Source organism: Micromonospora sp. NBC_00617, assembly GCF_045161355.1.
GTDB lineage: Bacteria > Actinomycetota > Actinomycetes > Mycobacteriales > Micromonosporaceae > Micromonospora.
Genome location: NZ_CP107751.1, coordinates 6,918,471 through 6,974,174, shown reverse-complemented (window position 1 = coordinate 6,974,174; position 55,704 = coordinate 6,918,471). Strand labels below are relative to the sequence as shown.

The following is a 55,704-nucleotide window of genomic DNA, read 5'->3' as shown; positions in this document are numbered from 1 at the left end:
TCGCGCACATCCAGCAGATCTCCGACCGGCTGCGCGACGCGTTGGCCGGGCACTCCGACCGACCGGGCGCCCGGATCGCCGCGCTGGTGCTGCTGGCCGGCATCTCCGAGGCGTGCGCCGAGTTCGCCGACATCCCCGACGACGAACTGCGCGCCGCCCTGCTCGCCCTCGTGCGGCGGGCCGTCGAACCCGTCGACGCACCCTGACCCACCCACCCACGACCCGAGGACAAGGACTCCTGATGGCCACCCTGCTCTACCGGCTCGGCCGGGGCGCGTTGCGCCGGCGACGGCTCGTCGTCGCGCTCTGGCTCGTCGTACTCGTCGGCGCCGGCCTGGCCGCGGCGACCCTGCGCGGCCCGACGGCGAGCAACTTCACCATGCCCGGCACCGAGAGCCAGCGCGCGCTCGACCTGCTCGCCGAGCAGTTCCCCGCGGCCAGCGGCGCGACCGGCACCATCGCGGTCAAGGCGCCCGGAGACGGCCAACTCGGCACCCCACAGGGCCAGGCCGTGGTGCAGGAGCTGGTCCAGCAGGCCGGGACGCTGCCCGGCGTGGTCGGCGCGGTCAACCCGCTCCAGGTCGGCGCGGTCTCGCCCGACGGCCGGTACGCGCTGGTCCAGGTCCAGTTCGCCACCGGCGCGGACGAGGTGACCGACGAGCAGAAGGCCGCGTACGAGCAGGTCGGCTCGGCGGCCAAGGCACAGGGTTGGCAGGTCGCCCCGGGCGGCGAGGTGCTGGGCGGGGAGCCGGAGATCGGCTCGACCGAGGCGCTCGGCGTCCTGGTCGCCGCGATCGTTCTGATCATCACCTTCGGTTCGCTGGTGGCCGCCGGGATGACCATGCTCAACGCGCTGATCGGCGTGGGCGCCGGCATGGCCGGCCTGTTCGCGCTGAGCGGCGTCGTCCAGTTGACCAGCACGGCACCGATTCTCGCGCTGATGCTGGGCCTCGCCGTGGGCATCGACTACTCGCTGTTCATCACCTCCCGGCACCGGCAGAACCTGCTCGACGGCCTACCGCCGGACGAGGCGGTCGGCCGGGCCGTGGGCACCGCCGGCTCCGCCGTGGTCTTCGCGGGCGCCACAGTTGTCATCGCGCTCGCCGGGCTGGCCGTGGTGGACATCCCGTTCCTCACCGTGATGGGTCTCGCCGCCGCCGGCACCGTCACCGTGGCCGTGCTCGTCGCCATCACCCTCCAGCCGGCGCTGCTCGGCTTCGCCGGACGCCGGGTCCTCCCCCGCCGGCTGCGCGCCGTCGGCACCGACGAGACCGCTGCCACCGCCAACGGACCGGCCAACGAGACGAACGCGGCCACCGAGGACCAGTCCCGGTTCGGCTTCCGCTGGGCGCGGTTCGTCACCCGGTTCCGCGTACCCGTCATCCTGGTCGGCCTGCTCGGCCTGGGGCTGCTCGCGCTGCCCACGCCGGACATGCGGCTGGCGCTGCCGGACGCCTCGACGGCGGCCGTCGGCTCGCCGGCCCGGGTGTCGAACGACCTGATCACCGAGGGCTTCGGCGCGGGCTTCACCGGTCGACTGGCGGTGGTGGTCGCCGGTGACTCGCCGCAGGCCACCTCGGCCGCCGTGCCGCAGGTCACCGCGCTGCTCCAGCGCACCGAGAACGTCCTCGCGGTGGCGCCCGCCCAGCTCAGCCCGGACGGCCGGACGGCGCTGCTCGGCGTGGTGCCGAAGACCGGCCCGACCGACGAGGCCACCGAGACGCTGGTGCACGACATCCGCGGCTCGGTGAGCGGGATCCGCGACGCGGACGTGCTGCTCACCGGCGTCACCGCGATCGGCATCGACGTTTCCGAGAAGCTCTCCGACGCGCTGCCGATCTACCTGCTGCTGGTGGTCGGGCTGTCGGTCCTGCTGCTGATGCTGGTGTTCCGCTCGCTGCTGGTGCCGGTCAAGGCCGCGCTGGGCTTCCTGCTCACCGTCGCCGCCACGTTCGGCATCACGGTGGCGGTGTTCCAGCAGGGGCACCTCGCCGACCTGGTAGGCCTGGACACGCCCGGCCCGCTGATCAGCTTCCTGCCGATCCTGCTCATCGGCATCCTGTTCGGGCTCGCGATGGACTACGAGGTGTTCCTGGTGTCCCGGATGCGCGAGGACTTCGTGCACGGCGAGACCGCCCGGCAGGCCACGATCAGCGGCATGGGGCACGGCGCCCGCGTGGTCACCGCCGCCGCGCTGATCATGATCTCGGTGTTCGGGGGCTTCGTCTTCCTCGACGACCCGGTGATCAAGTCGATGGGCTTCGCGCTGGCCGTCGGTGTGGCCATCGACGCCTTCGTGGTCCGCATGACCATCGTCCCGGCCGTGATGTCCCTGCTCGGTGACCGCGCCTGGTGGCTGCCCCGCTGGCTCTCCCGCGCCCTGCCGAACGTCGACATCGAGGGCGAGGGGCTCCGCACCCACCTGACGACCCAGACCCCCACCCGGGTCTGACCCGTCCCGATGAACGAAAGGTGCGGCGCCCGCGCGGGCGCCGCACCTTTCGGCACTGCTCACATGCCGGCCGGGTACGTCTCCATCTCACCGGCAGCGGCGGGGACCGCCAGCGGATGCAGGGCCGTCGTCTCGTCGCACCAGATGAAGGCGTCGTAGCGTTCGCCCAGCCGGGTCGGCACGTAGTTGCCCCAGGACTCGAAGGACGGGTCGTAGACCACCCCGATCGCCCGATGGTCCGCGGGTTCGGTGACCCAGCCCGGCTGGTCGTCGCCGCCGAAGACGAGCACCGCCCGCTCCGGCATCAGCTCGTGCAACCGCCGCTCCACCGAACCCTCCCGCGCCGGCGGCACCACCATCGCCTCCGACGGCGAGCCCCACCGGGGAGCGGCGATCACCGTGCCCCGGTAGGTGCCGAACCCGACCAACGCCACCGCGTCGTCGCCGTGCCGCTCGCGGGCCAACTGACCAATGTTGACCATGCCGTCCGCGGCCATGTCGGTAGCCCGCGCATCCCCCACGTGCGTGTTGTGCGCCCAGACGATCCCGCGGGCGTCCGGGCCGTAGCGTTGCAGCAGCCGGTCCAGCGTGCCCTGCATGTGGGTGTCGCGGATGTTCCACGAGTCCGGGCCGCCGGCCACCATCGCCCGGTAGTACCGCTCCGCGCCGGCCACCACCTCCGCGTTCTGCCAGGCCGAGAAGCGGTCCGGGCCGTCCGACATGGCCTGTTCCCGGGTACGCGCCAGCAGCCGGACGACCTCCTCCTCGCAGCGGGCCGAGACGAAGCGGCTGGCCGCGCCGTACTCCTCGACCCGCTTGCCGTACGGCTCGAAGCACCGGTACGCGTCCTGCGCCGCCTCCAGCGAGGCCGGGTCCTCCTCGCCCAGATAGTCGAAGATCGCCTGCATCGACTCCCAGAGGCTGTACACGTCGAGCCCGTGAAAGCCCGCCCGCCCGTCCTCCGGCCGCTCCAGGTTCCACGCCCGCAGCCAGCGGCAGAACCGCGCCACCTCGGCGTTCGCCCACATCCAGGTCGGCCACCGTTCGAAGCGCTCCAGCGCCGTCTGTGGATCGAGGGCACCGCCCGGCGCGGCGGTGACCGAGCGGTGCACCCGGTCGCAGTCCGGCCAGTCGCCCTCCACGGCCACGAACGAGAAGCCGCACTCCGCGATCAGCCGACGGGTGAGCTGCTCGCGCAGCCGGTAGTAGTCGTAGCTGCCGTGGGTGGACTCGCCGATCATCACCACCCGGGCGTCCCGGACGCGCTCCAGCAACGGGTCGAAGTCGCTCGGCGCGCCGAGCCGCTGAACCAGCATGGCAGCGGCTACCCGGCGGTCGCGTCGACAAACCGTCGGCGCGTCGCCCACCGACACGCCGTGAGCGTGTACGGGAGCGGCGAGCGGGTAGCCGACCGGCATGACGGTCACCGGCGTGCAGTTGCAGGAGTACCTGGCCGGGCTCGACTACCCGGTCTCCCGCGAGGACCTCGTCCGTTGGGGGCAGGAGAACGGGGCCAGCACGGCCATGTTGCAGATGTTGCAGGCGTTGCCGGCCGAACAGTTCGAGTCGCCGGCCGAGCTGAGCGAGGCGCTCACCACCCTCGCCTGACCGGCGGGTCACCGCGCGTGCAGCAGCCGGAACAGCACCAGCCACTGCTCCGGCCAGACGTACCCCACGGGGGTGTCCGACGCGATCCGGGTCGCGCGCAGGGCGGCCGCGACCCGGGCCGGCGGGTGGTGCCGGCGCAGGGTCGCGGCGAGCGAGCCGCCGACGCCCTCGAAACCCCACCCCACGAGCCTTCGGTACGCCGGCAGAGCCGCCGCCAGCAGCAGCGGCTCCGGCCGCCGCTCGATGCGCAGGATCCCGGCGTCGACCGCCGGCACCGGCCGGAACGCGGTACGTGGCACCCGCCCCGCCAGCCGCCACCCGAACTCCGGCCAGGTCGAGACGGTGAGCCGGGTCCACCGGCCGTAGTCGCCGCTGCGCCGGCGGGCGTACTCCAGTTGGGTGAGCAGAGTCGCGGACCGCAACCGGGGCGCGGCGAGGCACCACCGCACCACGGCGGAGGTCAGCGACCACGGGATGTTGCCGACCACCGCGAACGGCTCCGGTGGCGGCTCGGCGGCCAGGAAGTCGGCCTGCCAATGCTCCACGTTGGACAGCTGGGCGCAGACGGCGGCCAACGCGCTGCGGGCGGCCGGGTCCACCTCGTACGCCGTCAGCCGCCCACACCGGGGCGCGAGCGGTCGGGTGAGCTGCCCCCGGCCAGCGCCGACCTCCAGCAGGAGCCCGGCCGGATCGGGGTCGGCGGCGCGGACCACCCGCTGGACGGCCGCGCGGTCGACGAGAAAGTTCTGGCTGAGTACGCGACGGGACCGGTCACGTTCGGTTGATCGGAACGGGCGAGGCGCCACGGGTCGTCGTCCTGTCTGTCGCCGCTCGGCGACGGGCTGGACAGGCAGCAGGAATTGCCGGACCTGTCCGAGTGGATCGGGACTCGGACGGCCCTGGACGATGCGCGGGTACGCGATGACGAGGCGACAGCCTCGTGCCGTGGCGAAGGATCAGCGGCGGCGGGACGACAGCCCCAGCACACCGCGAAGTGGACCGATCAGCGGCAGGTCACGCGTCCCAGCCCGTCAGGGCCGGACGCCGGACGCGCGGACGGGACACCAGCAGGGCACCCCAGGCGGCCGACGTACCGACCCCCTCGATCAGGGCATGCGTGATCATGCCCCCACCCTACCGACCCCCACCCCAGTCCCCCACCCATTTTCCCACCGGCTCGGCGCTGCCTCCCCACCGGGTTGGCGCGGTGATCAAGAGGTTTGCGTCACGACACGCCGAGCGCGGTGACGCAAAGCTCTTGATCACGAGGGTGGGGTGGGCGGTTGGGGGTGCGTGGGCGGGGGTGGGGGCGGGGCGGGGCGGGGCGGGTGCGCTGGGTGGGTGGGGTCGGGGGGTGGGGTTACGGGAGGGGGATTGTGCGGGATTCGGTGCGGGCGGTTTCGGCGGCGGCGAGGATCGCGACGACCTCGCGGCCGAAGCGGACGTCGCAGCGGTGGTCGCGGGTGCCGGCCCGTACCTGCTCGACGAGCTGGTCGATCGCGACACCGAACGCCGTGGCGGCGTCGTTCTCGCCGGCCGGGACGGTCTCGATCCCGTTCTCGCCGTAGAACACGAACTCCCGGGCCATCGCCTCAGGCGGGGCGTCCAGGGACAGCGAGGCGCTGCTGGTGGCACCGCCCTCGTGGGTGAGCAGCAGGTGCACCATCCCGCTCGGCCCGTCCATCGCCGCCACCTGGGTCACCCGCCCCAGCACCGGCAGCAGAATGGAGAGCGCGTGCGGGGCAATGTCCCAGAGCGCGCCGTGCTCGCGACGCCACAGGGAGCCGCCGTACGGGCTGCCCTCCTGGAAGATCGACGCGAAGGCGGTGGTACGGCCGTGCTGCCAGCCGCCGGCGGCGGCGGTCGCGGCGAGGAACGCGGTGACGTTCGGCTGGAACCGCTGGGTGAAGAACACGACCGAGGCGACCCCGGACGCCTCGGCTGCGGCGACCACCCGGTCGGCGTCCTCGAAGGAGAGCGCCAGCGGCTTGTCCAGCAGCAGGTGACGGCCGGCGGTGGCGGCACGGACCGCGATGTCGGCCTGAACGTCCGGCGGCAGGGCGACAGCGATCGCCTCACACTGCTCGATCAGCGCGTCGACCTCGGCGTAGGCGGGCACCCCGTACCGCTCGGCCAGCGCGGACGCCCGCTCCGGGTTGCGACCCCACACCCCCACCAGCTCCGCGTCGGGATGTGCGTGCAGCGCCTTCCCGTGCGTCTCGATCGCCCAGTGACCGGTGCCGAACAAGCCGAACCGCAGCACGTGTACCTCCGCTGTTTCCCCGCACCGTGGCGACGCCACGACGTGATCCACGCTAGTCGCCCCACCCGGCTCACCGGCGGCGGGTCGCCAACCACAGCAGCCCAATGCCCCGTACCAGTGACCAACGAACCACGCACACCAACGACGAGGCGACCGACCGGGTGCCGTCGCCCGGCAGGACGACCACCCCCTTGATCGCGCTCGATCCAGGATCCAGTGGCCTCGTTCGCGCCCGACGCCACTACTTCCTGGGTCGAGCACGATCTTGGGTTGGGCGAAGCCGGGCGGGCCGGCCGGGCGGGCCGGCCGGGCGGGCCGGCCGGGCGGGCAGGCCGGGCGGGCAGGCCGGGCGGGCAGGCCGGGCGGGCAGGCCGGGCGGGCAGGCCGGGCGGGCAGGCCGGGCGGGCCGGGCGGGTCGGGCGGCTGGCGTTGCCCCACTCATGGGGCAGCTCTACAGCGGCCGCACACCCCTCGGCGACCCGCCGCCAACGCGGCGGCCAGGCAGCGTGACCCGGGTACTACGACGGTTAGTAGGCTGTGCCGGTGACCGAGGCAACGACCAGGTGGGGCCGATGACGAGCGCGGCCGCCGACTCGCCGGTGGACGGGCTCCTCGCGACGGTGTCGATCGTGCTGTCGCTGCTCGTCGCCGTGTGGGCGCTGGTCGCGGCGGTACGCCACCGGCCACCGGACCGGGTGCAGTTCGCCGGGCTGGCCGTACTGGAGGTGGCGCTGCTCGCATTGGGGGTGCTGGCCCTGGTCGCGGTCGGTGGCGGGGACCGGCCGGGCGAGCCCGGCGCGTTCTACGGCTACCTGGCCACGCTGGTCTGCCTGCCGCCGCTGGCGTGGGTGCTGGCCCGGATGGAGCCGACCCGCTGGGGGTCGGCGATCGTCTGCGCGGTCTGCCTGGTCGCGCCGGTCGTGGTGGTCCGGTTGCAGCAGACCTGGGAGGTCCTCGGTGGTTGAGACACGACCGACCCGACGCGCCACGAACGCCGGTCCAGGCCGGCTGCTGATCGCGGTCTACCTGCTCTTCGCCATCGCGGCGACCAGCCGGGCAGGTCTGCAGATCGCCACCAAGTTCGACGAGGCGCCGGTGGCGTACCTGCTCTCCGCTCTGGCCGCGCTCATCTACATCGTGGCCGCGGTGGGTCTGGCCCGCGCCGGGCACACCGGCCGACGGGTGGCGTTGGCCTGCTGCTCGGTGGAGTTGGTCGGGGTCGTCGCCGTCGGCATCCTCAGCGTGGTCGACAAGGACCTGTTCCCCGACGAGACGGTGTGGTCGCAGTTCGGCAGCGGGTACGGCTACATCCCGCTGGTACTGCCGGTGCTCGGCCTGTTCTGGCTCTGGCGCACCCGCCGCGACCCGGCCTGACCGGCCGGGCCGCGTGACGAGGGCGCGCGTCAGGCCCGCGGGCCGCCAGCGACGTAGATGACCTGCCCGGAGACGAAGCCCGCCCCCTCACTGGTCAAGAACGAGATGGTGTGCGCGACGTCCTCCGGGCGACCCGGGCGACGCACCGGGATCTCGGCGGCGGCGTGCTTCTGGAGGTCCTCGAAGTCGACCTTCATGCGGGCGGCGGTGGCGGCGGTCATGTCGGTGACGATGAAGCCCGGCGCGACCGCGTTGACGGTCACCCCGAACGGCCCCAGCTCGATGGCGAGCGTCTTGGTGAAGCCCTGTAGGCCCGCCTTGGCCGCCGCGTAGTTCGCCTGGCCCCGGTTGCCCAGGGCGGACGTGCTGGACAGGTTGACGATCCGCCCCCACTTGCGGTCCACCATGTGCTTCTGGGCTGCCTGGCTGAACAGGAACGCGCCGCGCAGGTGCACGCCCATCACCGTGTCCCAGTCGGCGTTGGTCATCTTGAACAGCAGGTTGTCGCGGAGCACACCGGCGTTGTTGACCAGCACGGTGGGGGCGCCCAGCTCGGCGGCGACCCGCTCGACGGCGGCCTCCACCTGGTCCCGGTCGGACACGTCGGCGGCCACGCCGAGCGCACGGCCGCCCGCGCCGACGATGGCGTCCACCGTCTCCTTGGTGGCGGCCTCCTCGATGTCGACCACGGCGACGGCCATCCCGTCGGCGGCCAACCGCCGGGCGGTGGCCGCGCCGATACCGCGCGCGGCTCCGGTGACGATGGCGACGCGGGGCTCCTCCGACATGATTACCTCCCGGTAACGTGGGGTCGATCGGAGGAGCTTAACGTCAGAACCCCCGACCCCGGCATAGGCGAATCCACCGGTATCCGTGCCCGGAGACCTTCACCGCGCCGAGCTTGCCCAACTCGCCGTAGCCACGGTCGGCGAGCACGTCGGTCGGCAGGTCGGCCTCCGGTTCGAGGCTGCTCAGGTCCACCTCGACGTCATCGGTGCCCAGGTTGTGCACGAAGACCATCGTCCCGGTCGGCCCGTCCGCCCGGTGCGCCAGCACCCCGGCCGGCACCGCCACGTCGATGTGGGTGGTCGAGCCGGAGCCGATCTCGGGGGCCTCGCGCAGCGTCCGGATCATGCGTTCGAACCAGGCCAGCAGCGACTTCGGGTCGCCCCGCTGGGCGGTGACGTTCACCGTCTGGTAGCCGAACTCACCCTTGTCGAGCACCGGGCGGACCAGCTTCTCCGGGTCCGCGGTGGAGAAGCCGGCGTTCGGCTGGTACGACCATTGCATCGGGGTACGGATCGCCTCCCGACCGGGCAGCGACAGGTCCTCGCCCATCCCGATCTCCTCGCCGTAGCGCAGCACCGGCGTGCCGCGCATCGAGAACTGCAGGGCGTACGCCAGCTCGATGCGCCGCCGGTCGTTGCCGAGCATCGGGGCGAGCCGGCGACGGATGCCCCGGTCGTAGATGCGCATGTTCTCGTCCGGGCCGAACTGCTCGTACACCTGGTTGCGCTGTTCGGTCGTCAACCGGGACAGGTCGATCTCGTCGTGGTTGCGCAGGAAGGTGGCCCACTGCCCACCGACGGGCAGCTTCGGGGTGTCGCGCAACGCCTCGATCAGCGACTCCGGGTCCTGCCGGGCCAGAGCGAGCATGAGCCGGCCGTTGAGCATGAAGTCGAAGAGCATGTGGATGCGGTTGCCGGAGCCACTGGTGTCGCCGAAGAACGTGGGCAGTTGGTCGGGTTCGACGTTCGCCTCGGCCAGCAGGACGGCATCGCCGCGCCGCCACTGCACGTGCTGGCGCAGATCGGTGAGGAACTCGAAGTCCTTCGGCGAGTTCGGGTTGCCCGGCTCGGTCAGCTCGATGATGAACGGCACGGCGTCCATCCGGAAACCGGATACCCCGAGCTGGAGCCAGAACGACATGATCTTCTTGACCTCGGCCCGGACCTGCGGGTTGGCGAAGTTGAGGTCCGGCTGGAACTTGTAGAACCGGTGGTAGAACCACGCCTTGGCCGTCCGGTCGTAGCTCCAGGTCTCCTTCTGCTCGCCGGGGAAGACCATGCCCTGGTGCCGGTCGTCCGGCTCGGTGTCGGACCAGATGAACCAGTCGCGGTACGGCGAATCCGGTGACGAGCGGGCGGACTGGAACCACGGGTGCTCGTCGGAGGTGTGGTTGACCACCAGGTCGATGATCACGCGGATGCCCCGGTTCTGCGCCTGGTGCAGCAGCTCGGCGAAGTCACCGAGGGTGCCGAAGCGCGGGTCCACGTTGTAGAAGTCGGTGACGTCGTAACCGTCGTCGCGGTTGGGTGACGGGTGGATCGGGTGCAGCCACAGGCAGGTCACGCCCAGCCGGGCCAGATAGTCCAACCTTCCGATCAGCCCACGGATGTCACCGACCCCGTCACCGTCGGAGTCGGCGTACGTGTCGATGTCGAGGCAGTAGACGACGGCTTCGGAATACCAACGGTCACCCATGCCGGAGGAACATCTCCGGTCGATCACCGCGGCAAACCCGTGCGGCGGGGCCGGACGCGGTTGGTTACCGTGCCGGTCATGGAGATCGACCTCGTACCGCCGAGCGAACCGTTGGACTGGGCCCGGGGCGCCTGGCTGCACCCGCCGGTCCGCGCCGAGGAAGGCCCGGCCGGCGAGCTGGCCGTCGAGGCCGGGGCGGAGACGGACTTCTGGCGGCGGACCAGTTACGGCTTCGTCCACGACAACGGGCCCGCCCTGCTGGCGCCGCTGCCGGTCGGCGCCGCCATGGAGGTGAGCTTCATCCTCGACTTCTCGGCGCAGTTCGACCAGGCCGGTGTGCTGGTCCGGGTCGACGAGGGGACGTGGGTCAAGGCGGGCGTCGAGGTCAGCGACGGCGAGTCCCAGCTCGGCGCGGTGGCGACCCGGGAGTTCTCCGACTGGTCGGTGTCCCCGGTCCCGGGGTGGACCGGCCAGGAGGTGACCGTGCGGGTCAGCCGGGCCGGCGACGCGCTGACCGTACGGGCCCGGGTCGCGGGTGCAGCCTGGCGGCTGGTCCGCCTCGCTCCGCTGGACCCGGCGGCCGAAGCGATGGCCGGCCCGTTCTGCTGCGCGCCGACGCGCGCCGGCCTCACCGTGGTGTTCACCGGCTGGCGGCAGGGCCCGGCCGACACCGCGCTGCACCCGGAGGGCTGACCCGGGCGGCGTGGCAGGGCTCACGCGCAGGTGTGTGCCGCCGGTCGCGGGGTATGACCTTCCGGTCCCCGGTAGCCGGATCGGAAGGACGACCCAATGGCGTACGCCCAAACTGGTGACCCGTCCGAGTTCACCGGCCTGACCGGGTGGGTGGCCTCGGTGATCGACGCGACGGGCCCAGTCGGCGTGGCGCTGCTGGTCGCATTGGAGAGCATCGTCCCGCCGATCCCCAGCGAGATCGTGCTGGCTTTGGCCGGCTTCCTGGCCCACGAGGGCAAGTTCAACGTGGTCCTCGTGGTGCTGGCCGCGACGGTCGGCTCCCTCCTCGGCGCGCTGGTGCTCTACTGGCTCGGCGCGGCGCTCGGCGAGGAACGGCTCAAGCGCTGGCTGGACCGGATCCCGCTGGTGGACCGCGACGACCTGGAGAAGGCCGACCGCTGGTTCGAGCGGCACGGTCGGTGGGCGGTGCTGATCGGCCGGGTGGTGCCGGTGGTCCGCAGCCTGGTCTCCGTTCCGGCCGGGGCCGACCGGATGCCGCTCGGTGAGTTCGTCCTGCTCACCACGATCGGCAGCGGCGTGTGGAACGCCCTCATCGTGGGGGCCGGTTACGCGCTGGGCAGCCGCTGGCAGGACGTCGGGCGGTACAGCGACTGGTTCAACTACGCCATCGGAGCCGTCTTCGTCGTCATGACGATCAGTTGGGTGATCCGCAAGATCCGCCGTCGGCGCGAGCGCGACGACCGGCGGTCGGTGACCGCCGGTCGCTGATCCGCGTCGACCGTTGCGGGCTCGCGGGTCCCTCGCCGGCCGTCAGCCCTGGGCGGTGTCGGCGGGCGACGGGGCAGCCTGGGGACGGCGCAGCACCGCCTGCTCCAGCGCCGACCAGGCGGTCGTCGTCACCAGGTAGATCACTGCCGCGAGCGGCAGCACCAGCGCCACCAGCACGGTCGCGAACGGCAGCAGGGGCAGCAGCCGGCCGAGCGTGGCGGCGCCCGGCCCCTCGGTGGGCGTACCGGCCACCGTGCCGACCGCCGCCGACGCCCGGCGTGCCCGCCGCGACGACCACCAGGCCAGCACCAGCAGCAGGCCCAGCAGGACGACGAAGAGCGGCCCGGCCGCCCCGGCCAACCCGTCGCTCACGTGATGGCCCAGCGGCACCCCGGCCAGCCGCTCGTCGAGCAGCCCCGTACCGCCCTCGTCGGTGGCGAACAGCCGGTACAGCACCAGCAGGAACGGCGCCTGGAGCAGCAACGGCAGACAGCCGGCGATCGGGTTCGCGCCGGCCGAACGGTACAGCGCGAACACCTCGCGCTGGAGTGTCGCCGGGTCGTCGGCGTACCGCTGCTGGAGATCGCGCACCTGGGGGGCGAGCGCCGCGCGGCGCCGTTCCCCGCGGACCTGCGCGACGGTCAGCGGCGCGATGAGCAACCGGACGGCGATGGTGAGCAGCACGATGGCGGCGACGGTCGCCGTGCCGCCGGCCAACGGTTCGAGCAGATCGGTGAGCCAGGACAACGCGGTGCCGGCGGCGCCGACGACATCGTGCAGTGGTGCGAAGGCGAGCATGGGAAACCCCTCGGTCCGATTCCGGTGGGTCCTTGCCGGCGATGACCGCCGGCACGAAGGACCGTTGACGGTGGGATCGGCCGCGCGGCGGTGTGGCGCTACGCGGCCGAGGGGCGGCCGGGTGCGCGGGGGCGAGGTCGTCCGGCGGCGTCCGGGTCGATCTGGCGGGGAACCCGCCGACCTCGGGCGCGGGCGCGTAGCCCGGCCCAGCGTCGTGCGACGCCCGTTGCCCCCGGGTGGGCGGGCACGTGCGCGGCGAGCAGCACGGTGAACAGGACCAGGGCGGTCAGGGCGGCCCCCGCCAGCAGGTCGGTCGGGCGGTCCGCCAGCATGGTGAGCTGGGCGAACGCGGACATCCACGCGACCCAGAGGAAACCCAGCGGCACCGGCACGGGCTCAGCATAGGACCCGGTGTCACGCCGCCCGGCCGAACCGCGAGCGCCTCCGACCGGCCGATCCGCCCGGTGTCACGCGCCGGTTGTGGCCGACACGCGCGGGCAGCGCGCCGTCAAACGTTTCCGAGCGTTGCCACTGTGGGTAACCAAGCGGCCGACCGACGCGGACGGACCGCAGACGGCAGAAACGGACGGTGGTGTCGCGATGACGGGCCAGCTGGCGGAGGCACCCAGCGGGACGACCGCGGGGACCGAATTGCTCACCGTGGGTGTCGAGGAGGAGTTTCTGCTCGTCGACCCGCACACCGGCGCCGCGGTGCCCGCCGTCGACCTGGTGCTGGAGCAGGTGCCGGCGGAACTGCGCGGTCAGGTGGAGCGCGAGTTCCAGACCAGCCAGATCGAGATCGGCAGTCCACCCGGCCTTGAGCTGTCCTCGATCCGGCACTCCCTCGGCGTACTGCGGAAGGCCCTCGCCGACGCGGCCGAGCGGGCCGGCGTACGACTGCTGGCAATCGGCACCGGCCCGGTGGACGGCCCGGTGCCGCCGGTGGTCGACAAGCCCCGCTTCGACCGGATGATCGAACGTTTCCGGCTGCTCGTCCCCGGCCCCGGCAACAACGGCATGCACGTGCACGTGGGCGTCCCCGATCCGGAGACCGGCGTGCAGGTGCTCAACCACGTCCGGCCGTGGCTGCCGATGCTGCACGCCATCACCACCAACTCGCCGTTCGCCGGCGGTGCGGACACCGGCTACGCGAGCTGGCGCTCGGTGGAGTGGGAGCGCTGGCCGTCGGTGGCGCCGACGCCCTGGTTGGAGTCGCACGAGCACTACCAGCGGCTGATCCGTCAGTTGATCTCCAGCGGGGTGATGCTCGACGAGGGGATGCTCTACTGGTACGCCCGGCTGTCGGCGAAGTACCCGACCGTGGAGCTGCGGATCGGCGACGTCTGCCCGACGGTGGACGATGCGGTGCTGGTCGCCGCGCTGGTGCGGGCACTCGTGGCCACCGCCATGGCCGACGTCGAGGCCGGCCGACCGGCCCTGCGCACGGACCACCACCTGCTGGTCGGCGCGCACTGGAGGGCCGCCCACGACGGCCTGGAGGGCGACGGCGTCGACGTCACCACCGGCGAGCTGCGCCCGGCCTGGGAGCTGCTGGACCGGTTCGTGGAGCGGATGCGGCCGGCGTTGGAGCAGCACGGCGACTGGGCGGAGGTGTCCGACCTGTTGGGCGGGCTGCGCCGCCACGGCACCGGCGCGGCCCGGCAGCGTGCCGTGTACGCCCGTACCGGACGGCTCGTCGACGTGGTGCAGGACGTGGCGCGACAGACCCGCGGCTGACCTGCCCGTGACAGGATGATCCGGTGGCGCAACGACTGATCGTCATCGGCGGGAACGCCGCCGGTATGTCGGCGGCGTCGCAGGCCCGACGCCGCCGCGGCCGTGACGACCTGGAGATCGTGGTCTTCGAACGCGGTCACTTCACCTCCTACTCGTCGTGCGGCATCCCGTACTGGATCAGTGGGATGGTGTCCGGCCCCCAGGAGCTGATCGCGCGGACACCGGAGACGTTCCGCACGAAGTTCGCCGTGGACGTCCGGATGCGGCACGAGGTGACGACCATCGACCTCGAACGGCGCGAGGTGGTCGCCCGGGACCTGGAGGGCGGCGGCGAGGTCCGCGAGCGCTTCGACGACCTGGTGTACGCCGCGGGCGCGGTGCCGGTGCAGCCACCGTGGGCGGACACCGACGCGGGCGGTGTGTTCGGGATGCAGACCCTCGACGACGGTGCGGCCCTGCGCGCCTGGCTGGACGCCGAGCCGCAGCCCCGCCGGGCCGTGGTGGTCGGTGGCGGGTACATCGGCGTCGAGATGGCCGAGGCGCTGATCGAACGCGGCCTCGCGGTGACCCTGGTCGAGGCGGGCCAACAGCCCATGGCGACGGTGGACTGCGACATGGCCGAACTGGTCGCCGAGGCCATGCGCGGCCTCGGCGTCACGATCCGCACCAGCCTGCCGGTGACCGGCCTGGAGCAGCGGGACGGCCGGGTGTCCGCGGTGGTCACGGCCGAGGGGTCGATGCCGACCGACGTCGTGATCCTGGGACTGGGCGTACGCCCGAACACCGCGCTCGCCAAGGCTGCCGGCTTTCCGATCGGGCCCACGGGCGGCATCCGGGTGGACCGCCGGATGCGGGTGCCGGGGCTGCCCGGGGTCTGGTCCGCGGGCGACTGCGTGGAGACGCTGCACCGGGTCAGCGGACTGCCGGTGCACGTGCCGCTGGGCACGCACGCCAACAAGCAGGGCCGGGCGGCCGGCATCAACATCGGCGGCGGGTACGCGACCTTCCCGGGCGTGGTCGGCACGGCGGTGACCAAGGTCTGCGACCTGGAGGTGGGTCGGACGGGCCTGCGTGAGCGGGAGGCCAAGGCGGCCGGCTTCGAGTTCGTCTCGGTGGTCGCCGAGTCGACCAACCGGGCTGGCTACTATCCCGGTGCGCGGACGATGACCGTCAAGCTGATCGCCGAGCGACCCAGCGGCCGGCTGCTCGGCGCGCAGATCGTCGGCTGGTCCGAGGCGGCCAAACGGATCGACACGTTGGCCGTGGCACTGTGGAACGGCATGACGGTGGATGACATGACCGCGCTCGACCTCGGCTACGCTCCGCCGTACGCGCCGGTCTGGGATCCGGTGCTGATCGCCGCCCGAAAGGCGGTCGACGCGCTCGTCGCTCTCGACCGCTGACCCGCGCCCGCCGTGGAGGACCACCCCGTGACCCAGACTCCGACCAGGTCGGCCGCACGCCGACGCCCAACCATGGTCGATGTCGCCCGGCACGCCGGGGTCAGCCTGAAGACGGTCTCCCGAGTGGTCAACGACGAGCCGGTGGGGCAGGAACTGCTCGGCCGCGTGCTGGCCGCCATCGCCGAGCTGGGTTTCCGGCGCAACGACATCGCGCGCAACCTGCGCTCGCGGCAGCTCAACGCCACCGTCGGGCTGCTGATCGAGGAGATCGCCAACCCGTTCTACGCCACCATCGCGAGCGTCGCCGCCGAGATCGCCGCCGCGCACGGCACCATGTTGATCACCGCTTCGTCGGAGGAGGACCCGGAGCGGGAACGCGCGGTCCTCCAGGACTTCACCCAGCGCCGGGTCGACGGGCTGCTGGTGGTGCCGGCCGGTCCCGACCACTCGTTCCTGCGCCGCGAAGTCGAGCTGGGTATGCCGGTGGTCTTCCTGGACCGGCCACCGCAGGGACTGCTCGCGGACGCCGTGCTGCTGGACAACCGAGGTGGCGGCCGGGCCGGGGTCGGCGCACTGCTCGACGAGGGGCACCGGCGGGTGGGTCTCCTGCTCGGCGCTCCGAGCGTCCCCACCATGCGTGATCGGCTGGTCGGCGCACGGGCCGCCCTGACGGCGGCCGGAGTCGAGCCGGACGATTCGCTGGTCCGCGACCGCCTGATCGCTCCCGAGGACGCCGGCCGGGCGGTCGCCACGCTGCTCGACCTCCCAAACCCGCCCACCGCGTTCTTCTGCGGCAACAACCGGCTCACCGTCGGCGCCCTCGCCGAGCTGCACCGCCGGGGCAGCGACGCGGCGTTGGTCGGCTTCGACGACTTCGAGCTGGCCCACCTGATGCCCCGGCCATTGACGGTCGTCGGGTACGACACGCGGGAGCTGGCCCGCGTCGCCACCGAGCGCCTCTTCGAGCGGATCGCCGGCGACGACTCCCCCCCGTCGACGACAGTCCTCCCCACCCGCCTCCTCCGCCGCGGCCTCCCCTAACCCGCCCGCCCGCACCCCGCCCCGCCCCGCGATCTTGCACTTTCTGTCGTTGATTTGCGCAGGATCACGCGCTTTGTCGAGGCAGAAAGTGCAAGATCGCGGGGGTGGGGGCCGGGGTTAGGTTGCCGTGGTCAGGAGAGCTTCGACTTCGGCTCGGCGGGGTGGGTCGGCGCCCCGGTGGGCACAGGTCAGCGCGGCCACCGTCGCGGCCTGGCGCAACACCGTGCTCCACTGCTGCTCGGTCACCGCGGCGAACCGGTCGGCCGGCCGGTCACCGAGCGCGTCGATGTCGGCCAGCGCGGCCAGCAGGCCACCGGTGAACGAGTCGCCGGCGCCGACGGTGTCGACCACGGTGGTGCGTACCGCCGGTTGTTCGTGCAGTGCGCCGTTGGGGGCGAGCAACCACGCGCCCTCGCCGCCCCGGGTGACCACCGCACAGGACACCCCGGCCGCACGCCATTCGGCCAGCACGTCGCCCACCGAGCGGTCCGGGTAGAGCCAGGCCAGATCCTCGTCGCTGGCCTTGACCAGGTGCGCGAGGCGGATCTGGCGGCGTGTCCTCTCCTGCTCTGCGGCCCGGTCCGTGACGATGCTCGGGCGTAGGTTGAGGTCGATCGAGATGGTCAGCCTGTCGCGGTCGCGCTCGCGGGAGAGCAGGCCCTCCAGCACCTGCGCGCCCGGCGCGAGCGCGAGCGCGAGCGACCCGGTGTGCAGGGCCGTCGCCGACGATCCGGCCAGGTCGGGCAGCTCCTGCGGGGTCCACTGCCAGTCGGCCGCGCCGTCGAGCCGGAACTCGTAGCTGGCCTGCCCGGTGGCGTTCAGGGTGGCCACCGCCACCGAGGTGGGCTCGGCGGCGCGGACCGCCCACCGCAGGTCCACCTGGTTGGCCGTCAGGTGCTGGGCGATCTGCCGGCCGTACTCGTCGGGGCCGAGCCGGGCCAGCAGCCGCACCGGCTCGTCGAGCCGCGCCAGGGTGACCGCCACGTTCGCCGGGGATCCACCCGGCACCGCCCGCTGCCCCTCGGCGGTGACCACCAGGTCGATGAGGGCCTCGCCCGCCACCACGATCATGCGGTCACCGTGCCGGGGGCGAGCGGGCCGGGACCACCGAGCCCGCTGGCCGAGCGGGACAGCAGCACCGCCTGGTACGCGTGGTAGACGTCCGGCCGGCCGTGCCAGACCGTGCCGGCGGGCAGGTTCCGCTCGTCCAGCTCGTGTCGCCAGCCGGTGCCGTCGATCAGGTAGCGGCGCGCGTACGCCCAGAAGACCCGGTACCAGTCGGCGTAGACGGCGTCCCCGGTGCGGCGGTGCAGGGTGACCGCCGCGCCGATGGCCTCGGCCAGCACCCAGTGCATCCGGGAGCGGACCACCGGCCGGTCGTCCCAGTCGATCGTGTAGACGAAGCCGTCGGCGTCGTCGACCGCCCAGCCGCGCCGCACGGCGGCGGCGAACAGGGTACGGGCGTCGGCGAGCAGCCAGCCCGGTGGCTGCGGCAGGACCGCCTCCAACTCCAGCAGCAGCCGGGCCCACTCCAGCCAGTGGCCCATCGTCGAGCCGTACGGCCGGAACGGGTCGGCGGGCCGGTCCCGGTTGTAGTCGAGCAGCGGCGTCCAGTCGGCCGTGAAGTGCTCGGGCAGCCGCCAGTCGTGCCGGGCGGCCTCGGTGTGCACCAGGTGGGTGGCGATCCGCAGGGCCCGGTCGGTCCAGCTCGCGTCGCCGGTCGCGGCGGCAGCGGCGAGGAACGCCTCGACCATGTGCATGCTGCTGTTCGCGCCTCGGTAGTCCTCGGTGACCGTCCAGTCCCGGTTCCACGATTCGCGGACCGCGCCCGCGTCGTCGTCCCAGAACCGGTCCCGCACCACGGTCAGCACGTCGGCGAGCAGGCGATCCGCGCCGGGTCGCCCGGCCCGGGCGGCGCTGGACGCGGCGAGCAGCACGAACGCGTGGTCGTACCCGGCCTTGCGCTCGTCGGTCGGCGTGCCCTGCTGGTTTACGGCACCGAACCAGCCGCCGTACCGGTCGTCGCGCAGCAGCGTGCTGAGTGCGGCGACGCCGTGGTCGACGAGGGCGGCGGCATCCGGGTCACCGTTGCGGTGAGCCAGCGCGGCCACGTGGGTCATCCGGCAGGTGATCCAGGTGTAGAGAGGTTCGCCACGGTCCGGGGTGCGGTCGTCGGTGAGCCACCAGAACCCGCCCTCGGGGCGGACCGCGCGGCGGGCCGTGTCGAGCAGCGTGTGGGTCTGGTCGGCGAGGAACCCGGCCAGGTCGGGCAGGTCGGGTGAGCCTGCCGGGGCAGGGGTCGGGTCGGCGTCGGGTCGGGGCACGTCGCTCATTTCAGCTGGTCACCGTCGAATAGGAAAGGGACATAAGGGCCAGGATCGGCGAGCGAACTGGGTGCGCGCCGGGAAACCGCCAACGGGACACCGTAGACCGGCCGGTCTTTCACCGGGTACGGCGTGAAGGAAATCATGTGTACGATTCCTCCCTTTTGTCCGTTGACATCGTTGTCACTCCTCAAACCCTGCTCCGACGGCCGGCCGACTGTCAATTCCAGTTGCCCGGTCAGTAGTAGTCGTCGATCGGCCGACGCGCCTCCTCGAACAGCGCCGGCCCCTCGTAGCGCACCGGAGGCAGCGGTGGGGTGGCCGGCTTGACCTCCTCGAACTGCTCGCCGGACAGGGCGTACACCACCCGCCCGAGGCCGGAGCGGTCGATGGCGGTCGCGCACATCGGGCAGGGCTGGCAGCTCGTGAACATCGTGGTGCCGGCGGCCGCTTGCGGGGAGAGTTCCCGGGCAGCCCAGCGGGCCAGCTTCAGCTCCGGGTGGGCGGTGATGTCCGAATCCGAGACCACGGTGTTGTGGTCCTCGATCAGGACGACGCCGTCCGCGCCGACCAGCAACGAACCGAACGGCCGTTCGCCGGCAGCCCCGGCCCGGCTGGCGAGTTCCACGGCACGGCGGAGAAACGTCTCGTCCTCAGCTGTCATCCGTCCCACGCTAGCCACAGTGGATCAGACACGCGAACACAATCGATTCAGTACGATGGATGCCCCAGGATGGGCTGATGGATCTGCCTGAGGGACTCGGTTGGATACGAGGGTCAGCGGTCGGCCGGGCCTGGCTGGCCGCACTTCCGACGTTGCTGGCGGAGTGCGCCGAGCGGTGGTCGCTGCGCCTGGGCCCACCCTTCCGGTACGCGTACGCCTCGCTGGCGCTCCCCGCCGACCTGCCCGACGGCACGGCGGCGGTGCTCAAGCTCCAGTTCCCGACCGAGGACAGCCAGCACGAGGCGCGCGCGCTGGCCCACTGGGACGGCGACGGCGCGGTCCGGCTGCTCGCGCACGACCCGTACCGGCACGCCCTGCTGGTGGAGCGCTGCCAACCCGGCACGCCGCTGTACGAGCTGCCGCTGGACCGCGCATTGGACGCGGCGATCCACGTGCTGCCCCGGCTCTGGCGACCGGCCGGCACGCCGTTCACCCCGCTCGCCGAGGAGGCCGCCGGCTGGCTCGACCGGATTCCGCGAAGCTGGGAACGGACCGGCCGGCCGTACGAGCGGCGGCTGCTCGACGCCGCGTGTGCCCTGCTCGTCGACCTGGCGTCGAGCCAGGGCGAGCAGCTGCTCGTCAACCAGGACCTGCACGCCGGCAACGTGCTCGCCGCCGACCGCGAGCCCTGGCTGGTGATCGACCCGAAGCCACTGAGCGGCGAGCGGGAGTTCTCGGTCGTGCCGCTCGTGCGCGGTCGGGAGCTGGGCCACTCGCCGGCCGCCGTCCGGCACCGGCTGCACCGGCTCAGCACCGAAATCGGGCTGGACGCCGAGCGGGTAAGAGGTTGGACGATCGGCCACACGATGGCCTGGAGCATCGACGAAGACGTCGTCTTCCCGCACCAGATCGAGACCGTCCGCTGGCTGCTCGACGGCGAGTAACCGGCGAGGTCAGCCGGGCTGGCAGGTGCGGCACCAGTAGAGGTTGCGGCCGGCCAGCTCGCTCCGGCTGACCTCGGTGCCGCAGACGTGGCAGAGCCCGCCGGCGCGGCGGTAGACGTACACCTCGCCGCCGTGGCGGTCGACGCGTGGCGGTCGCCCCATCGCCTCCGGCAGGTGGACGTCCCGGACCGTGTCGATCCGCCCCTGCCGCAGGGCGAGGCGCATCAGCTCGACCAGGTCGACCCAGAGCGCATCCCAGCCCGTTCGGGTCAGGTTGCGGCCCGGCATCGTCGGCGACAACCCGGCCCGGAACAGCGCCTCGGTCACGAAGATCAGCCCGGTGCCGGCCACCACCGACTGGTCCAGCAGGAGCGCCGCGAGGGGCGTCGGGCTGCGAAAGATCCGGGTGTACGACCGCTCGGGGTCGGCGTCGGCGCGCAGCGGGTCCGGCCCGAGGCGCTCGCGCAGGGCGGTGACCTCGGGTGGGGTGAACAGTTCGCAGGCGGTGGGCCCGCGCAGATCCAGCCAGTGCCGGTCACTGGCCAACCGCAGTCGCACCTGGCCGACGGGCTCGGGCGGCTCCCCCGGCCCGTCGGTGAACTTCCCGTACAGGCCGAGGTGCACGTGCAGGGTCAGCTCGCCGGCGTAGTGGTGCAGGAGGTGCTTGCCGTACGCCTCGGTGCTCTCCAGGACCGTGCCGGACAGCCGGGCCGCGCCGTCGGCGAAGCGGCCCTGCGGGCTGGCGGCGTGCAGCTTGTCGTCGGCGAACAGCTCGGCGTGCCGGGCCGCCAGGCGATGAATCGTGTGTCCCTCTGGCACGGGACCCAAGGATAGTCAGCGGCAGCCGGCCGGGCCGAATGAGCAGCGCGGACACGTCAGCCCAGGCGCTGCTCCTTGATGTCGGCCACGAACGACGCCCAGGCGCGCGGCGGGAAGACCAGGGCGGCCCCGGACGGGGCCTTGCTGTCGCGTACGGCGACGACGCCGGGGAGGTTGTCGGCCACCTCGACGCAGTTGCCGCCGCTCCCGCCGCTGCGGGTGCTCTTGCGCCAGGTGGCACCGGCCAGGTCAGTCATGATGCTCCTCGATGATCGAAGTGATCATTTTCTCTGATTCTGCCTCAGTCGACGCCAGCGTCTCCAGATCAGACCAGACATGTTCGAAGGCGGCCACCTCGGTTGGCTTGTCGAGGTAGAGCGCGCCGGTGATGTTCTCCAGGTAGACGGTGGTCGGTTCGGTCGACGCCCTCCCGAACGCCTGCGGGAAGCCCAGCAGGACGAAGGTGCCGGTCTCGCTGGCCAGCGGCGGACCGGCGGCGAGCGGCAGCACCCGCAGGTTGACGTTCGGCAGTTGTGCCGCGTCGAGCAGGTGGCGTAACTGCCCCACCATCGCCCGCCGGTCGGGGATCGTGCGCCGCAGCACCGCCTCGCTCAGGACGACCCGTAACGCGGGCGCGGTCGGCAGCCGGCGGACGAGGATGCCCTGTCGTTGCAACCGGACCTCGACCAGCTTCTCCCGATCCTCCGCGCTCATGGTCGGGTTCTTGCGGCGGAAAAGCTCGCTGGCGTATTCGCGGGTCTGCAGGAGGCCGGGGATCAACTCCGCGTCATATTGACGCAGGGTCGAAGCCGACGATTCCAGGCCGACGTACAGCGAGAACCACGACGGGACGACATCGCCGTACGAATGCCACCACCCTCTGGCGCGAGTTTCCTTCGCGAGCGCGGCGACGATCTCTCGCATATCTTCGGGCACCCGGTAGAGGGCGCACATGGCGCGGGCGTCCACCACGCGCACCGGGACCAGCCCCTTCTCGATGCGCCACACCTTCTGCCGCGAGCAGTCCAGCGCCGCGGCCGCGGCGTCCAGCGTCACCGCGGCGTCCTCGCGGAGCTGGGTGAGCAGCCGGCCGAGCTGTCGCCGAGGGACCGTCGACCCGCCTGTTTCATCCGTCATGCAACATCACCGCGCCCTTCCTGCAACACCGATTGTTTCGCCCCGCACACATTTCTTTTCCATTCCTCGTGCGCCAATACTGATCGAGAGTAGGACGGGTCGGAGTTGTTGCACAAGGGGGCCAGCGTGGAACAGGCTGTCACATATCGGGGGCCAGGAAAGAACGCCGCTAATGGCGTTGGCAGCAATTCGGCGGGAAGGATGCCGCGGTGCGCGTGTCGTATGACGAATACCTCTTGGTCACCGCGCTGACCCTCGCCCGCCGGCATCGGCCGGTATGGAGTTGGACGCGGTGGCGCAGGGTGTGCCGCTGCGGCGCGGAGCTGCCCTGCCGGGCCCGCCACCGCATTCCGATCAACCGTGGGCACTGGCCGACGTGACCGAGCTGAAGCCCGGCGACCTCCTGCTGATCGGGGCGGCCTGCTCGGTGCAGTTCTCCGGCGACCGCGAGCTGCGGCTGCGACTGGTGAGCGTGGACGCGCGCCCCACGTACCACGGGTGGGTCTGGCTGGCCGGCTACGTCCTGGACGCCAAGGGCCTGGCCGTCGACAAGCGGGAGTTGTACGTGCAGCGGGCCGGGCTGCGGGTGCTCCGCGCCGCACCGGTGCCGGGCAGGTCGGTCCGCGCGTGATGGGCGTACCCGGAATTGGTGTCAGGAAACGCCCAACGGGGTAGTTGAGGGCGGTACCGCGTGGGTGCCACCCTCTCCGTCGGCCACCACGCATTCATCAGGAGGTGTGTAGTGGTCAGGATTCCTTCGCTGTCCCGCCGGTCCGAGCCGGCGCCGACGCGGGACGAGAACCTCGACGGCCGCGTCGACGGCCGCGACGCCCCGGTCGCCGACCGGGACAGCAGCACGGCGGTCACCGACACCGGCCGGTCCGACGACGTCACCGGCCGACCGGTGGTCGCCGACCGGGACGCCGACCAGACGACGTACCGCAGCACGACGGCGACCGGCGACCAGGTCGGCGAGGCCGAGCGGCGTGCCGCGGAGCGCGCGGCCGTGGCCCGAGCCGCCACCGCCCGCCCAGTGGAGGGCGATTCCCGGCCCGGCGCCGTCCGGTCGACGGACGGGCCGACCCGGGCGAGCAGCGCCGCGGCGACCGCCCCGACCATCGACCGGACCGCCGAGCGTGACACCGACGTCGACCGCGACCGCGCGATTCGACGCCCCGAGCGCGACACGGACCTCGACCGGACGACCCCGCGGCCCGACCCGACCGACCGCGTCGTGACCGACCGCCCGGTCGACGCGACCCCCGGCCACACCGAGCCGGAGCCGCCGGTGACGCGCGGCCCGAAGCCGCGGGCCAGCCTGCTCGCCACCCTCGGCCTCATCGTCTCCGTCGCCGGTGCGCTGTTCGTGCTGACCGGCACCCTGGCCGGCTACGGCATCGGGCTCGGCGCGTTCGGCGCGGTGCTCGCGGTGCTCGGGCTGATGGCCACCCGCCGCCGGCACGTCGCCGGCAAGACCGATGCGCTGTTCGGCGTGCTCATCGGGCTCGCGGCGGTGGTGATCGGCGTGCTGGCGATGACCGGTCAGTTCGACTGGCCGACCACCGACGGCGACTGGGTGCAGCGCTTCCGCGAGTGGCTTGACTCACAGTTTGTGAACCGTTTCTAGCGGGCACTGTTCCGCCCGCCGGTGATGCGCCGGCACAACGCCGGCGGTTCGCCGGCAGCCCGACCGCCCGGTGGTTCACCGGCCGGGCAACACCCTTTCAGGGGCGGCGGTTCGCCGCCCCTGAAGTGTTTCCGGGGCCTGGCAGTTCCCGGTGGCGGCGGCTCTCGCCGCCCCGACACGAGACACCTCCGGACCAGCGCCGGCCCGGCCGTCCCTGCCTCCCGCCGTCCCCTGCCTCCCGCCGTCCCCTGCCTCCCGCCCGGCAGTGCGTCCCGCCGTGCACCGCCTCCCGCCGTGCCTTGCAGCCCGCCGTGCCCTGCGCGCCGCCGTCCCCTGCGTCCCGCCGTGCCTTGCATCCCGCCGTGCACTGCACGCGCCCTTTGCTCTGCTTCAACCCACGCAACACCGCACGTCCGCTCTCCGGACGTTGACCGTTGCGTCAGTTGAAGCAGAGCAAAGGTGGCGCACCGGGCCCACGGTGGGGGTGGCGTGAAACACGAATCCCGGTCCACGCAACCCTCGACGTAACGATTCGCAGCCGCAGACCGCTCAGACGCAACGAATGTTCGGTCTGCGCAACTCTTGGTGGTGGATTCTGCCGCTGGGGCCGCATAGCGTTGAGCAACGGCGCCAGCCCGTGGGCCACGGTGGCCGGGCGCGCCCGACCCCTGGGAGCAGGACAATGACGATGGACGCCACCAGCCAGCGCCTGTTGATGTGCCGGCCGACGTACTTCGCCGTCGACTACGCGATCAACCCCTGGATGGACCCGAGCGCGCCGGTCGACGCCGCGCTGGCCGTCCGGCAGTGGGAACAGCTGCGCCAGACGTACCGGGACCTGGGCCACACCGTCGAGGAGATCACTCCGGTGCCCGGCCTGCCCGACATGGTCTTCGCCGCCAACGGCGGCACCGTGATCGACGGCAAGGCGATGGCCGTGCAGTTCCGCGACCCGCAACGCGCCGACGAGGCGCCGGCCTACCGCGCCTGGTTCGAGGCCGCCGGCTTCGAGATGTACGACCCTAAGCACGTCAACGAGGGCGAGGGCGACGTCCTGCTGGCCGGTGACCACCTGCTCGCCGGCACCGGCTTCCGCACGGCGCACGCCTCGCACGCCCAGTTGCAGGAGGTCTTCGGCTACCCGGTGATCACCATGCAGCTCGTCGACCCGCGCTTCTACCACCTGGACACCGCGCTGACCGTGCTCGACGAGCGGACCGTGGCGTACCTGCCGGAGGCGTTCTCCCCCGGCAGCCAGGCCGTGCTGCGCCGGCTCTTCCCCGACGCGGTGCACGCCACCATGGCCGACGCGGAGGTGCTGGGCCTGAACGCGGTCAGCGACGGACGGCACGTCGTGCTGCCCGCGCAGGCCACCGACCTGGCCGCCAAGCTGCGCGACCGGGGCTACGAGACCATCGGTGTCGACCTGTCCGAGCTGCGTAAGGCCGGCGGCGGACCGAAGTGCTGCACGCTGCGACTCCGTCAGGGAAAGGCAATCAAGTGATCGTGGATGACATCCTGCGTACGCCGGGAGCGGTCCGGGACGCCGAGCGCTGGACGGCGCACAACTACCACCCGCTGCCGGTGGTGATCTCGTCGGCCGAGGGCGCGTGGCTCACCGACGTGGACGGCAAGCGCTACCTGGACTGCCTGGCCGGCTACTCGGCGCTGAACTTCGGCCACCGGCACCCGCAGCTCATCGCCGCCGCGCACGCCCAACTGGATCGGCTGACGCTGACCAGCCGCGCGTTCATCCACGACCAGTTCGCCGACTTCTGCCGGGAACTGGCCGAGCTGTGCGGCAAGGACCTCGTGCTGCCGATGAACACCGGCGCGGAGGCGGTGGAGACCGGGATCAAGGTGGCCCGCAAGTGGGGCTACCAGGTCAAGGGCGTCACCCCGGGCCAGGCCAACATCGTGGTCGCCGAGGGCAACTTCCACGGCCGGACGACCACCATCGTCAGCTTCTCCACCGACGAGGACGCCCGCGCCGACTTCGGGCCGTACACCCCGGGGTTCACGGTCGTGCCGTACGGCGACCTGGACGCGCTGACCACCGCGATCGACGAGAACACGGTGGCCGTGCTGCTGGAGCCGATCCAGGGCGAGCAGGGCGTGGTGGTGCCGCCGGAGGGCTACCTGCCGGGCGTACGACAGGTCTGCACCGAGCGGAACGTGCTGTTCATCGCCGACGAGATCCAGTCGGGTCTGGGGCGTACCGGTCGGACGTTCGCTTGTGACCACGAGGGCGTCGTGCCGGACATGTACCTGCTGGGCAAGGCGCTCGGCGGCGGCATCGTGCCGGTGTCCGCGGTGGCCGCGAACGCCGACGTGCTCGGCGTGCTCAAGCCCGGTCAGCACGGCTCCACGTTCGGCGGCAACCCCCTCGCGTGCGCGGTGGCGATCGAGGTCGTCCGGCTGCTGGCCACCGGCGAGTTCCAGCGCCGCTCGGCCGAACTGGGCGAGCGGCTGCGGGCCGGCCTGGAAGCCCTGGTCGACAAGGGCCTCGTCGGGGTACGCGTACGCGGCCTGTGGGCCGGCCTGGACATCGATCCGGCGCTGATGAGCGGCCGAGAGGCGTGCGAGCGGCTCGCCCAGCGCGGCGTCCTCGCCAAGGACACCCACGGCTCCACCATCCGCCTCGCCCCGCCGCTGGTGATCACCGAGGAGGAGATCGACCTGGCGGTGGCGCAGCTGGCCGAGGTGCTGGCCGCCTGACGCGGCATCGGACAGCAGGCGGGCGTCGGGGTTCCGACGCCCGCCTTCCGCGTCAGGGGCGGGGTAGGCGCATCGCCATCGTGGGCGCCTCGGCCATCACCGACGTGGGAGTGAACGGTGCGCCCGTCGGCAACTCCTCGGCGCGGCCGATCTGCACGCCCGGGTACAGCTCGATCATGTCGTTCTCGCCCAGCACCCGGGACTGCTGCGGGGCCAGCGGGATCCGGTCCGCCTCGTTCATCGACCCGGCCGGCCGGATGCCGGAACCGTTGGTGCTGACGTCGGTCACGATGACCTCGCCGACCCGCAGCTCGAAGCGGACGTGACCCCGGCTGATCCAGCGCCGGGCCTCGTCGTTGAGCCACTGGCCGAGCATGATCCCGCCGTCCTGCTCGGGTGCCCGACCGGCCACCACCGGCTGCTCCTCGCTCAGCACGAACCGCCGCCGCACCAGGCCACCGACGCGCACGGCGAGCACCTCCGCACGCGGACGCGGGCCGCCGTCACCGAGGCGTGCGCCGTGTCGGGGACAGGTCGGCACACCGTTGCGCAGCGAGGGCGGCGGCTGCGCGGCCGGGCTGCGGTCCGCTCCTCCGGCCAGGTCGGCGAACGCGCCACCGCCACCACCGCCGCCGAACAACGCGCAGCCCGACTCGGGGCAGCGCCACTGCCGGGCCAGCAGCTTCGCACCGGTCGGCGAACGCTTGCCAGCCACCGGGGCGTGCCCGCCACCCACGTGCGCGATGAACACCGGCCCACCCGCGCCCGGCACCGGGGCGACCACCCGGCCCGGCTGCTCGACCAGCCACGGGAACCGCCCGCGCAGCCCGTCGAAACGCACCCGGCTGAGCACCGGCAGGCCGAGCAGGTCGGCGACCTCCAGCATCCGGTCACCCGGGTTGTCCAGCACCTCGACGAGCCCGTCGTCGGCCCAGCGGCGAACCACCATCCGCTCATTCGAGGTCAGGTCGGCGTCGGAGAGCAGCGCCCGGTGCACCACCGCGTACACCTGGACGCTGTCCTCCTCCAACTCGCGGGAGAGCGCGTCGATGACCATGCCGAGGCGCAGCAGGCTCGCCGGCCGGCCACCGTCGATGTCCTGGTAGCGGATGATCTCGGCCAGGTCGAGCACCGCCCGGGCCAGCGACGGGTCGGTGCAGACCCGCCCCTCGATGGCGTCCAGAACCTTGCTGATCTCGAATCTCATGCCGCACTCCGGACGATGTCGTCGATCCGCCGGGCCAGCTCGATGTCCCGGTGGGTGACCCCGCCGGCCGAGTGCGTGACACAGCGGAAGGTCAGGGTCCGCCATCCGCCCAGCTCTTCTCGCACCGCGTCCGCGGTGAGCAGGTCTGCCATGACCAGACCCTACCGGGGGCGCGTCCAGCGAGCCGTACGCGCCACCGCCCAGTTGACGCACGCGGACGCCGGCGGGGCGGCATCACCCGATGCCGCCCCGCCTGTCGGTCTCACGTCAGCCGTGTTCAGCCGCGCAGCGGCCGGCCCACCTCGTGCAGGTGGCCGAGTGCCTGCCGGTACGACTCGATCAGCCCGGTCTCCGCGTACGGGATGCCCTGCTCGACGCAGTAGGCGCGGACGATCGGCTGCGCCCGGCGCAGGTTCGCCCGGGGCATGTTCGGGAACAGGTGGTGCTCGATCTGGTAGTTGAGCCCGCCCAGCGCGGTGTCGACCAGCCGGCTGCCCCGCACGTTGCGTGAGGTCAGCACCTGCTTGCGCAGGAAGTCCAGCTCGTCCTCGGCGGTCGGCATCGGCATGCCCTTGTGGTTCGGCGCGAACGCGCAGCCCATGTAGAGGCCCCACAGCCCCTGGTGCACGGCGGCGAAGAGCAGCGCCTTGCCCGGCGACATGACCGCCAGCAGCAGCGCCACGTAGCCGACGGTGTGCGCGACGAGGAGCCCCGCCTCGATCGCGCGGTGCCGCATCGGCGTCGCGTACCGGCCGCTCTGCTCCCGGCCGATGATCGCCCGGATGCTCGCCACGTGCAGGCTCAGACCCTCGAGGAAGAGCAGCGGGAAGAAGAGGTACGCCTGCCGGCTGGCCATCCAGCGGTGTGCGCCCCGGGTCTCCAGCGCCTGTTCGGGAGTCCACACCAGGGCGCCCGCGCCGACGTCCGGGTCCTCGTCCTCGTGGTTCGGGTTGGCGTGGTGCCGGTTGTGCTTGTCGACCCACCAGCCGTAGCTGATCCCCACCGCCGCGTTGCCGGCCACCAACCCGACGACCTCGCTGGGGCCGCGTCGACGGAACATCTGGCGGTGCCCGGCGTCGTGACCGAGGAACGCGACCTGGGTGGTGGCCACCGCCATCACGGCCGCGAGCGCCACCTGCCACCAGGAGTCGCCGACCAGGAACACGGCGACCCAACCGGCCACGAAGGCGCCGAAGGTGAGCACGAGGCGGGCGACGTACGAGGCAGGGCGCCGCTCCAGCAGGCCGGCCTGACTGATCCGTCGGGACAACTGTGCGTAATCACTACCCCGCCGTCGTACCGGCGGTTCCGCCACCGCTCCGAGCGCCATTACTGCTCCCGTTCCGCTTGCGTCCGAACCGGGGTGGTTCGGGGTCAATGTCAGTCTCCCCGCATTGATTGCGCTGAGTAACCCAGACAACCCCCGGATGGGGGGTAGGGCGGGCCCTACCCCCGGCCTCGGTTCAGCCCAGCCGGGCCACCGCGGCGCGCAGTCGGGCCAGGTCACGACGCCGCCGCTCGTAGCTGGCCGCCAGCGCGATCAGCGCCAGCCCGCCGACGCCCAGGTAGATCCACCGGGGCAGCAGGTCCCAGCCACGGGCGATCTCGTGCAGCGCCAGGAACGCCAGCACCGCACCGCCGAGCAGCACCGGGGCCTGCCATCGGCGGCTGGCGCCGGCCAGCACCACGCCCAGCGCCGCCGCGCCGAGCAGCAACCGCCGCCACGGCTGCGGATCCGGCCCGGCCAGCACCGACACCAGGCTCGGCAGCAGCGCCGCGACCAGCCCCGGGCCGAGCGCCGGCCAACTGGTCAGCCCCGACCGGGTACGCAACGCCAGCAGGCCCGCGCCGAGGGCGAGCCCCGCCGCCGGCAGCGTGTACGCCTCCAGCACGGTCACCCCGCCGGCGGCGAGCAGCACCCACGCCCCGAGCAACTCGCTGCCCCCGGCGATCGCGGCGAACCGCCACCGACGACCGGCCGGCTCCCCCCGGCGCAGCAGCCGCAGCGCGACGGCCGCGCCCCACAGCACGCAGACGGTCGCGAACTGCTGCGCCACCTCGACGGTGAGCGCCGCGGCCACCCCCGCCACCGCCTGTGCGGCGGCATCCAGCACCCGCCCGACCGGCGCCCGCCGCCGGCTGGTCGTGGCCGCGGCGGCGAGGACCAGCACGGCCACCCCCAGCAGCGGGTACGCCGCCGCCCGCAACCCCAGCCCGCCCGCGAGCGGAGCGGTCACCGCCAGCGCGCACGCCGCTCCCACGGCCGCCAGGCTCCCGACGACGCGCGCCTCGACCGTCCGCGCCCCGACGGCGACGACCACCGCCGTCACCAGCAGCGCGCCCTCGGCCGCGAGCGTGCCGGACCGGGTGGCCAGGAGCACCGTCACGCCCGCCGCGGCCAGCACCGCCCCCACGGGCACGGCGATCCACGCGAGCGCCGGGCGGGGCGCCACCAGGGCGGCGAGCAGCAGCGCGGACACCCCGGCGAGCAGGGTGGCGGCCGGCAGCACCGGCCACGGCACACCGATCGCGACGAGCAGCACCGGCAGCGCGGCGGCGGCGAACGGCAGGCCGGCCAGCAGCGGTGGGCGCACCCGCCGACCGGCCAGCGCCGCGGCCACCGCCAACGCGACCAGCGCCAGCCCGGTGGGGAACAGCCCCCGATCGGCGGTCGCGGTCGGCGCCCCGGACCAGACCGGCCCCGGGACGCCGTACGGGACGACGAGGGCGATGAGGATCGTCGGCAGCGCGGCCAGCACCGCGACCCCCGCCAGCACGACACCCGACGCCCTCAGCAGACCCCCGGCCGCCGACGGCCCCCCGACGGCCGTCCGCTGCCCGGGGCCGTCCGGCTCGTCGCCGAGCGCCGGCAGGCCCCAGCGGGCGACGAGGGCGATGCCCAGCGCCGCCAGCGCGGCGTACGGCGTCACCGGCTCGTTCCCCGCCGCCACCAGCGGCGCGACCCCGGCCGCGAGCACCGCGACCACGCCGCCCGGCACCGCGTACTCGATCAGGCCGACCCGGTGGCGACGCACCGCGAGCGCCGCGAACAGCGACAGCCCGGCGGCGATCAGCGCGGCCCGGGCCTGCCACCAGGGCTGCGCGCCGGCCGCGAACAGCGCCACCGCGGCGATGGCGGGCAGCGCCAGGTGCGCGGCCAGCAGACCGATACCCGCCACCCGTCGGTACGGCCCGTCGGCCGCCCGCACCGCCAGCGCCACCCCGAGCACGGTGCTGATGCCCAGCACCACCACGACGCCGAGCGGATCGGCCAGGGCCACCAGCAGCGCGTGCCCGACCAGGACGGCGCCGCCGGCCGCCCAGCCGAGCAGGGTGGCCGGTCGGGTCATCGGGCGGGCCAGTACGGCGAGCACCAGAGCGACCCCACCGGCCAGGTCCACGGCCACCACCGTCGCCCACGACGCCGTCCAGCCGACGGGCACGGCGAACAGCACCACCACCGCGCCGGCCGTGGCCAGCCCCGCCCACGCGCGGCGGGGCAGCAACGACGCGGTCGCGCCCAGCGCCAGCGCCACGGCGGGCGCCACCTGCCAACCCCAGCTCAGATCCGGCCCCCACCCGGCCCCGTGCCAGGGCGGCAGCGACCGACCGGCGGCGGCGAGCGCCAGCACACCGGCGATCACCACGGCGACCTGCGCCGTGCCGGCCGCGACCAGCAGCGCGCCGGCGCGCGGCCCGGTACGCCAGCCGCTCGGCAGCAGCCGTACCGCCCCGGCCAGGACGAGCGCGACAGTCGCCGCCGCGAGCAGCAGCAACGACGGCCGCAGCTCACCCACCGGACGCAGCAGCGCGGCGGCGAGCACCGGAACCAGCAGCCCGGCGGCCACCGCCCGCAGCGCCGCGCCGCCGACCAGCAACGCCGCGACGAGCCCGGTCACCGCGACCAGCAGCAACGGCACGCCGGCCAGCAGCGGCGACCCCGCCGACCGCCCCAGCACCAACGGCACCAACGCACACGCGGCGGCGCCGACCAGCGCGCCGACGTGACCCACCCCGGCGAGCACCCGACCGGCGAGCCGACGCGCGCCTCCCTGATCGCGCAGCGCGACCAGCACCGCCAGATTCAGCACGGCCACCCCGAGCAGCACCAGCACCCAGCCGTCCGCGCCGGGCTCGGCCTGCGCCGCGAGCAACGGCAGCACCGGTTGCGCGACCACGAGGCCGGCGAACCAGGGCCCGGCCAAGCCGCTCAACCGGCCGTACGCCACGAAGAACGCCGCGCTGACCCCCCCGACCAGCGCGGCGTACCGGGTGCCCGGCCAACCGGTCACGTGACCCAGGTCCACCGACCAGGCGGCGTACCCGTCCAGCAGCACCAGCAGCAGCCCCACCGCGGCGAACGTCTCCGCCGTGCCCCGCAACCCCCGACGGACCGCCAGCAGCGGGCCGGCCAGGACGAGCGCCGTGACCGCCGCCAGGATCAGCGCCCGGCCACCGACCCCCACGGACGCCCAGGCCACCGCGGTGAAGACCACGGCCGCGGTGCCGAGCAGCAGTCCACCCAGGACGAACAGCAGCCCCTGCACCGTCCGGGTCGACGTCTCCGCAGCGCCGGGCGGCGCGTGCTCCACCGCGCCAACGCGCGGCGTCGACGCGACGACCTGTGCCGGCCCGACGACCGGCGCCCCCGCCGCGAGCCCCGCGCGGACGACCGGCGCCCCCGCCGCCCGCCCCGCGCGGACAACCGCCGCCAGCTCGGCCCGCCGCCGCGAGGTGGCCGCCAACAGACCGGCCAACTCGGTGTACGTCCGGTGAGCCCGCTCCACCTCCGGACCGAGCCGGGCCATCTCCCGCCCCAGTCGGATCACCTCGGCCGCGATTCGGTCCGGCGGGCGGCGGCAGCCGGCGCAACCGGCGTTCAGGTCGGCCGGGGCGCCGCAGGCGGGGCAGGGATAGCGGGTGTCGTCCACCCGGTCATCATCGAAAACCGGCGGCGGACGGCCCAGAGTGCGCGTACCTAGGGTCGGGTGTGGTCGTGCACCCAGGCCGCGTACCCGGGATCGCCGCTGTCCACCCGCGACACCAGGATCTCCGGGACCTCGTACGGGTGGCTGGCCCGGATCTGGTCCACCAGCGCGGCCAATCGATCCGGCGCGGTCTTGAACTGCACGGACCACTCGGTGCTCGTCTCCACCCCGGAACGCCACCAGTAGGTGCTGTCCACCTGACCGCCGACCTGGGCACAGGCGGCGAGCCGCCCGGCGACGGCCGCGGCCGCCAGCACGTCCGCAACCGAACGCGCATCCACCACCGTCGTCACCACGCAGATCTGGTCCACGAGCGCACCCTACGCGGCGACGAGGTGCTGAGCCCGCTTTTCGTTCGCGACTGCGGGGCTCCGCTTCGCTGCACTCCTCACGCTCACCGATTGGTCGCGATCCACGTGTCAATCTGCGCCCACCAGTCGAAGAGCCAGTCGATGCGCTGCTGCCGGCCGGTCGGCACCTCCTCCGGGGGCACCGACCAGAACCGCATCACGATCCGCTTGTCCATGGGCAGTTCCCGCCACACATCGGCGACCGTGCTCATCCGGTCGAGTCCGGTGTGGGCGACGAAGATGACCCCGGCGTCCGGGGCGGCGTCCAGGGCGGCGAGCACCCCGCCGGGCTGCGGGGCGAGCACGTGGCGCATCCGTTCGGCGCGCTGCGCCATCCGTTCCAGGCCGAGGGAACGCAGCCGGGCGATGGCCCGCAGTCGGCGCTTGGGGGTGAAGTTGCCGCCCTCCGGGAAGATCACGAAGGCGTCGTTGTCGTCCAGGCCGGTGGCCAGGTGCCCGACCTGGCGTACCGTCTCCTCGCCGCGCTCCGGTGTGGGCGCGATGAACCGGTTGGGCAGGCGGTTGAGCAGCACGTCGATCGCCGGGTCCCACTGGAGGCTGTCCTTGAGCACGATCCGCGGCTCCCGGTTGAACCAGTTCACCAGACCGTGGATGAGGATGAACGAGTCACCCGGCCCGGCATGCCGGCAGAGGACCAGCTCGGGCCGGCCGGGCAGCGCGGTGTCCGGGTCCGTGCCCACCACGTCGATGTGCAGCCGCAGCGACCAGCGGGCCTGCCAGAACAGCACCCGCAGGAACCAGCCGGCCAGCACGTAGTGCGCACGCTGGAAGGCCGGGGACCGGCTGCGCCAGCCGAACCCGGACGCCAGCCACAGGACGAACAGCGCGAGCAGCGCGGCAGCGTCCCACACCAGGTAGACGCAGCCGATCCAGAGCAGGCGCAGGGGGCGTAGCCGGCCCGGGACCAGCGGCGAGGCGGCTGCCGCGAGCAGCGCCCAGACCGGCAGCGTGGTCACCACGGCGATCGCGAGCAGCACCACGCCGGGGGCGATCAGCAGCCGCCGCAGCCACCTCGGGGGCAGCGGCATCAACGCTCCACGTGGGCGGCGAGGTAGCGGCGCGAAGCGGTGTACGCCCGGCTGATCCGCCGTCCCACCGCCGCCACGTCCCGGTACGCCCACGGTGTGTCGTCGCGTGGGTTCAGCCCACCGGTCGGCAGGACGTGCACCTCCACCCCCTCGGGCAGCGCGGCCATCTCACGGAAGAAGCGGTGCCGGCGGGATATCTCGAACGCGACCTGCGCGATCTCCCACGGCCGCCGGGGTGGCGTCAGCTCCCGTTCGATCCGGCCCACCTGGAGGACGAAGATCTGGCCGGCGCCCGCGGCCACCGCCTCGCCGATCGGGATGGAGTTGACGATGCCGCCGTCGACGTAGTGCGCGCCGTTGATCTCGGTGGGCGGGAGCAGGCCCGGCACCGAGGCCGACGCCAGCACGGCCGGCACCACCGGGCCGCTGGAGAACCAGTGCTCGGCGGCCCGCTCGATGTGCGCGGCGCAGCAGCGGAACGGCACCCGCAGGTCGGCGAAGGTGGTGTCGACGCCCAGTTCGGATTCCAGCAGTCGGCGCAGCGGCCGGGGCGAGTGCAGGTGGGTGCGGGCGGCGAAGCGGCGCAGTTGCCGGGCGACCGAGTCGCCGTACACCTCGCTGGCCTCGGGTGAGGCCCAGAGGCGAACCAGCCGGTCGGTCACCGCCTCGGACGGGTCGGCGGCGACCAGCGCGCCGTTGACCGCGCCGATGGACGTGCCGAGCACCATGTCGGGTTGGATGCCGGCGCGAAAGAGGGCCCGCAACATGCCCACCTCGACGGCGCCGAGCACCCCGCCGCCACCGAGAACGAACGCCACCGGTCCCCCCGCCATGTCCCCATCCTGGCACGCGCCCGCCGACCACCAGTGGGCCGCCGTCCACCAGCCGGGGGACGCACCCCGGCCATCGTCCGTCGACCATCGGCGTTGACAGGCTGGACACATTCGCGCAACCTGATACCGCTCCCACCCCCGAGGGCAGGTGCGATCCGTGAAGACAGCGCTGCATCCGGGCCGATTGCTGGCCCGCAGGTACCGACTCGTCGACCAGATCGGTGCCGGCGGCATGTCGGTGATCTGGCGCGCGCGGGACGAGGTGCTCGACCGCGTCGTGGCGCTCAAGGTGCTCGCGCCGTCGCTCGCCGCCGACGCGCGGTTCCGCGACATGGTGCGGGAGGAGGCGCGCGCCGCCGCCCAGTTCGTGCACCCGCACGTGACGTCGGTGCACGACTACGGCGAGACGGTCGACCCGGACGGGTCCATCACCTCGTTCGTGGTGATGGAGCTGCTCAGCGGCGAGGAGCTGGAGCTGCGGCTCACCGAGGGCCCGCTGCCGTGGCCGGAGGCGGTCGAGGTGGGCGCCCAGGTCGCGGACGCGCTGGCCGCCGCCCACCGGCTCGGCATCGTGCACCGCGACATCACGCCGGCCAACGTCATGATGACCGCGATGGGGGTGAAGGTCCTCGACTTCGGCATCGCCACCCGGATCGGCGCACCGGACGAGGACGAGGACGGCGGCACCTTCGGCACCCCGGCGTACGTGGCCCCGGAACGGCTCGACGGCGCACCCGCCCAGCCGGCCACCGACGTCTACTCGCTCGGCGTTCTGCTGTACGAGGCGTTGACCGGCCGGGTGCCGTACCCGGCGGACACCTGGGAGCAGCTCAGCGCCGCGCTGGCCGACGGCCCGGCGCCGACCCTGGCCACCGTGCCGGAGTTGCCCGCGCCGGTGGCCCGGATCTGCCTGCGGAGCCTCTCGCGAGACCCGGCGGAGCGGCCGACTGCCCGGCAGCTCGCCACCGCGCTGCGCGGCCACGTCCTGCCGCCCGACCCACCGACCGCCACGATCAGGGTGCCCACCCTGGCCCTGCCGACGACCCCGCCGATGAGCGTCGCGGGGACGGCGCACGCGGGCGACGCGACGGCACCGCCGGTGCACGACGTGACGGCGCCGTCCGGAGCGGGGCCCGGCCGGTCCCGCCGGCAGATGACGCTGCTGGTCCTGATCCCGGTGGTGCTGGCCGTCGGTGTGGCGCTGGCCGGTGCGGCGCTGCTGCCGGACCAGCAGCCGGATCGCCGGGCCCAGCCGTCGGTCGGCCCGGTGACGCCCGCACCGACCGGCCCGCCGACCGACCCGCCGACCGACCCGCCGACCGACCCGCCGACCACCGAGCCGTCCCGGCCGACCCTGGCACCGTCGTCGCCACCGGCCACCCGTGCGCCCACCAGCGAGCCGAGCACCCTCGTGGAGGCCGCCAACCGTGTCGACGGGCTGATCGACGCCGGCCTGCGCGACGGGGAGATCCGCGGCGATGTCGGCCTCGACCTGCGCAACGAGCTGCGCAACCTGCTGGCCGCCGCCGGGTCCGACCGGGACGAGCTGGCCCGACCGGTGGCCCGGCTGCGCGAGAAGGTCACGGTCCGGCTGGGCGAGGGGGCGATCAGCCCGGCGTACGCACAACGGCTGGACGCCGCCATCGCCGAGCTGGGCGCGGCACGGGTCTGACCCGGGGCGACACCGTCAGCGGACCGCGGCGGGGGCTGTCTCCCGGACGGCGGGCCGCCCGAGGGCGAAGCGCCGGTAGACGTCCTCGTAGCCGTACGCCATCCGCTCGACCGAGAAGTTCTCGGCGACGTGCGCCACGCAGTCGTGCGGGTCCAGCTCCCGGGCGGCCAGCAGAGCGGCGGGCAGCTCGTCGGGCTGCCCGCAGACCAGCCCGGTGAGTCCGGGCCGCACCAGTTCGGGCACCGCGCCCCGGTCCAGCGCGACCACCGGCGTACCGGTCGCCATCGCCTCCAACATCACCATGCCGAACGGCTCCTCCCACTGGATCGGCATGATCAGGCAGCGGGCGTCGACGAGCATCCGCAGGGTCTGGGCGCGGTCGGCGTTGAGCACCACGGACACGTCCTCGTCGAGCAGCGGCGCGACGACCTGCTCGTAGTAGCGCCGCTCGGCCGGCTCGTTGCACTTGCCGGCCAGCAGCAGCGGCAGGCCGGCCTCCCGGCAGGCGCGGATGGCGATGTCCGGGCCCTTGTCCGGGCTGAACCGGGCCAGCCACAGCACCGGCCCGGGGCCGGGCGCGGTCTTGCGCGGAAAGCCCCGCAGGTCCAGCGCGTTGTGCACGGTGCCGGCCCAGGGCAGACCCGTGTTGAGTCGACGCTGGGCGTGCGAGATCGCCACCAGGGCGACGTCCTCGTCGGCGTCGCCGAGCACGTCGCCGTACTCCCCCACCGGGTTGCCGTGCACCGTCGCCACCGTCGGCACGGACCGGCGGCCGGCCACGAGCGGGCCGATCGTGGTGTGGTCGTGGATCACGTCGAAGTCGGCCGGCGTGATCATGCGGTTCACCCGGGCCAGGTGCGCGAGCTCCGGCAGTGACTCGCCGAGCCGCTCGTACTGGACCTGGGCGACAGTGGAGACGAATCCGCTGGCGGCGGTGCCGTGCTGCTCGCCGGCACCGAACAGCGTCACCGCGTGGCCGTGCGCGGTCAACGCGTCCACCAGGCAGGCCACCACCTGCTCCAGGCCGCCGTAGCCGGGCGGCGGCACGGACAGCCATGGCGGGACCACCATCGCGATGCGCAACGACCGCTGCGGCGAGCGGTCGGCGGGCGGGTGGTTCACGGCCACGAGTCCTCCCCGTTGAACCCCGATCGGGTATCGCCGTCGGTCGGCACGGTCCGCGGCGGTTTCCCCACCCGGCCTTCGGTAAACCGGACAAGACGGACGCTTACCCGCCGACCAGGAGTTGGTCGTGCACGACTCGTACGCCCGGCGCCGACCACGCCACCCGCTCCACCTGGTCCCGTTCCCACCACGAGCGGACCACCCCGGCGAGGACCAGCGTGTCGCCGTCCACCTCCACCGTCACCCGCTCCGCGCCGAGCGTGCGCGCCAGGGCACGCCGCACGTCCTGCCGCAGCCGCTCGCCGGCCGGTGGCGCCGACGGCCGCACCTCGACCAGGTTGGTGATTCCCCGTACGCCGTCCAGCCGGCGCAGCTCCCCCTCGGCGGCCCGGCGCTGCCACCCGAACTCGACCTCGCCGCGCAGCATCAACCAGCCGTTGGCCACGGTGACGTCCAGCCGTTCGGCGGGCACGAAACTGTCCCACTCCAGGGCTCGGGCCGCGGCGAGGGCGATATCGCCGTCGGTACGCCCCGGCGTCCCCGGCAGCCGCACCTCGATCTGGTCGGCCACGACGCGTACCCCCCGCACCCGTTGGGCGCAGCGGGCCGCCGCCCACGCACGGGCCGCGCCGTCCACGAACCCGGTCAGGGTGACCACCCCCTGGTCGACGGTCACTCCGATCTCGTTCGGTCGCAGCCGCGGATCCCAGGCCAGCTCGGCCAGGACTTCGCGCTGGATCCGCTCGTCGTCGACGTCCACCCCGCTCACAGCCCACCCCCGTACGCTCGCCGGCTCGCCTGCCGACCGTGCCGGGCGCACGGGTGACGGCGGTTCACCCCGAGAGGGTGAACCGCCGTCCGGGCGGAAAAGAGCGGCGGGTGACGGAGCCGACCCCCTCGGCCCCGCCACCCGCCGCCGGAGGGAGGAGGCAGGTTCAGTTGTCGGTCAGGACGTCTCGGCGAGCGTCACCGTGGCCGTCTTCTCGGCGCCGTTGCGCTTGAAGTGCACCTCGACCCGGTCGCCGACCTTGCCGGCCTGCACCGCGCCGACCAGGTCGTCGGAGTCGTTGATCACCTTGTCGCCGAAGCGGGTGACCACGTCGCCACGCTGCAGGCCGGCCTTCTCGGCGGCGCTGCCCGCGGTGACCGAGGCGACCAGCGCGCCGCCGCCCTCGGCCTGGTTGACGCCGACCCCGAGCGACGGGTGGCTGACCTTCTCGCCGCGCTGGAGCTTGCCGGCGACGTCCTTGGCCTTGTTGCTGGGGATGGCGAAGCCGACGCCGATGTTGCCGGTGCTCTGCCCCGAGGTGGCGATGGCGGTGTTGACGCCGATCACCTCACCCCGGGTGTTGACCAGCGCGCCACCGGAGTTGCCGGGGTTGATCGGCGCGTCGGTCTGGAGCAGTCCGGAGATCGAACTGACGGCTCGGCTCTGCTGGTTCGGCTCCTGCTGCTGGCCCTCGCCGGCCCGGATGGTGCGGTCCCGGGCGCTGAGAATGCCCGCGGTCACCGAGCCCTGGAGGCCGAGCGGGCTGCCCAGGGCGAGCACCTGGTCGCCGACCTGCATGGCGTCGCTGTCGCCGAACGTGGCCGGCTTGAGGTCGCTCACCCCGTTGGCCTTGACCACGGCCAGGTCGGTCTTCGGGTCGGTGCCGACGATCTTCGCCCGGGCGTTCTTGCCGTCGGCGAAGACGACCTGAACGGTGTCCCCGCTGGCGGAGGCGACCACATGGTTGTTGGTCAGCACGTAGCCATCGGCGCTGAGGACCACGCCGGAGCCCTCGCCGCTGTCGGTGGCGATGGAGACGACGCTGTCCTGTACGGACGCGGCGATCTTCGGCAGGTCGGCGCCGTTGATCACCGGAGCCGCGGAGTAGGTGCGGGTGATACCACCGTTGTCGCCGTCGAGAGCGAGCGCGAGCGCCCCGCCGGCCACGCCGGAACCGAGCATCAGGGCGAACACCGCGACGCCGGCACCGGCGAACTTGGCGACCCGGCTCGGTCGGGGCCCGGAGCCGGGCGGCGTGGCCTGCGGACCCCAGGGCGGCACGGGCTGCCCCGGGTGCTGCTGGTGCTGCGCGTGCTGTGGGTAGGCCGCGCCCGGCTGGCCCCCGCCGGCCCAGCCGGACTGCTGGCCCGCGTGCCAGCCGGCGCCCGGGTACTGGCCGGCGGCCGGCTGCGGGTAACCGGAGTAGCCGGGCTGGCCCGGGTAGCCAGGCTGGCCGGAGTGGCCGGGCGCCGGGTGGCCGGAGACCGGGTACGGCGGCGCGGATGCACCGGCGGCGGCCGGCTCGTACCCCGTGGGCTGGCCCACGGTCGGCGGCTCGTACCCGGTCGGCTGCCCGGTGTGGGGGGCGGACCCGGTCGGTCCGTCGGAAGCGGCGGGCACGGCGGGAGTGGCGACGGTGGGCGCGGTGTCCCCGTCGGTCGAGACGATCGGAACGGGGGTGGTCGGAGAGTCGGACTGCGCGCGCTCGTCGCGCGGCAGCTCGGCGGTGGGGTGCGACGGCTCGGCGTCGGTGGGGGCCGGCCGGCGCTGCGGGTCGGACTCGAACTCGGTCATGGGACTACTTTCTCCCCCGGCACTGCAATCAACCTGCAACCGTCCTGGAAGTTGGCTGAAAGTCACTCGCCCAGGTCGTCGCCCTTGGGCACCTGCGGCAGCCGGACCCGGAAGGTGGCTCCGCCATCGGGTGTCTCGAGCACCTCGACCGAGCCGTGGTGGGCGGCGACCAGCGCCGCCACGATGGCCAGGCCGAGGCCGGTGCCGGTGTTGCCGTCGGCCCGTCGGGTCCGGGCCGCGTCGGCCCGGTAGAACCGCTCGAAGACCCGCTCGGACTGTTCCGGGGAGAGACCGGGGCCGGTGTCGACCACCTCCACGACGGCGAGGTTGCCCGTCTCGGCGCGCAGACGCACGCTGACGTCGGCTTCCGGCGGGGTGTGGGTCAGCGCGTTGGTCACCAGGTTGCCGATGATCTGCCGCAGCCGGGCGTCGTCGGCGTAGACGACGAGCGGGCCGGAACCGGGCTCGATCTCCAGCTCGATCCGCCGGTCCGGGGCGACCGCGCGAGCCGCCTGCACGGCGTCGGAGGCCAGCACCGGCAATTCCACCGGGGCCAGCGAGAGCGGGCGTTCCCGGTCCAGCCGGGCGAGCAGCAGCAGATCCTCCACCAGCAGACCCATCCGGGCGGCCTCGTCCTCGATGCGGCGCAGCAGCCCGGCGGTCTGCTCCGGCGCGCGGGCCGCGCCCTGGCGGTACAGCTCAGCGAAGCCACGGATGGTGGTCAGCGGGGTCCGCAGCTCGTGCGAGGCGTCCGCCACGAACTGCCGCATCCGCTCCTCGGAACGTCGGGCCCGCGCCTCGGACGCCTGGGCTGCGGCGGCCGCGTCCCGGGCGCTGCTCTCCGCCGAGCGGGCCGCCGTCTCCGAGGCCGCCCGGGCGGTGAACGCCGCCTCGATCTGGGTGAGCATCGCGTTCAGCGCGCGCGACAGGCGGCCCAGCTCCGAGGTGGGCTCGGCCTGCCCCTCCTCCGGGTCGGGCACGCGCCGGGTCAGGTCGCCGCCGGCGATGGCGGCGGCGGTCCGTTCGATCTCCACGAGCGGTTTGAGGCTGGTCCGGACGATCGCCGCGCCCACCGAGGCCAGCATGATCAGCACCGATCCGCCGACCAGCAGGTCGATCCAGACCAGGCGTTTCACCGCCTGGTCGACGTCGGTGAGGTGCTGACCGATGGCCGCGAGCTGACCGTTGGGCAGCTCGATGTAGCGCATCCGCCAGCGCACCTTGCTGTCCCGGGCCGTGACGTTGAAGGGTTTACCCTCCAACTTCTCGAAACCGGCGGCGTCCGACGGCCACGGTGGCAGGTCGTCCGGGACGAATCGCTTGTCGTCGTAGATCACGATCTGGGGCCTGTTCGGGCTGATGATGACCACCAGGTAGTCGGTCGGCACCCCCAGACTGCCCTGCTGTGGGGTGACGACAGCGTTCTCGATGGTGCGCGCGTAACCAGTCAGCTCGGTGTCGACCTGGGCGACCAGGTAGCTGCGCAGGAAGACAGTGGTGAGCGAACTGATCACCAGCAGCGCGGCGGCGACGAGCAGCAGCACCGCGGTCACCAGCTTGACCCGCAGCGGTACGCCCCGCAGCCGTCCCTTCGCCTGCGCGACCGGGTTCACGCTGCCGGCTTGCGGAGCACGTACCCCACGCCGCGGAGGGTGTGGATCAGCCGGGGCTGGGTGGTGTCGACCTTGCGTCGCAGGTAGGAGATGTAGGACTCGACGATGTTGTCGTCACCACGGAAGTCGTAGTTCCAGACGTGGTCGAGGATCTGCGCCTTGGACAGCACCCGGTTGGCGTTGAGCATGAGGTAGCGCAGCAGCTTGAACTCGGTTGGTGACAGCTGCACCCGCTGCCCGGCCCGGTGCACCTCGTGGGTCTCCTCGTCCAGCTCCAGGTCGGCGAAGGTGAGCCGGGACGGGGCCTGCTCGCCGGTGGTGGTGCGGCGCAGCACGGCGCGGATCCGGGCGGTCAGCTCCTCCAGGCTGAACGGCTTGGTGACGTAGTCGTCGCCGCCCAGGGTGAGCCCGCGGATCTTGTCGTCGGTGGCGTCCCGGGCGGTCAGGAACACCACCGGGGTACGCGTGCCGCCCTCGCGCAGCATCCGGATGACCTCGAAGCCGTCCAGGTCCGGCAGCATGACGTCGAGCACGACCAGGTCGGGCCGGTGGTCCTTGGCGGCGTTGAGGGCCGCGCTGCCGCTGGTCGCGGTGGCCACGTCGAAGCCCGCGAAGCGCAGGCTCGCGGAGAGGAGTTCGAGGATGTTGGGGTCGTCCTCGACGACGAGAAGTCGCGCCTCGGTCTGGGTAGCGGGCATGGCCCCATCATCGGTGACCTCACTGCACCGGCGCTGGACGCTTGCTGGAAAAACCCTGTGAGTCGCCGGGCGACCGGGCGGGCGTCAGCGCAACAGCCGGCGCAGCCCGTCCAGGGCGCCGTCGAGCAGCCGGATCGCCGTGCGCAGTTGAGTGTCGTTGAACTGCCGCGCCCGCGCCAGACGGCTCACCTCGGCGGTGAACGAGGCCAGCCGCTTGTCGAACTCGTCGAGCAGGGCGGCGCGCGGCGCGTCGGCCGGCGGGGGTCGGTAGGACGACGCGGGCGGCTCCCACCGCGTACGCCGGGTCTGCCGGGTGGCCTCGCTCAGCTCCCGCTTGAGGTCGCGCGTCGAGCCGCGAACCTCGCTGCGGATCTCGCCGGCCAGGGTGGAGAGGTCCGCCACCGAGGCCGCGATGTCCGCTTCCAACGCGGCCAGCTCACCGGCGCGTTGGCGCAGCTCGGCGAGGCCGGCGTCGGTGATGGCGTACGTCTTGCGCCCCCCGGCGGCGGTGTGGCTCACCAGCCCCTCGGCCTCCAGCCGTTGCAGCCGGGGGTAGATGGTGCCGGCGCTGGGCGCGTAGAGCCCGAGGAACCGGTCCTCCAGGAGACGGATCAGCTCGTAGCCGTGCTTGGGGCCGTCGTCGAGGAGCTTGAGCAGGTAGAGCCGGAGCCGCCCGTGGCTGAACACGGCGGTCACGGCAACTCCTCCTCGTCGGCGGCCACCGGTCGGGCGAGGAGCGAAATGCTCCCCGACGTCGCGGAGGCCCAGAGCTTACCTTCGCCGGCGCCGAGCACTCCCTCGCTGCTCGGAAGCGGGAATCGCGAGTTGCGCACCTGCGGGAAGCCGCTGGTGATCCGGCCGGAGGCGGTGTTCAGCCGGACGGCGAGGTCGCTGTCCTCGCGGACCCGGACGGTGATGCTGCCCGAGATGGTGGTGAGCTGGATCTCGCTGCGTCGGGGGTTGTCCAGGTCGCAGGTGATGGCGCCGGAGACGGTCTGCGCCCGTACCCGGTCGGCGCCGCTGTCGGCGAGGATCACCTCCCCGGAGACGGTCTCCAGGGTGAGGTCACCGCGTACGCCGAGCGCCTCCACCGGCCCGGAGGTGATCTTCGCGGAGGTGTTGCCGCGCAGACCCATCAGGGTGATCTGGCCGGAGACGACGTGGGCCGTGGTCTGCCGGCGCAGGCCGGAGGCGACCAGCGACCCGGAGACCAGGTCCAGGTCGGCGAGGACATCGGCGGGCACGGCGACGGAGACGTCCACCCGCGGATAACGGTGGATCATCTGAAACCACCGCAGGACCTCCGACCAGCCGTGGCCGCGTTCCTGACGGATGCTGAGCCGGCCGTCGGAGTGGTCGATCAGGACAGGTCGACGGCCGACGTGGGTGACGTCGATCCGGGTCGGGCCGTCGGTGGCGACCACGTTGAGTCGTCCACTGATCAGGCGGACGTCCAGCCGGGTGACCGGGCCGTCCACGGTGAGCCGCTGCGGGCTGTCGACAGTCCATCCGGCCATGACGTCCTCCCCTCGACGACGCGCCCACGCGCGCCGACGAGGAAACCATAACGCGATACATCGCGACACACAAGACTGTCGCGAGTCGCCCCTCCCCTCCTCTCAGGCCGCCAGATCCAGGTCCCGGCCGTCGGTCGGCGACAGCACGGGATCCGCCGCGGTCAGGGTGGGCACCGGCAGCAGCCGGGCCCGCCTCGCGGTACCCGTTCCAGGCACCAGGTGTACGGCCGACTCGGCGACCCGGGCCAGCAACCGCCGGTCGGCGTCGCCAGCCGGGTGCAGCGCGGCGGTGATCGTCACCGAGACCACCAGTTGCCGCGCCGCGACCACCCGAGCGACCGAGCGCAGCAGGGTGTCCGCGCCGAGGAAGGCGGCGGCCGTCGTGACCGCTCCGGTGGCGTCGCACCGGTACCCGAGCCGCAGCGGCACCACCGGACTGCCCGCGTCGATGGCGGCCTGGAACATCGCGGGCCGGAAGCCACCCTCGGGGCGGCACCCGTCCGCGCCGTCCCCGGCACACCAGGTCGTACCCTCGGGAAACACCGCGACCGACCGGCCGGCGCGCAGCGTGTCGGCCAGCCGGCGCACGGTGGCCGGCAGGGCCCGCGGCCGGGACCGGTCCACGAAGACCGTGCCCGCCGCCGCGGCGAGCAGCCCGACCACCGGCCAGGACCGGATCTCCCGCTTCGCCACCATGCGAGTGGGAGCGACCGCCAGGACGGCGAGGATGTCCAGCCACGAGACGTGGTTGGCGACCAGCAGCGCGCGTCGCCGGGGCAGCCGGCCCTTGATCACCAACCGGACGCCGAACGCGCGAACGGTGCCGCGGGCCCAGCCGCGCAGCACCGCCTGCCGCTCGCGCGTCGGCAGCACGGGCAGCAGCACCGCCACTCCCACCCCGGCCAGCAACATCCCGCTCGCCGCGACCAACCGGAGCACCCGGCGGACCACCGGCACCGTGGGCACCTCGCCGGCCGCCGGCAGGCAGTCGTCGTCGCAGCCCGAGAAGGGCCGCCACAGGTCCCGCGCTCCGACGGTCACCGCTGGTCCCCGCCCAAAAAGTGCCGCAGGTAGCGCGGGTTCATCCGGTCCAGGGAGAAGAGCACGTAGAAGTCCGCGCACCCGAAGTCCGGGTCGTACGCGGGCTCACCGCAGATCCACGCACCGAGGCGCAGGTAACCGCGCAGCAGCGGCGGCACCGCCACGCGAGCGGCCGGGCCGGTGGTGGCGGCCGGGGCGGCGGCCGGCTCGGCGAACCACGGGCGCAGCGGACGCACCCGCAGCGGCGGCGGCGACAGGTGCCGGGCCCGGGCCTGGGCCCAGACCCCGGCGACCGTCCGACCACCGTCGTCGACCGGCACCGAGGCACAGCCGCCGAGCCAGCGGGAGCCGCGCAGGTGCAGGTAGCGGGTGATTCCCGCCCACATCAGGTTGATCACCGCGCCCGAGCGGTGGTCCGGGTGCACGCAGGACCGGCCGGCCTCGACGAGGTCGTCGCGGAGCGGGTCCAGGGCGCCGAGGTCGAACTCGTCCTCGGCGTACCGCCGGTCGGTACGCCCCGGCGGCAGCAGCCGGTACGTGCCGACCACCTGCCCGGTGCTGTCCTCGCGGACGATGAGGTGATCGCAGTGGGCGTCGAAGGGGTCCACGTCCAACCCGGCGCCGCCGGGTGCGAGGGTGGCGCCCAACTCGGTGGCGAACACCTCGTGGCGCAGGCGTTGCGCGGCCGCGACCTGGGTGGGGTCGTCGGCGATCAGCAGGGTGTATCCGCTGGTCGTCAGGGGTGCGCCAGCGACATGCAGAACGGCCATGGGATCTGTGTAAATGCTTCGGGTTGCCATCGGATCGCACCACTGGTGTCGACCGGATGAACGCCGGCCGGCGGATGCCTCCGACCGGGTCCGTGCGAGGCTGCCCAACGGGCCGGCGACGGCGCCGCCCCACGCCACACGGAGGTCGCCCATGCGCATCGAGTCCCGCTACAACGGGCCCACCGGCTCCGGCAACGGCGGCTGGAGCGCCGGCCTCTTCGCCGCCGAGGGTGGCCCCGGACCGGTGGAGGTGACGCTGCGTCGGCCACCGCCGCTGGAGACGACGCTGAGCCTCATCGACGGCGAGGTCCGGGATCCGGCCGGCGAACTGGTGGCCGAGGTCCGGCCCGCCGGTGCCGTGGACGCCGTCGTGCCGCCGGTCGACCGGGAGACGGCAGTGCAGGCATCCACCCGCTACCCCGGGTTCGTCGAGCATCCGTACCCCGAGTGTTTCGTCTGCGGTCCGCGCCGCAACGACGGGTTGCGGATCTTCCCCGGCCGGTTGCCGGACGGCCGGACCGCCGCGCCGTTTCGCGCGCCCGAGCAGGTCAGCGACGCCACGGTCTGGGCCGCGCTGGACTGCCCCGGCGGCTGGACGGTGCTCGCGGCGGGCCGCCCGTACCTGCTCGGCCGGATCGCCGCGGTGGTCACCGCCCGGCCGGCGCCGGGCGACGAGTGCGTGGTGACCGGCGCGCTGATCGGTGTCGACGGCCGCAAGGCGCTGGTGCACACCAGCCTGTACGGCCCCGACGGCGCGCTGCTCGGCGTGGCCCGAGCCACCTGGATCGCCCGCTGAGGCCCCGCCGTCCTCCGCAGGGAGGAGACGCCTCCACCCAACGGGGGACCACGCCGTAGGGACCGGGCCTGATTGACCTTGTTGCTCGGTACCGTCACGCTGTGCCACGGCGTACCTCGACGCCACACGGGAGGAGAACGATGACTGACGGGCAGCGAAGCCCCACCAGCGACGGTCAGATCGTGGTGTCCGGTCTGACGAAGCAGTACAAGAACGTGCGGGCGGTGAACAACCTGTCCTTCACCGTGGCACCGGGGCGGGTGACCGGCTTCCTCGGCCCGAACGGCGCCGGTAAGACCACCACGCTGCGCATGCTGCTCAACCTGGTCACGCCGACCGCAGGCACGGCCACCATCAGCGGCCAGCGCTACGCCGATCTCGCCGACCCGCTGCGGCACGTCGGCGCGATCCTGGAGGCGTCCAGCGCGCACAAGGGCCGCACCGGCATCAACCACCTGCGGGTGATCTGCGCGGCGGCCGGTCTGCCCAAATCGCGGGCCGACGAGGCGCTGGAGCTGGTCGGGTTGACCCCGGCGGCGAAGCGCAAGTTCAAGGGCTACTCGCTCGGCATGAAGCAGCGGCTCGGTATCGCCGCCGCGATGCTCGGTGACCCCCGGGTGATGATCCTCGACGAGCCGGCCAACGGGCTGGACCCGGAGGGCATCCGGTGGATGCGCGGGTTCCTCAAGAACCTCGCCCACGAGGGCCGTACGGTGCTGGTCTCCAGCCACCTGCTGTCGGAGATGCAGCTGCTCGCCGACGACGTGGTGATCATCGCGGCCGGGCAGCTCGTCCGGCAGGGTCCGGTCGAGCAGGTGCTCGGGTCGATGGCGCAGGGCGCCCAGGTGCGGGTCCGCACCCCGCAGGCCGAGGCGCTGACCACCGCGCTGAAGGCGCAGTCGGCCACCGTCACGACCGACGAGCACGGCGTCCTGCTGGTCTCCGGGGTGGACGCCCCGACGATCGGCCGGGCCGCCCTGGCCGCGGGCGTGGAGCTGCACGAACTGACCACCGAACGGCCCGACCTGGAACGGGTCTTCCTGGAGCTGACGGCCGGAAAGGCGGGTATCCGATGAACCTCGTCCGATCCGAGTTGCTCAAGATCCGTACCACCAACACCTGGTGGGTGTTCGCGCTGATCAGCCTGCCGCTGTGGGCGCTCACGCTGCTCATCAACTGGTTGCAGGCCGACGCCCTGACCAGCAACACCATCCAGGACCTGTCCTCCGAGCAGGCCGCTCAGCTCGAAGCCGCGGCCACCCCGGACGCGCTCTCGTCGAACCTGTTCACCACCGGGCAGTTCTTCGGCCTGCTGATCGTGATGCTGCTCGGCATCATCGTGGTGACCAGCGAGTTCTTCCACCAGACGGTCACCACCACGTTCCTCACCGCACCGCACCGCACCGCGGTGATGATCGCCAAGCTGGTCGCGGCAGGTGTGCTGGCGCTGCTGTTCTGGCTGGTCACCACCGTGCTCAACCTGATCGCCGGCTCGGCGGTGCTGAGCGCCGTCGGGATGGACTCACAGTTGGGCAACGACGCCGCCTGGCGGGCGATCGGATTGAACCTGCTCGCGTACCTGCTCTGGGCGGTGTTCGGCGTCGGCATCGGCGTGCTGATCCGCAGCCAGATCGGCGCCACCGTGACCGGCATCCTGCTCTACCTGGGTGGCTCGATCGGCGCCATCCTGGTGATCAGCATCCTGGCCAGCCGCTGGGGCGACTGGATCAACAACCTGCAACTGCTGGTGCCGTCGCTGGCCTCGTCGCTGATGGTCACCGGGGCGGACATCCCGGGTAACCCGCCGCGCTGGGCGGGCGCCGCGGTGCTCATCGGATACGCGGTGGTCACCGGCGTGGTCGGCACCCTGCTGATGCGCCGGCGCGACATCTCCTGACCGACGCGAGTCCCGGGGTGGCGGCGGCACGGCCGCCACCCCGGGTCGGCCCCTCACCCGCCCGGGCAGCCCCGGCCGCCGCTGATCGGAATGCACTGGGTGACCACCGGGTCGGGCTCCAGGTCGGCGGGGACGTGCCCGATCAGCGAACTGGTGGCCATGCTGCCGACCAGCGCGACGGCCACGTACAGCAGCGCCGTCCCGCCGAACGCCCAGGCGAAGTGCCGACGCCAGAGGGCCTCCCCGGCCCATCCGGCCAGCAGCAGGCCGAGCACCGGAAGCACCCCGTTGAGCAGAAGCCCGGTCGTCAGCAGGGCGTCCGTGGTCGCGCCGAACGCCTGCGCCTCGTCCGCGCTCGGCGTGTACGGCCTGGACATGCGCCGGATCAGGCCCACCAGCAGCAGGAACGGCACCCCGTAGAGCCAGCCGAAGAAGAGCCCGCCAAGGCCGAGCCGCTTCACGAGCGACCCAGGTACACGGCGGCGCAGACCCCGACGCTGAGCGCCGCGGAGGTGGTGCCCGCGAGCACCGCCGAGGGGACGAGTCGGACGACCAGCGCGGTCACCAGCGCCGTCACGACCAGCAGCCCGAGGAGCACCGGCGTGCCCCACACCAGAGCGACGAACACCAGCGACTCGCCCGGCGACAGGCAGCTGAACCAGGCCGCACAGTCGTCCTGCGGCGCGCTCGGCACGCTCGTCGTGCCCACCGCCATGGCCGCGATCGCGGTGACGTACCAACCGGACGCCACCGCCATGCTCCGGCCGTAGCGCCCCCCTGCCCCGTGCTGATCCATGCGCCCGATCCTCGCGGACGGCGTCGGCGCGGGGACATCCGTACCGGTACTCAATCTGGCTCTAGCAGCCGGTGACGGGTCGCGCAGGGGTTGGTGAACTTCTGGCATCTTCTGTGAAACCGGCCACCCGGCCGAGGCGGAAATGCCTGCGCGATCCGTACGGCGTAGCCTGGGAGTCGTCCTGTCCGTAATCCATCACCTGGACGCGACGGACACCGCGTGACACACAAACCCGCGTGAAAGAGGCGATTACCGGCCGTGTCGACCCAGCAGACTTCGCAGGAGAACCCACTGGCGGGTTTCGGCCCGAACGAGTGGATCGTCGAGGACATGTACCAGAAGTACCTCGCCGACCCGACGAGCGTCGATTCGGCCTGGCACGACTTCTTCGCCGACTACCGGCCGGCGCCCGGCGCCGGCACACCACGCCGGGCTGAGACGTCGGGCAAGCCGGCCGCCGCGCCCGAGCCCGACGGCCAGCCGGAGGCGGCGGCCACGGTCAGCCAGCCCAGCGCCCCGGCGAAGCCGACCGCCGCCAGCAAGCCGGCCGCGGCGCCGTCGGCGCCGGCCAAGGCCGCGCCCACGAAGGCCACCCCGGCCAAGGCCGCACCGGCCAAGCCGGCCGCGAAGGCCGCCGCGCCGAGCGCCGACGGCCCGCAGACCACACCGTTGCGGGGTGTCGCCGCGAAGATCGTGCAGAACATGGACGCCTCGCTGAGCGTGCCCACCGCGACCAGCGTCCGCGCGGTCCCGGCGAAGCTGCTGGTCGACAACCGCATCGTGATCAACAACCACCTCGCCCGGGGGCGCGGCGGCAAGGTCAGCTTCACCCACCTGGTCGGCTACGCGATGGTCCGGGCGCTCGTGGCGCACCCGGAGATGAACAACTCCTTCGCCGAGGCCAACGGCAAGCCGGCGGTGCTCCGCCCGGCGCACGTCAACCTCGGCATCGCAATCGACCTGGCCAAGCCGGACGGCAGCCGCAACCTGGTGGTCCCCTCCATCAAGGGCTGCGAGCGGATGGACTTCCGGCAGTTCTGGCAGGCGTACGAGGACGTGGTCCGGCGGGCGCGGCGCAACGAGCTGACCATGGAGGACTACTCCGGCACCACGATCTCGCTGACCAACCCGGGCGGCATCGGCACGGTGCACTCCATGCCGCGGCTGATGCAGGGGCAGAGCGCGATCATCGGCGTCGGCGCGATGGAGTACCCGGCCCCCTACCAGGGCATGTCCGAGGCCACCCTGGCCGAGCTGGCGGTCAGCAAGGTCATCACGCTGACCAGCACGTACGACCACCGGATCATCCAGGGCGCGCAGTCCGGCGAGTTCCTCAAGGTCATGCACGAGCTGATCCTGGGCGAGCACGGCTACTACGACGAGATCTTCACCTCGCTGCGCATCCCGTACGAGCCGGTGCGCTGGGTGCGCGACGTGGCCGTCAACTCCGAGGGTCAGATCAACAAGACCGCCCGGGTGCACGAGTTGATCCACGCGTACCGCGTGCGCGGTCATCTGATGGCCGACACCGACCCGCTGGAATTCACCATCCGCAAGCACCCCGACCTGGACGTCCTCCAGCACGGGCTGACCCTGTGGGACCTGGACCGCGAGTTCCCGGTCAACGGCTTCGCCGGCCGGCAGCGGATGAAGCTGCGCTCGATCCTCGGCGTGCTGCGCGACTCGTACTGCCGCCGGGTCGGCATCGAGTACATGCACATCCAGGACCCGGAGGAGCGGCGCTGGATTCAGGAACGGATAGAGCGCAAGTACGAGAAGCCGGCCGCCGACGAACAGAAGCACGTCCTCAACCGGCTCAACGCCGCCGAGGCGTTCGAGACCTTCCTGCAGACCAAGTACGTCGGCCAGAAGCGTTTCTCGCTGGAGGGCGGCGAGTCGCTGATCCCGCTGCTCGGCGAGGTGCTGGAGTGCTCCGCCGAGAACGGTCTGGACGAGGTCGTCATCGGCATGGCCCACCGGGGTCGGCTCAACGTGCTGGCCAACATCGTCGGCAAGCCGTACGAGAAGATCTTCTCCGAGTTCGAGGGTCACCTGGACCCGCGCTCGACGCAGGGCTCCGGCGACGTGAAGTACCACCTGGGGCAGAACGGCAAGTTCACCACCCCGGGCGGCGAGCACGCCGTCAAGGTGTCGGTGGTGGCCAACCCGTCGCACCTGGAGGCCGTCGACCCGGTACTGGAGGGCATCGTCCGGGCCAAGCAGGACCGGATAGACCTCAAGCTGGAGGGCTACACCGTGCTGCCGCTGTTGGTGCACGGTGACGCCGCGTTCGCCGGGCAGGGGGTCGTCGCCGAGACGCTCAACCTGTCGCAGCTGCGCGGCTATCGCACCGGCGGCACCGTGCACGTGGTGGTCAACAACCAGGTCGGCTTCACCACCGCCCCGGAATACAGCCGGTCCAGCCTGTACAGCACCGACGTGGCCCGGATGATCCAGGCACCGATCTTCCACGTGAACGGCGACGACCCGGAGGCCGTGGTCCGAGTGGCCCGGCTGGCCTTCGAGTACCGGCAGGCGTTCAACAAGGACGTCGTGATCGACATGGTCTGCTACCGCCGGCGCGGGCACAACGAGGGCGACGACCCGTCGATGTCCAACCCTCAGATGTACAAGATCATTGACTCGAAGCGTTCGGTGCGCAAGCTCTATACCGAGGAGCTGATCGGTCGCGGCGACATCACCGTGGAGGACGCGGAGGAGCTGCTGCGCGACTACCAGTCGCAGTTGGAGAAGGTCTTCAAGGCCACCCGGGACGCCGCCGCCGCGCCCCGCCAGCTCAACCGCCCCCGCCGCGAGGAGGAGCCGGAGCCGGCGGTCGACACCGCCACCGACGCCGCGGTGGTGAAGGCGATCGGCGAGGCGCACATCAACCTGCCGGAGGGCTTCACCCCGCACAAGCGGATCCAGCAGCTGCTCGACCGGCGGGCCAAGATGTCCGTCGAGGGCAACATCGACTGGGGCTTCGGCGAGATCATCGCGTTCGGGGCGCTGCTGCACGACGGGGTCACCGTCCGACTGGCGGGTCAGGATTCGCGGCGCGGCACCTTCGTCCAACGGCACGCCTCGGTGGTCGACTCCCGCACCGGCGAGGACTACCTGCCGATCAAGTCGCTCACCGGCGACGGCGAGCGTTCCCGGTTCTTCGTGCACGACTCGCTGCTCAGCGAGTACGCCGCGATGGGCTTCGAGTACGGCTACTCGGTGGAGAACATCAACGCGCTGGTCGCCTGGGAGGCCCAGTTCGGTGACTTCGTCAACGGCGCCCAGTCGGTGATCGACGAGTTCATCTCCTCCGGTGAGGTGAAGTGGGGTCAGCGCTCCGCGGTGACCCTGCTGCTGCCGCACGGCCACGAGGGCCAGGGCCCGGACCACACCTCCGGTCGCCCGGAGCGGTTCCTGCAGATGTGCGCCGAGGACAACATGCGGGTGTCCATCCCGACGACCCCGGCGAACTACTTCCACCTGCTGCGCCGCCAGGCCCTGTCGCCCAAGCGCAAGCCGCTGGTGGTGTTCACGCCGAAGTCGCTGCTGCGGCACAAGCTCTGCGTCTCGTCGGTGGAGGACTTCACCACCGGCACCTTCCAGCCGGTGCTGCGCGACACCGCCGCCCCGGCGCCGGAGGCGGTCAAGCGGGTGCTGCTCTGCTCGGGCAAGGTCTACTACGACCTGTTCCAGGCCCGGCAGGAGCGCGGCGTCACCGACACGGCGATCCTCCGGATCGAGCAGCTGTACCCGCTGCCGGTGGAGGAGATCCGGGCCGCCCTGGCGCAGTTCCCGAACGCGGAGGACTTCGCCTGGGTGCAGGAGGAGCCGGCCAACCAGGGCGCCTGGTCGTTCGTCGCGCTCAACCTGCTGGAGCACCTCACCGACGTCCGGCTGCGGCGGATCTCCCGCCCGGCCGCGGCGGCCCCGGCGGTCGGCTCGGCCAAGACCCACGAGGTCGAGCAGACCGCGCTGATCGAGGCGGCCCTGCCCCGCCCGTGACCTGACCGCGCCACGCGAGCCGGGGCAGGGCCGTTTCCCACGGTCCTGCCCCGGCTCGCGTCGGTCCGTCCGAACCACCGACCCGCCCGGCCCGCGCCGGGCCGAGCACAAGGACGTACGCCGTGTACTTCACCGACCGTGGCATCGAGGAGCTGGTCGAGCGCCGGGGCGACGAGCAGGTGACCCTGGAGTGGCTGGGCGAGCGCCTGCGCGACTTCGTCGACCTCAACCCCGAGTTCGAGACCCCGATCGAGCGCCTGGCCACCTACCTGGCCCGCCTCGACGATCCCGACGACGAGTGACCGTCGGCTGTTGACTCGTCTCTCTGTGTGATGTGCACTGGTGGGGCGGCGTGTGCGGGGCCTCGTCGACCCCCACCGGACGCCACACCGGAGCCAGGAGACGGAACCATGAAACAGACGCCCGGCAATCCGCCGCAGGACACCGCGACCGTACGCCACCTGCGCCTCGGCATCGGCTCGGTCGGCCTGGCCCTGCCCGTCGCACTGGTGGGTGGCCACATGGTCGCCGGCCGTCGCGTCGTCGTCCTCGACTCGCTCAGCGCCTATTACCACACCGAGATGCGCAACATCTTCGTCGGCGCCCTGTGCGCGATCGGGGTGTTCCTGATCACCTACCGCTACCGCTGGCCGGACGACCTGTTGGGCACGATCGCCGGGACGCTCGCGATCCTGGTGGCCCTGTTTCCGGTGCACGGGTCGACCGGGGGCGACAGTCGGCTGGTCGGCCTGGTGCACCAGGTCGCCGCCGGGGCGCTGTTCCTCCTGCTCGCCGTCTTCTGCCTGTTCCTGTTCACCCGACCCGACCGTGCCGGGGTGCCGCCCCGACGCACCGCCAACCGCTGCTACCGCGCGTGCGGCCTGCTCATCTTGGCGGCGGTCGCCGGCGCCCTGGCGAGCGGGACGCTGCCCACCGACGTCCGCCACGCCCTCCAGCCGCTGCTGTGGTGCGAGACCGTCGCCGTGGCCGCGTTCGGCACCGCCTGGGTCGTCAAGAGCGACGCGATCTTCCGGATGGCCGAACTGCCCGACGCGCCACCGTCCGCCGAGACGATCGGGCCGACGTCCGCGACAGCCACGTCCTGAGCGGACGGAAACAGGTCCGGTTGCGCACCCCTCCAGCGGACGCTCCGGCTGGCCCGCCAGGTCGATGTGCTGCCGAGCGGTATACCTCAGCGGCATTTTTATACCGCTGAGGTATACCGCTCACTACCGTCTCCGCCCCGACAGAGGTGACCGACGACGACCACCGCGATCTTGTAGCGTGAGGCCGTGGCGCGCAGCGTGTATCTGACCAGCGTTGGTTCGGGCGGGGGTAAGTCGACCATCGCTCTCGGGCTGGCCGAGTTGCTGTCGCGACAGGTGGGGCGGATCGGCGTGTTCCGTCCGCTGGTCGCCGGCGCCCTTCCCGACCCGATCCTCGCGCTGCTCAGCGAGCGGTACCGGGTCGAGGTGCCGCTCGCCGAGCTGGCCGGATCCACCTACGCCGAGGCGGCCAGGCTGGTCGCCGACGGCCGACGGGAGGAGCTGATCTCCGCTGTCGTCCAGCGGTACCGGGCGGTGGAGCGGCAGTGCCCGGCGGTGGTCGTGGTGGGCAGTGACTTCGACGAGCCGGGCGACCCGGCGCACCCCCGCGAGTTGGCTTTCAACGCCCGGCTGGCCACCGAGTTCGGCAGCGTGGTGGTGCCGGTGGTGGACGGCTACGAGCAGGAGCCGGCGGCCGTCGCGGCGGCCATGCGAGGGGCGTACCACGATGTGGCCGACCTGGGCGCGACGGTGCTCGCGGTGATCGCCAACCGGGTGTCCGAGCCGATGACGCTGCCGGAGCTGCCCGTGCCGGCGTACGCCATCCCGGAGGTGCCGAGCGTGTCGGCGCCGACGGTGGCCGAGGTGGCGGCGGCGCTCGGCGC

General features: G+C 72.7%; 55 protein-coding genes (2 of these 55 running past the window's edge). 24 read left to right on the top strand and 31 right to left on the bottom strand.

The window, feature by feature from the left end:
* Both OG505_RS32465 and OG505_RS32460 read left to right on the top strand, forming a co-directional pair.
* Positions 1–206, top strand: partial view of a TetR/AcrR family transcriptional regulator gene (locus OG505_RS32465; RefSeq protein WP_405429811.1) — the 3' end only. The gene continues 346 nt to the left of window position 1, outside the view; 206 of the gene's 552 nt are visible here — the last part of the coding sequence; the start codon falls outside the window, past its left edge; the stop codon is at positions 204–206.
* A gap of 35 nt (positions 207–241) precedes the next feature.
* On the top strand, positions 242–2,452 hold the full coding sequence (locus OG505_RS32460) for an MMPL family transporter (RefSeq protein WP_405429809.1): 2,211 nt from the start codon (positions 242–244) through the stop codon (positions 2,450–2,452).
* Positions 2,453–2,511: 59 nt separating this feature from the next.
* Here OG505_RS32460 and OG505_RS32455 read toward each other — a convergent pair whose 3' ends face one another.
* Complete coding sequence (locus OG505_RS32455) at positions 2,512–3,768, bottom strand: erythromycin esterase family protein (RefSeq protein ID WP_405429808.1); 1,257 nt, start codon at positions 3,766–3,768, stop codon at positions 2,512–2,514.
* A gap of 100 nt (positions 3,769–3,868) precedes the next feature.
* On the opposite strand from OG505_RS32455, the gene OG505_RS32450 reads away from it, so the two are divergent.
* Positions 3,869–4,060, top strand: coding sequence for a DUF2795 domain-containing protein (locus tag OG505_RS32450; protein WP_234585931.1), 192 nt, complete (start codon positions 3,869–3,871; stop codon positions 4,058–4,060).
* 8 nt (positions 4,061–4,068) lie between these two features.
* On the opposite strand, the gene erm is transcribed toward OG505_RS32450, so the two are convergent.
* Together erm and OG505_RS32440 are read right to left on the bottom strand one after the other, a co-directional pair.
* Entirely contained in the window at positions 4,069–4,866 is a 798-nt protein-coding gene (gene erm / locus OG505_RS32445) for an ErmE/ErmH/ErmO/ErmR family 23S rRNA (adenine(2058)-N(6))-methyltransferase (RefSeq protein WP_405429807.1), read from the bottom strand.
* Between the two features lie 554 nt (positions 4,867–5,420).
* Positions 5,421–6,323, bottom strand: coding sequence for a Gfo/Idh/MocA family protein (locus OG505_RS32440; RefSeq protein ID WP_405429806.1), 903 nt, complete (start codon positions 6,321–6,323; stop codon positions 5,421–5,423).
* Positions 6,324–6,539: 216 nt separating this feature from the next.
* Here OG505_RS32440 and OG505_RS32435 point away from each other — a divergent pair, with 216 nt between their 5' ends.
* From OG505_RS32435 to OG505_RS32425, 3 genes are all read left to right on the top strand, one after another.
* Positions 6,540–6,833 carry a PPE family protein, SVP subgroup gene (locus OG505_RS32435; protein WP_405429805.1) on the top strand — a complete coding sequence of 98 codons (294 nt, stop codon included), beginning with the start codon at positions 6,540–6,542 and terminating at the stop codon, positions 6,831–6,833.
* Positions 6,834–6,895: 62 nt separating this feature from the next.
* On the top strand, positions 6,896–7,288 hold the full coding sequence (locus OG505_RS32430; RefSeq protein WP_405429804.1) for a hypothetical protein: 393 nt from the start codon (positions 6,896–6,898) through the stop codon (positions 7,286–7,288).
* Complete coding sequence (locus tag OG505_RS32425; RefSeq protein ID WP_393054030.1) at positions 7,281–7,697, top strand: hypothetical protein; 417 nt, start codon at positions 7,281–7,283, stop codon at positions 7,695–7,697. Before OG505_RS32430 ends, OG505_RS32425 begins: the two co-directional genes overlap by 8 nt.
* A 29-nt stretch (positions 7,698–7,726) precedes the next feature.
* Here the strand turns inward: OG505_RS32425 and fabG are convergent, their stop codons facing one another.
* Both fabG and OG505_RS32415 read right to left on the bottom strand, forming a co-directional pair.
* Positions 7,727–8,485 (bottom strand): 3-oxoacyl-ACP reductase FabG, encoded by a 759-nt coding sequence (gene fabG / locus OG505_RS32420; protein WP_405429803.1) that lies wholly within the window; start codon positions 8,483–8,485, stop codon positions 7,727–7,729.
* A gap of 43 nt (positions 8,486–8,528) precedes the next feature.
* The gene (locus OG505_RS32415; protein ID WP_405429802.1) at positions 8,529–10,181 is read right to left on the bottom strand and encodes an alpha-amylase family protein; all 1,653 of its coding nucleotides are present in this window, start codon (positions 10,179–10,181) and stop codon (positions 8,529–8,531) included.
* Between the two features lie 78 nt (positions 10,182–10,259).
* On the opposite strand from OG505_RS32415, the gene OG505_RS32410 reads away from it, so the two are divergent.
* Together OG505_RS32410 and OG505_RS32405 are read left to right on the top strand one after the other, a co-directional pair.
* Positions 10,260–10,874: a DUF1349 domain-containing protein gene (locus OG505_RS32410; RefSeq protein ID WP_405429800.1), complete on the top strand. Its 615-nt coding sequence runs from the start codon at positions 10,260–10,262 to the stop codon at positions 10,872–10,874.
* A gap of 96 nt (positions 10,875–10,970) precedes the next feature.
* Positions 10,971–11,642 (top strand): DedA family protein, encoded by a 672-nt coding sequence (locus OG505_RS32405; RefSeq protein ID WP_405429798.1) that lies wholly within the window; start codon positions 10,971–10,973, stop codon positions 11,640–11,642.
* Between the two features lie 42 nt (positions 11,643–11,684).
* Here OG505_RS32405 and OG505_RS32400 read toward each other — a convergent pair whose 3' ends face one another.
* The gene (locus OG505_RS32400; RefSeq protein WP_405429796.1) at positions 11,685–12,440 is read right to left on the bottom strand and encodes a YidC/Oxa1 family membrane protein insertase; all 756 of its coding nucleotides are present in this window, start codon (positions 12,438–12,440) and stop codon (positions 11,685–11,687) included.
* Between the two features lie 98 nt (positions 12,441–12,538).
* On the bottom strand, positions 12,539–12,832 hold the full coding sequence (locus OG505_RS32395; RefSeq protein ID WP_405429795.1) for a DUF6412 domain-containing protein: 294 nt from the start codon (positions 12,830–12,832) through the stop codon (positions 12,539–12,541).
* 208 nt (positions 12,833–13,040) lie between these two features.
* Between OG505_RS32395 and OG505_RS32390 the strand changes: the two genes are divergently transcribed.
* Genes OG505_RS32390 through OG505_RS32380 form a run of 3 tightly spaced genes read left to right on the top strand, consistent with a single transcriptional unit; the run spans position 13,041 to position 16,621 of the window.
* Positions 13,041–14,177 (top strand): glutamate--cysteine ligase, encoded by a 1,137-nt coding sequence (locus tag OG505_RS32390; protein WP_405429794.1) that lies wholly within the window; start codon positions 13,041–13,043, stop codon positions 14,175–14,177.
* Positions 14,178–14,200: 23 nt separating this feature from the next.
* Entirely contained in the window at positions 14,201–15,580 is a 1,380-nt protein-coding gene (locus tag OG505_RS32385) for an FAD-dependent oxidoreductase (RefSeq protein WP_405429792.1), read from the top strand.
* A 27-nt stretch (positions 15,581–15,607) separates the two neighbouring features.
* Positions 15,608–16,621 carry a LacI family DNA-binding transcriptional regulator gene (locus tag OG505_RS32380; protein ID WP_405429790.1) on the top strand — a complete coding sequence of 338 codons (1,014 nt, stop codon included), beginning with the start codon at positions 15,608–15,610 and terminating at the stop codon, positions 16,619–16,621.
* A gap of 117 nt (positions 16,622–16,738) precedes the next feature.
* Here OG505_RS32380 and OG505_RS32375 read toward each other — a convergent pair whose 3' ends face one another.
* The 3 genes from OG505_RS32375 to OG505_RS32365 all read right to left on the bottom strand — a co-directional run bounded on the left by OG505_RS32375 (position 16,739) and on the right by OG505_RS32365 (position 19,609).
* On the bottom strand, positions 16,739–17,692 hold the full coding sequence (locus OG505_RS32375; RefSeq protein WP_405429788.1) for a carbohydrate kinase: 954 nt from the start codon (positions 17,690–17,692) through the stop codon (positions 16,739–16,741).
* Entirely contained in the window at positions 17,689–18,954 is a 1,266-nt protein-coding gene (locus OG505_RS32370) for an AGE family epimerase/isomerase (protein WP_405429786.1), read from the bottom strand. The genes OG505_RS32375 and OG505_RS32370 overlap by 4 nt, the downstream gene beginning before the upstream one ends.
* 229 nt (positions 18,955–19,183) lie before the next feature.
* Positions 19,184–19,609 carry a nucleoside deaminase gene (locus OG505_RS32365; RefSeq protein WP_405429784.1) on the bottom strand — a complete coding sequence of 142 codons (426 nt, stop codon included), beginning with the start codon at positions 19,607–19,609 and terminating at the stop codon, positions 19,184–19,186.
* Between the two features lie 77 nt (positions 19,610–19,686).
* On the opposite strand from OG505_RS32365, the gene OG505_RS32360 reads away from it, so the two are divergent.
* Entirely contained in the window at positions 19,687–20,553 is an 867-nt protein-coding gene (locus tag OG505_RS32360; protein ID WP_405429782.1) for an aminoglycoside phosphotransferase family protein, read from the top strand.
* Positions 20,554–20,562: 9 nt separating this feature from the next.
* On the opposite strand, the gene OG505_RS32355 is transcribed toward OG505_RS32360, so the two are convergent.
* The 3 genes from OG505_RS32355 to OG505_RS32345 are packed head-to-tail and all read right to left on the bottom strand — an operon-like array spanning position 20,563 to position 22,509.
* A complete protein-coding gene (locus OG505_RS32355) occupies positions 20,563–21,372 on the bottom strand; it encodes an Fpg/Nei family DNA glycosylase (protein ID WP_405429781.1) in 810 nt (269 codons plus the stop codon).
* Between the two features lie 56 nt (positions 21,373–21,428).
* Positions 21,429–21,629: a DUF397 domain-containing protein gene (locus OG505_RS32350; RefSeq protein WP_405429780.1), complete on the bottom strand. Its 201-nt coding sequence runs from the start codon at positions 21,627–21,629 to the stop codon at positions 21,429–21,431.
* Positions 21,622–22,509, bottom strand: coding sequence for a helix-turn-helix domain-containing protein (locus tag OG505_RS32345; RefSeq protein WP_405429779.1), 888 nt, complete (start codon positions 22,507–22,509; stop codon positions 21,622–21,624). Before OG505_RS32345 ends, OG505_RS32350 begins: the two co-directional genes overlap by 8 nt.
* Positions 22,510–22,786: 277 nt before the next feature.
* Here OG505_RS32345 and OG505_RS32340 point away from each other — a divergent pair, with 277 nt between their 5' ends.
* The 4 genes from OG505_RS32340 to rocD all read left to right on the top strand — a co-directional run bounded on the left by OG505_RS32340 (position 22,787) and on the right by rocD (position 26,854).
* On the top strand, positions 22,787–23,140 hold the full coding sequence (locus OG505_RS32340) for a hypothetical protein (RefSeq protein ID WP_405429778.1): 354 nt from the start codon (positions 22,787–22,789) through the stop codon (positions 23,138–23,140).
* 111 nt (positions 23,141–23,251) lie between these two features.
* Positions 23,252–24,136 (top strand): thrombospondin, encoded by an 885-nt coding sequence (locus tag OG505_RS32335; RefSeq protein ID WP_405429777.1) that lies wholly within the window; start codon positions 23,252–23,254, stop codon positions 24,134–24,136.
* A 688-nt stretch (positions 24,137–24,824) separates the two neighbouring features.
* Positions 24,825–25,640, top strand: coding sequence for a dimethylargininase (gene ddaH / locus OG505_RS32330; RefSeq protein ID WP_405434852.1), 816 nt, complete (start codon positions 24,825–24,827; stop codon positions 25,638–25,640).
* Positions 25,640–26,854 carry an ornithine--oxo-acid transaminase gene (rocD, locus tag OG505_RS32325; protein ID WP_405434850.1) on the top strand — a complete coding sequence of 405 codons (1,215 nt, stop codon included), beginning with the start codon at positions 25,640–25,642 and terminating at the stop codon, positions 26,852–26,854. The genes ddaH and rocD overlap by 1 nt, the downstream gene beginning before the upstream one ends.
* Positions 26,855–26,906: 52 nt before the next feature.
* On the opposite strand, the gene OG505_RS32320 is transcribed toward rocD, so the two are convergent.
* From OG505_RS32320 to OG505_RS32290, 7 genes are all read right to left on the bottom strand, one after another.
* Positions 26,907–28,061 (bottom strand): FHA domain-containing protein, encoded by a 1,155-nt coding sequence (locus OG505_RS32320; RefSeq protein WP_405429776.1) that lies wholly within the window; start codon positions 28,059–28,061, stop codon positions 26,907–26,909.
* On the bottom strand, positions 28,058–28,213 hold the full coding sequence (locus OG505_RS32315) for a 4a-hydroxytetrahydrobiopterin dehydratase (RefSeq protein ID WP_405429774.1): 156 nt from the start codon (positions 28,211–28,213) through the stop codon (positions 28,058–28,060). The genes OG505_RS32320 and OG505_RS32315 overlap by 4 nt, the downstream gene beginning before the upstream one ends.
* 125 nt (positions 28,214–28,338) lie before the next feature.
* Positions 28,339–29,391 (bottom strand): fatty acid desaturase family protein, encoded by a 1,053-nt coding sequence (locus OG505_RS32310; protein ID WP_405429772.1) that lies wholly within the window; start codon positions 29,389–29,391, stop codon positions 28,339–28,341.
* Between the two features lie 133 nt (positions 29,392–29,524).
* Positions 29,525–32,992 carry an SCO7613 C-terminal domain-containing membrane protein gene (locus tag OG505_RS32305; protein ID WP_405429770.1) on the bottom strand — a complete coding sequence of 1,156 codons (3,468 nt, stop codon included), beginning with the start codon at positions 32,990–32,992 and terminating at the stop codon, positions 29,525–29,527.
* A 47-nt stretch (positions 32,993–33,039) separates the two neighbouring features.
* Complete coding sequence (cutA, locus tag OG505_RS32300; protein ID WP_234590601.1) at positions 33,040–33,360, bottom strand: divalent-cation tolerance protein CutA; 321 nt, start codon at positions 33,358–33,360, stop codon at positions 33,040–33,042.
* Positions 33,361–33,443: 83 nt separating this feature from the next.
* Positions 33,444–34,448, bottom strand: coding sequence for a 1-acyl-sn-glycerol-3-phosphate acyltransferase (locus tag OG505_RS32295; RefSeq protein WP_405429768.1), 1,005 nt, complete (start codon positions 34,446–34,448; stop codon positions 33,444–33,446).
* Entirely contained in the window at positions 34,448–35,281 is an 834-nt protein-coding gene (locus OG505_RS32290) for a patatin-like phospholipase family protein (protein ID WP_405429766.1), read from the bottom strand. The genes OG505_RS32295 and OG505_RS32290 overlap by 1 nt, the downstream gene beginning before the upstream one ends.
* 157 nt (positions 35,282–35,438) lie before the next feature.
* Here OG505_RS32290 and OG505_RS32285 point away from each other — a divergent pair, with 157 nt between their 5' ends.
* Positions 35,439–36,953 (top strand): protein kinase domain-containing protein, encoded by a 1,515-nt coding sequence (locus OG505_RS32285; protein ID WP_405429764.1) that lies wholly within the window; start codon positions 35,439–35,441, stop codon positions 36,951–36,953.
* 15 nt (positions 36,954–36,968) lie between these two features.
* Here the strand turns inward: OG505_RS32285 and OG505_RS32280 are convergent, their stop codons facing one another.
* From OG505_RS32280 to OG505_RS32240, 9 genes are all read right to left on the bottom strand, one after another.
* Entirely contained in the window at positions 36,969–38,024 is a 1,056-nt protein-coding gene (locus tag OG505_RS32280) for a glycosyltransferase family 4 protein (RefSeq protein WP_405434849.1), read from the bottom strand.
* Positions 38,025–38,181: 157 nt separating this feature from the next.
* On the bottom strand, positions 38,182–38,838 hold the full coding sequence (locus OG505_RS32275; RefSeq protein WP_405434847.1) for a BON domain-containing protein: 657 nt from the start codon (positions 38,836–38,838) through the stop codon (positions 38,182–38,184).
* Positions 38,839–39,024: 186 nt separating this feature from the next.
* Positions 39,025–40,641: a trypsin-like peptidase domain-containing protein gene (locus tag OG505_RS32270; RefSeq protein WP_405429762.1), complete on the bottom strand. Its 1,617-nt coding sequence runs from the start codon at positions 40,639–40,641 to the stop codon at positions 39,025–39,027.
* Between the two features lie 62 nt (positions 40,642–40,703).
* Positions 40,704–42,254: a sensor histidine kinase gene (locus OG505_RS32265; protein ID WP_405429760.1), complete on the bottom strand. Its 1,551-nt coding sequence runs from the start codon at positions 42,252–42,254 to the stop codon at positions 40,704–40,706.
* Positions 42,251–42,952 carry a response regulator transcription factor gene (locus tag OG505_RS32260; RefSeq protein ID WP_030336721.1) on the bottom strand — a complete coding sequence of 234 codons (702 nt, stop codon included), beginning with the start codon at positions 42,950–42,952 and terminating at the stop codon, positions 42,251–42,253. Before OG505_RS32260 ends, OG505_RS32265 begins: the two co-directional genes overlap by 4 nt.
* A gap of 84 nt (positions 42,953–43,036) precedes the next feature.
* Positions 43,037–43,648, bottom strand: a complete 612-nt coding sequence (locus OG505_RS32255) for a PadR family transcriptional regulator (protein ID WP_405429757.1) — start codon at positions 43,646–43,648, stop codon at positions 43,037–43,039.
* Positions 43,645–44,469: a DUF4097 family beta strand repeat-containing protein gene (locus OG505_RS32250; protein ID WP_405429755.1), complete on the bottom strand. Its 825-nt coding sequence runs from the start codon at positions 44,467–44,469 to the stop codon at positions 43,645–43,647. Before OG505_RS32250 ends, OG505_RS32255 begins: the two co-directional genes overlap by 4 nt.
* A gap of 102 nt (positions 44,470–44,571) precedes the next feature.
* Positions 44,572–45,510: a lysophospholipid acyltransferase family protein gene (locus OG505_RS32245; protein ID WP_405429753.1), complete on the bottom strand. Its 939-nt coding sequence runs from the start codon at positions 45,508–45,510 to the stop codon at positions 44,572–44,574.
* The gene (locus tag OG505_RS32240; protein ID WP_405429752.1) at positions 45,507–46,280 is read right to left on the bottom strand and encodes a GNAT family N-acetyltransferase; all 774 of its coding nucleotides are present in this window, start codon (positions 46,278–46,280) and stop codon (positions 45,507–45,509) included. The genes OG505_RS32245 and OG505_RS32240 overlap by 4 nt, the downstream gene beginning before the upstream one ends.
* A 151-nt stretch (positions 46,281–46,431) precedes the next feature.
* On the opposite strand from OG505_RS32240, the gene OG505_RS32235 reads away from it, so the two are divergent.
* From OG505_RS32235 to OG505_RS32225, 3 genes are all read left to right on the top strand, one after another.
* Positions 46,432–47,076 (top strand): hypothetical protein, encoded by a 645-nt coding sequence (locus OG505_RS32235; protein WP_405429750.1) that lies wholly within the window; start codon positions 46,432–46,434, stop codon positions 47,074–47,076.
* A gap of 140 nt (positions 47,077–47,216) precedes the next feature.
* Positions 47,217–48,152 carry an ABC transporter ATP-binding protein gene (locus tag OG505_RS32230; protein WP_405429749.1) on the top strand — a complete coding sequence of 312 codons (936 nt, stop codon included), beginning with the start codon at positions 47,217–47,219 and terminating at the stop codon, positions 48,150–48,152.
* Positions 48,149–48,973 (top strand): ABC transporter permease, encoded by an 825-nt coding sequence (locus OG505_RS32225; protein ID WP_405429747.1) that lies wholly within the window; start codon positions 48,149–48,151, stop codon positions 48,971–48,973. The genes OG505_RS32230 and OG505_RS32225 overlap by 4 nt, the downstream gene beginning before the upstream one ends.
* A gap of 53 nt (positions 48,974–49,026) precedes the next feature.
* Here OG505_RS32225 and OG505_RS32220 read toward each other — a convergent pair whose 3' ends face one another.
* Complete coding sequence (locus tag OG505_RS32220; RefSeq protein ID WP_405429745.1) at positions 49,027–49,434, bottom strand: hypothetical protein; 408 nt, start codon at positions 49,432–49,434, stop codon at positions 49,027–49,029.
* Positions 49,431–49,769, bottom strand: coding sequence for a hypothetical protein (locus OG505_RS32215; protein ID WP_405429743.1), 339 nt, complete (start codon positions 49,767–49,769; stop codon positions 49,431–49,433). Before OG505_RS32215 ends, OG505_RS32220 begins: the two co-directional genes overlap by 4 nt.
* A gap of 258 nt (positions 49,770–50,027) precedes the next feature.
* On the opposite strand from OG505_RS32215, the gene OG505_RS32210 reads away from it, so the two are divergent.
* From OG505_RS32210 to pta, 4 genes are all read left to right on the top strand, one after another.
* Complete coding sequence (locus tag OG505_RS32210; RefSeq protein ID WP_405429741.1) at positions 50,028–53,774, top strand: multifunctional oxoglutarate decarboxylase/oxoglutarate dehydrogenase thiamine pyrophosphate-binding subunit/dihydrolipoyllysine-residue succinyltransferase subunit; 3,747 nt, start codon at positions 50,028–50,030, stop codon at positions 53,772–53,774.
* A gap of 122 nt (positions 53,775–53,896) precedes the next feature.
* Entirely contained in the window at positions 53,897–54,076 is a 180-nt protein-coding gene (locus tag OG505_RS32205; protein WP_355063637.1) for a DUF6104 family protein, read from the top strand.
* 108 nt (positions 54,077–54,184) lie between these two features.
* The gene (locus OG505_RS32200; protein WP_405429736.1) at positions 54,185–54,880 is read left to right on the top strand and encodes a DUF998 domain-containing protein; all 696 of its coding nucleotides are present in this window, start codon (positions 54,185–54,187) and stop codon (positions 54,878–54,880) included.
* Between the two features lie 186 nt (positions 54,881–55,066).
* Positions 55,067–55,704, top strand: the start of a protein-coding gene (gene pta / locus OG505_RS32195) for a phosphate acetyltransferase (RefSeq protein WP_405429735.1). The gene runs 1,432 nt beyond the window's last position; 638 of the gene's 2,070 nt are visible here — the first part of the coding sequence; it begins with the start codon at positions 55,067–55,069; its stop codon lies off the right edge, out of view.

Bases quoted from the DNA above. Each gene is read 5' to 3' on its own strand.
- OG505_RS32280 (WP_405434849.1), bottom strand. From the start codon at position 38,024: ATGGTGGTCCCGCCATGGCTGTCCGTGCCGCCGCCCGGCTACGGCGGC.
- OG505_RS32200 (WP_405429736.1), top strand. From the start codon at position 54,185: ATGAAACAGACGCCCGGCAATCCGCCGCAGGACACCGCGACCGTACGC.
- OG505_RS32270 (WP_405429762.1), bottom strand. From the start codon at position 40,641: ATGACCGAGTTCGAGTCCGACCCGCAGCGCCGGCCGGCCCCCACCGAC.
- OG505_RS32350 (WP_405429780.1), bottom strand. From the start codon at position 21,629: ATGACTGACCTGGCCGGTGCCACCTGGCGCAAGAGCACCCGCAGCGGC.
- OG505_RS32400 (WP_405429796.1), bottom strand. From the start codon at position 12,440: ATGCTCGCCTTCGCACCACTGCACGATGTCGTCGGCGCCGCCGGCACC.
- OG505_RS32375 (WP_405429788.1), bottom strand. From the start codon at position 17,692: ATGATCGTGGTGGCGGGCGAGGCCCTCATCGACCTGGTGGTCACCGCC.
- OG505_RS32430 (WP_405429804.1), top strand. From the start codon at position 6,896: ATGACGAGCGCGGCCGCCGACTCGCCGGTGGACGGGCTCCTCGCGACG.
- OG505_RS32225 (WP_405429747.1), top strand. From the start codon at position 48,149: ATGAACCTCGTCCGATCCGAGTTGCTCAAGATCCGTACCACCAACACC.
- OG505_RS32345 (WP_405429779.1), bottom strand. From the start codon at position 22,509: ATGACGGATGAAACAGGCGGGTCGACGGTCCCTCGGCGACAGCTCGGC.
- OG505_RS32295 (WP_405429768.1), bottom strand. From the start codon at position 34,448: ATGCCGCTGCCCCCGAGGTGGCTGCGGCGGCTGCTGATCGCCCCCGGC.
- OG505_RS32390 (WP_405429794.1), top strand. From the start codon at position 13,041: ATGACGGGCCAGCTGGCGGAGGCACCCAGCGGGACGACCGCGGGGACC.
- fabG (WP_405429803.1), bottom strand. From the start codon at position 8,485: ATGTCGGAGGAGCCCCGCGTCGCCATCGTCACCGGAGCCGCGCGCGGT.
- OG505_RS32320 (WP_405429776.1), bottom strand. From the start codon at position 28,061: ATGAGATTCGAGATCAGCAAGGTTCTGGACGCCATCGAGGGGCGGGTC.
- OG505_RS32365 (WP_405429784.1), bottom strand. From the start codon at position 19,609: ATGACAGCTGAGGACGAGACGTTTCTCCGCCGTGCCGTGGAACTCGCC.
- OG505_RS32405 (WP_405429798.1), top strand. From the start codon at position 10,971: ATGGCGTACGCCCAAACTGGTGACCCGTCCGAGTTCACCGGCCTGACC.
- OG505_RS32410 (WP_405429800.1), top strand. From the start codon at position 10,260: ATGGAGATCGACCTCGTACCGCCGAGCGAACCGTTGGACTGGGCCCGG.
- OG505_RS32370 (WP_405429786.1), bottom strand. From the start codon at position 18,954: ATGAGCGACGTGCCCCGACCCGACGCCGACCCGACCCCTGCCCCGGCA.
- OG505_RS32315 (WP_405429774.1), bottom strand. From the start codon at position 28,213: ATGGCAGACCTGCTCACCGCGGACGCGGTGCGAGAAGAGCTGGGCGGA.
- OG505_RS32290 (WP_405429766.1), bottom strand. From the start codon at position 35,281: ATGGCGGGGGGACCGGTGGCGTTCGTTCTCGGTGGCGGCGGGGTGCTC.
- OG505_RS32415 (WP_405429802.1), bottom strand. From the start codon at position 10,181: ATGGGTGACCGTTGGTATTCCGAAGCCGTCGTCTACTGCCTCGACATC.
- OG505_RS32235 (WP_405429750.1), top strand. From the start codon at position 46,432: ATGCGCATCGAGTCCCGCTACAACGGGCCCACCGGCTCCGGCAACGGC.
- OG505_RS32310 (WP_405429772.1), bottom strand. From the start codon at position 29,391: ATGGCGCTCGGAGCGGTGGCGGAACCGCCGGTACGACGGCGGGGTAGT.
- OG505_RS32260 (WP_030336721.1), bottom strand. From the start codon at position 42,952: ATGCCCGCTACCCAGACCGAGGCGCGACTTCTCGTCGTCGAGGACGAC.
- OG505_RS32215 (WP_405429743.1), bottom strand. From the start codon at position 49,769: ATGGATCAGCACGGGGCAGGGGGGCGCTACGGCCGGAGCATGGCGGTG.
- OG505_RS32460 (WP_405429809.1), top strand. From the start codon at position 242: ATGGCCACCCTGCTCTACCGGCTCGGCCGGGGCGCGTTGCGCCGGCGA.
- OG505_RS32240 (WP_405429752.1), bottom strand. From the start codon at position 46,280: ATGGCCGTTCTGCATGTCGCTGGCGCACCCCTGACGACCAGCGGATAC.
- OG505_RS32230 (WP_405429749.1), top strand. From the start codon at position 47,217: ATGACTGACGGGCAGCGAAGCCCCACCAGCGACGGTCAGATCGTGGTG.
- OG505_RS32250 (WP_405429755.1), bottom strand. From the start codon at position 44,469: ATGGCCGGATGGACTGTCGACAGCCCGCAGCGGCTCACCGTGGACGGC.
- OG505_RS32360 (WP_405429782.1), top strand. From the start codon at position 19,687: ATGGATCTGCCTGAGGGACTCGGTTGGATACGAGGGTCAGCGGTCGGC.
- OG505_RS32450 (WP_234585931.1), top strand. From the start codon at position 3,869: ATGACGGTCACCGGCGTGCAGTTGCAGGAGTACCTGGCCGGGCTCGAC.
- ddaH (WP_405434852.1), top strand. From the start codon at position 24,825: ATGGACGCCACCAGCCAGCGCCTGTTGATGTGCCGGCCGACGTACTTC.
- OG505_RS32340 (WP_405429778.1), top strand. From the start codon at position 22,787: ATGGAGTTGGACGCGGTGGCGCAGGGTGTGCCGCTGCGGCGCGGAGCT.
- OG505_RS32455 (WP_405429808.1), bottom strand. From the start codon at position 3,768: ATGCTGGTTCAGCGGCTCGGCGCGCCGAGCGACTTCGACCCGTTGCTG.